60 protein-coding genes (1 of these 60 cut by a window edge) are annotated in these 56,070 nt (G+C 55.3%); 38 read left to right on the top strand and 22 right to left on the bottom strand.

What is annotated here, in order from left to right; genetic code table 11:
- The 4 genes in view from lldP to GC090_RS15895 are tightly spaced (at most 45 nt apart) and all read left to right on the top strand, a layout consistent with a single transcriptional unit that may run on beyond the window.
- Positions 1-129: the final stretch of an L-lactate permease gene (gene lldP, locus GC090_RS15910; RefSeq protein WP_033738598.1), read on the top strand. The gene continues 1,527 nt to the left of window position 1, outside the view; only the last 129 of its 1,656 coding nucleotides appear in the window; its start codon lies off the left edge, out of view; its stop codon occupies positions 127-129.
- On the top strand, positions 126-896 hold the full coding sequence (gene lldR / locus GC090_RS15905; protein ID WP_324020358.1) for a transcriptional regulator LldR: 771 nt from the start codon (positions 126-128) through the stop codon (positions 894-896). Before lldP ends, lldR begins: the two co-directional genes overlap by 4 nt.
- A complete protein-coding gene (gene lldD, locus GC090_RS15900; RefSeq protein ID WP_006118082.1) occupies positions 896-2,083 on the top strand; it encodes an FMN-dependent L-lactate dehydrogenase LldD in 1,188 nt (395 codons plus the stop codon). The genes lldR and lldD overlap by 1 nt, the downstream gene beginning before the upstream one ends.
- 45 nt (positions 2,084-2,128) lie before the next feature.
- On the top strand, positions 2,129-2,557 hold the full coding sequence (locus GC090_RS15895) for an OsmC family protein (RefSeq protein ID WP_006118083.1): 429 nt from the start codon (positions 2,129-2,131) through the stop codon (positions 2,555-2,557).
- Positions 2,558-2,861: 304 nt separating this feature from the next.
- Here the strand turns inward: GC090_RS15895 and GC090_RS15890 are convergent, their stop codons facing one another.
- Positions 2,862-3,092, bottom strand: coding sequence for a hypothetical protein (locus tag GC090_RS15890; RefSeq protein WP_006118085.1), 231 nt, complete (start codon positions 3,090-3,092; stop codon positions 2,862-2,864).
- A 107-nt stretch (positions 3,093-3,199) separates the two neighbouring features.
- Positions 3,200-3,370 (bottom strand): hypothetical protein, encoded by a 171-nt coding sequence (locus tag GC090_RS15885; RefSeq protein ID WP_006118086.1) that lies wholly within the window; start codon positions 3,368-3,370, stop codon positions 3,200-3,202.
- A gap of 401 nt (positions 3,371-3,771) precedes the next feature.
- Between GC090_RS15885 and GC090_RS15880 the strand changes: the two genes are divergently transcribed.
- From GC090_RS15880 to GC090_RS15865, 4 genes are all read left to right on the top strand, one after another.
- A complete protein-coding gene (locus tag GC090_RS15880) occupies positions 3,772-4,080 on the top strand; it encodes a PTS sugar transporter subunit IIB (protein WP_006118087.1) in 309 nt (102 codons plus the stop codon).
- A gap of 85 nt (positions 4,081-4,165) precedes the next feature.
- A complete protein-coding gene (locus GC090_RS15875; protein ID WP_033738601.1) occupies positions 4,166-5,476 on the top strand; it encodes a PTS sugar transporter subunit IIC in 1,311 nt (436 codons plus the stop codon).
- 3 nt (positions 5,477-5,479) lie between these two features.
- Complete coding sequence (locus GC090_RS15870) at positions 5,480-5,794, top strand: PTS lactose/cellobiose transporter subunit IIA (protein ID WP_006118134.1); 315 nt, start codon at positions 5,480-5,482, stop codon at positions 5,792-5,794.
- Between the two features lie 12 nt (positions 5,795-5,806).
- Positions 5,807-7,237, top strand: coding sequence for a glycoside hydrolase family 1 protein (locus tag GC090_RS15865; RefSeq protein ID WP_324020356.1), 1,431 nt, complete (start codon positions 5,807-5,809; stop codon positions 7,235-7,237).
- Positions 7,238-7,262: 25 nt separating this feature from the next.
- Here GC090_RS15865 and GC090_RS15860 read toward each other — a convergent pair whose 3' ends face one another.
- Both GC090_RS15860 and GC090_RS15855 read right to left on the bottom strand, forming a co-directional pair.
- Positions 7,263-8,276 carry a LacI family DNA-binding transcriptional regulator gene (locus tag GC090_RS15860; RefSeq protein WP_033738604.1) on the bottom strand — a complete coding sequence of 338 codons (1,014 nt, stop codon included), beginning with the start codon at positions 8,274-8,276 and terminating at the stop codon, positions 7,263-7,265.
- 91 nt (positions 8,277-8,367) lie between these two features.
- On the bottom strand, positions 8,368-9,015 hold the full coding sequence (locus GC090_RS15855) for a CPBP family intramembrane glutamic endopeptidase (RefSeq protein WP_033738779.1): 648 nt from the start codon (positions 9,013-9,015) through the stop codon (positions 8,368-8,370).
- Positions 9,016-9,496: 481 nt separating this feature from the next.
- Here GC090_RS15855 and GC090_RS15850 point away from each other — a divergent pair, with 481 nt between their 5' ends.
- Together GC090_RS15850 and GC090_RS15845 are read left to right on the top strand one after the other, a co-directional pair.
- Positions 9,497-9,793 (top strand): I78 family peptidase inhibitor, encoded by a 297-nt coding sequence (locus GC090_RS15850; protein WP_289367887.1) that lies wholly within the window; start codon positions 9,497-9,499, stop codon positions 9,791-9,793.
- A 208-nt stretch (positions 9,794-10,001) separates the two neighbouring features.
- Positions 10,002-10,322 carry a hypothetical protein gene (locus GC090_RS15845; RefSeq protein ID WP_006118139.1) on the top strand — a complete coding sequence of 107 codons (321 nt, stop codon included), beginning with the start codon at positions 10,002-10,004 and terminating at the stop codon, positions 10,320-10,322.
- A gap of 12 nt (positions 10,323-10,334) precedes the next feature.
- Here GC090_RS15845 and GC090_RS15840 read toward each other — a convergent pair whose 3' ends face one another.
- Positions 10,335-10,586 carry a biofilm development regulator YmgB/AriR family protein gene (locus GC090_RS15840; RefSeq protein ID WP_006118140.1) on the bottom strand — a complete coding sequence of 84 codons (252 nt, stop codon included), beginning with the start codon at positions 10,584-10,586 and terminating at the stop codon, positions 10,335-10,337.
- A gap of 700 nt (positions 10,587-11,286) precedes the next feature.
- On the opposite strand from GC090_RS15840, the gene iraP reads away from it, so the two are divergent.
- From iraP to GC090_RS15825, 3 genes are all read left to right on the top strand, one after another.
- The gene (gene iraP / locus GC090_RS15835) at positions 11,287-11,541 is read left to right on the top strand and encodes an anti-adapter protein IraP (protein ID WP_006117590.1); all 255 of its coding nucleotides are present in this window, start codon (positions 11,287-11,289) and stop codon (positions 11,539-11,541) included.
- Between the two features lie 116 nt (positions 11,542-11,657).
- Complete coding sequence (locus GC090_RS15830; RefSeq protein ID WP_006117589.1) at positions 11,658-11,960, top strand: PsiF family protein; 303 nt, start codon at positions 11,658-11,660, stop codon at positions 11,958-11,960.
- Positions 11,961-12,183: 223 nt separating this feature from the next.
- On the top strand, positions 12,184-13,716 hold the full coding sequence (locus GC090_RS15825; protein WP_324020354.1) for an FAD-dependent oxidoreductase: 1,533 nt from the start codon (positions 12,184-12,186) through the stop codon (positions 13,714-13,716).
- A gap of 47 nt (positions 13,717-13,763) precedes the next feature.
- Here the strand turns inward: GC090_RS15825 and proC are convergent, their stop codons facing one another.
- Entirely contained in the window at positions 13,764-14,576 is an 813-nt protein-coding gene (gene proC / locus GC090_RS15820; protein ID WP_033738612.1) for a pyrroline-5-carboxylate reductase, read from the bottom strand.
- A gap of 275 nt (positions 14,577-14,851) precedes the next feature.
- On the opposite strand from proC, the gene GC090_RS15815 reads away from it, so the two are divergent.
- Positions 14,852-15,301, top strand: a complete 450-nt coding sequence (locus tag GC090_RS15815) for a YaiI/YqxD family protein (protein WP_006117586.1) — start codon at positions 14,852-14,854, stop codon at positions 15,299-15,301.
- 1 nt (position 15,302) lies between these two features.
- On the opposite strand, the gene GC090_RS15810 is transcribed toward GC090_RS15815, so the two are convergent.
- Positions 15,303-16,010, bottom strand: a complete 708-nt coding sequence (locus GC090_RS15810; protein WP_006117585.1) for a DUF2076 domain-containing protein — start codon at positions 16,008-16,010, stop codon at positions 15,303-15,305.
- 282 nt (positions 16,011-16,292) lie between these two features.
- Between GC090_RS15810 and aroL the strand changes: the two genes are divergently transcribed.
- The 3 genes from aroL to ppnP all read left to right on the top strand — a co-directional run bounded on the left by aroL (position 16,293) and on the right by ppnP (position 17,565).
- Entirely contained in the window at positions 16,293-16,817 is a 525-nt protein-coding gene (aroL, locus tag GC090_RS15805) for a shikimate kinase AroL (protein ID WP_006117584.1), read from the top strand.
- A gap of 111 nt (positions 16,818-16,928) precedes the next feature.
- Positions 16,929-17,120: a YaiA family protein gene (locus GC090_RS15800; RefSeq protein ID WP_006117583.1), complete on the top strand. Its 192-nt coding sequence runs from the start codon at positions 16,929-16,931 to the stop codon at positions 17,118-17,120.
- Positions 17,121-17,274: 154 nt separating this feature from the next.
- Positions 17,275-17,565, top strand: a complete 291-nt coding sequence (ppnP, locus tag GC090_RS15795) for a pyrimidine/purine nucleoside phosphorylase (protein ID WP_006117582.1) — start codon at positions 17,275-17,277, stop codon at positions 17,563-17,565.
- A gap of 33 nt (positions 17,566-17,598) precedes the next feature.
- Here the strand turns inward: ppnP and rdgC are convergent, their stop codons facing one another.
- Positions 17,599-18,510, bottom strand: coding sequence for a recombination-associated protein RdgC (gene rdgC / locus GC090_RS15790; protein WP_033738615.1), 912 nt, complete (start codon positions 18,508-18,510; stop codon positions 17,599-17,601).
- A gap of 143 nt (positions 18,511-18,653) precedes the next feature.
- Between rdgC and mak the strand changes: the two genes are divergently transcribed.
- Complete coding sequence (gene mak, locus GC090_RS15785) at positions 18,654-19,559, top strand: fructokinase (protein ID WP_006117580.1); 906 nt, start codon at positions 18,654-18,656, stop codon at positions 19,557-19,559.
- A gap of 132 nt (positions 19,560-19,691) precedes the next feature.
- Here the strand turns inward: mak and GC090_RS15780 are convergent, their stop codons facing one another.
- From GC090_RS15780 to sbcD, 3 genes are read right to left on the bottom strand one after another with little or no spacing between them, the layout of a single operon-like run.
- On the bottom strand, positions 19,692-20,057 hold the full coding sequence (locus GC090_RS15780) for a cell envelope integrity TolA family protein (protein ID WP_205959236.1): 366 nt from the start codon (positions 20,055-20,057) through the stop codon (positions 19,692-19,694).
- Positions 20,058-20,067: 10 nt separating this feature from the next.
- Complete coding sequence (locus GC090_RS15775) at positions 20,068-23,742, bottom strand: AAA family ATPase (RefSeq protein WP_324020352.1); 3,675 nt, start codon at positions 23,740-23,742, stop codon at positions 20,068-20,070.
- The gene (gene sbcD, locus GC090_RS15770) at positions 23,739-24,935 is read right to left on the bottom strand and encodes an exonuclease subunit SbcD (RefSeq protein WP_324020351.1); all 1,197 of its coding nucleotides are present in this window, start codon (positions 24,933-24,935) and stop codon (positions 23,739-23,741) included. Before sbcD ends, GC090_RS15775 begins: the two co-directional genes overlap by 4 nt.
- A 197-nt stretch (positions 24,936-25,132) precedes the next feature.
- Here sbcD and phoB point away from each other — a divergent pair, with 197 nt between their 5' ends.
- The 6 genes from phoB to proY all read left to right on the top strand — a co-directional run bounded on the left by phoB (position 25,133) and on the right by proY (position 32,606).
- Positions 25,133-25,822, top strand: coding sequence for a phosphate response regulator transcription factor PhoB (gene phoB, locus GC090_RS15765; RefSeq protein WP_014606457.1), 690 nt, complete (start codon positions 25,133-25,135; stop codon positions 25,820-25,822).
- A 14-nt stretch (positions 25,823-25,836) separates the two neighbouring features.
- A complete protein-coding gene (phoR, locus tag GC090_RS15760) occupies positions 25,837-27,156 on the top strand; it encodes a phosphate regulon sensor histidine kinase PhoR (protein ID WP_033738623.1) in 1,320 nt (439 codons plus the stop codon).
- Between the two features lie 13 nt (positions 27,157-27,169).
- Positions 27,170-28,090 (top strand): PstS family phosphate ABC transporter substrate-binding protein, encoded by a 921-nt coding sequence (locus tag GC090_RS15755; protein ID WP_058701179.1) that lies wholly within the window; start codon positions 27,170-27,172, stop codon positions 28,088-28,090.
- A 279-nt stretch (positions 28,091-28,369) separates the two neighbouring features.
- Positions 28,370-29,473, top strand: coding sequence for a cobalamin-independent methionine synthase II family protein (locus GC090_RS15750; RefSeq protein ID WP_058708271.1), 1,104 nt, complete (start codon positions 28,370-28,372; stop codon positions 29,471-29,473).
- Positions 29,474-29,863: 390 nt separating this feature from the next.
- Positions 29,864-31,183 carry a branched-chain amino acid transport system II carrier protein gene (gene brnQ / locus GC090_RS15745; protein WP_006117572.1) on the top strand — a complete coding sequence of 440 codons (1,320 nt, stop codon included), beginning with the start codon at positions 29,864-29,866 and terminating at the stop codon, positions 31,181-31,183.
- Between the two features lie 70 nt (positions 31,184-31,253).
- Positions 31,254-32,606 (top strand): proline-specific permease ProY, encoded by a 1,353-nt coding sequence (gene proY / locus GC090_RS15740; RefSeq protein WP_324020348.1) that lies wholly within the window; start codon positions 31,254-31,256, stop codon positions 32,604-32,606.
- A 167-nt stretch (positions 32,607-32,773) separates the two neighbouring features.
- On the opposite strand, the gene GC090_RS15735 is transcribed toward proY, so the two are convergent.
- From GC090_RS15735 to GC090_RS15725, 3 genes are all read right to left on the bottom strand, one after another.
- Positions 32,774-34,060 (bottom strand): histidine-type phosphatase, encoded by a 1,287-nt coding sequence (locus GC090_RS15735; protein ID WP_324020346.1) that lies wholly within the window; start codon positions 34,058-34,060, stop codon positions 32,774-32,776.
- Positions 34,060-34,875, bottom strand: coding sequence for an inositol monophosphatase family protein (locus tag GC090_RS15730; protein ID WP_324020345.1), 816 nt, complete (start codon positions 34,873-34,875; stop codon positions 34,060-34,062). The genes GC090_RS15735 and GC090_RS15730 overlap by 1 nt, the downstream gene beginning before the upstream one ends.
- Before the next feature lie 202 nt (positions 34,876-35,077).
- Entirely contained in the window at positions 35,078-35,659 is a 582-nt protein-coding gene (locus GC090_RS15725; RefSeq protein WP_006117568.1) for an acyl carrier protein phosphodiesterase, read from the bottom strand.
- A gap of 101 nt (positions 35,660-35,760) precedes the next feature.
- Here GC090_RS15725 and queA point away from each other — a divergent pair, with 101 nt between their 5' ends.
- The 5 genes from queA to secF are packed head-to-tail and all read left to right on the top strand — an operon-like array spanning position 35,761 to position 41,208.
- Positions 35,761-36,831 (top strand): tRNA preQ1(34) S-adenosylmethionine ribosyltransferase-isomerase QueA, encoded by a 1,071-nt coding sequence (gene queA, locus GC090_RS15720; RefSeq protein WP_324020343.1) that lies wholly within the window; start codon positions 35,761-35,763, stop codon positions 36,829-36,831.
- A gap of 44 nt (positions 36,832-36,875) precedes the next feature.
- Complete coding sequence (gene tgt, locus GC090_RS15715; RefSeq protein ID WP_006117994.1) at positions 36,876-38,024, top strand: tRNA guanosine(34) transglycosylase Tgt; 1,149 nt, start codon at positions 36,876-36,878, stop codon at positions 38,022-38,024.
- A complete protein-coding gene (gene yajC, locus GC090_RS15710; protein ID WP_006117993.1) occupies positions 38,024-38,356 on the top strand; it encodes a preprotein translocase subunit YajC in 333 nt (110 codons plus the stop codon). The genes tgt and yajC overlap by 1 nt, the downstream gene beginning before the upstream one ends.
- A 25-nt stretch (positions 38,357-38,381) precedes the next feature.
- Positions 38,382-40,229 carry a protein translocase subunit SecD gene (secD, locus tag GC090_RS15705; protein WP_072021736.1) on the top strand — a complete coding sequence of 616 codons (1,848 nt, stop codon included), beginning with the start codon at positions 38,382-38,384 and terminating at the stop codon, positions 40,227-40,229.
- A 10-nt stretch (positions 40,230-40,239) separates the two neighbouring features.
- Positions 40,240-41,208, top strand: coding sequence for a protein translocase subunit SecF (secF, locus tag GC090_RS15700; RefSeq protein ID WP_006117989.1), 969 nt, complete (start codon positions 40,240-40,242; stop codon positions 41,206-41,208).
- Positions 41,209-41,259: 51 nt separating this feature from the next.
- Here secF and GC090_RS15695 read toward each other — a convergent pair whose 3' ends face one another.
- Positions 41,260-41,808: a SadB/YajI family lipoprotein gene (locus GC090_RS15695; protein WP_262960082.1), complete on the bottom strand. Its 549-nt coding sequence runs from the start codon at positions 41,806-41,808 to the stop codon at positions 41,260-41,262.
- Positions 41,809-42,011: 203 nt separating this feature from the next.
- On the opposite strand from GC090_RS15695, the gene GC090_RS15690 reads away from it, so the two are divergent.
- The 7 genes from GC090_RS15690 to pgpA all read left to right on the top strand — a co-directional run bounded on the left by GC090_RS15690 (position 42,012) and on the right by pgpA (position 46,332).
- Positions 42,012-42,176 (top strand): hypothetical protein, encoded by a 165-nt coding sequence (locus GC090_RS15690; RefSeq protein ID WP_006117987.1) that lies wholly within the window; start codon positions 42,012-42,014, stop codon positions 42,174-42,176.
- A gap of 83 nt (positions 42,177-42,259) precedes the next feature.
- A complete protein-coding gene (gene nrdR, locus GC090_RS15685) occupies positions 42,260-42,709 on the top strand; it encodes a transcriptional regulator NrdR (RefSeq protein ID WP_006117986.1) in 450 nt (149 codons plus the stop codon).
- A 3-nt stretch (positions 42,710-42,712) separates the two neighbouring features.
- Positions 42,713-43,816: a bifunctional diaminohydroxyphosphoribosylaminopyrimidine deaminase/5-amino-6-(5-phosphoribosylamino)uracil reductase RibD gene (gene ribD, locus GC090_RS15680; protein ID WP_324020340.1), complete on the top strand. Its 1,104-nt coding sequence runs from the start codon at positions 42,713-42,715 to the stop codon at positions 43,814-43,816.
- Positions 43,817-43,906: 90 nt separating this feature from the next.
- A complete protein-coding gene (gene ribE, locus GC090_RS15675; protein WP_006117984.1) occupies positions 43,907-44,377 on the top strand; it encodes a 6,7-dimethyl-8-ribityllumazine synthase in 471 nt (156 codons plus the stop codon).
- A gap of 19 nt (positions 44,378-44,396) precedes the next feature.
- The gene (gene nusB / locus GC090_RS15670) at positions 44,397-44,816 is read left to right on the top strand and encodes a transcription antitermination factor NusB (protein ID WP_006117983.1); all 420 of its coding nucleotides are present in this window, start codon (positions 44,397-44,399) and stop codon (positions 44,814-44,816) included.
- Positions 44,817-44,870: 54 nt separating this feature from the next.
- Positions 44,871-45,848 (top strand): thiamine-phosphate kinase, encoded by a 978-nt coding sequence (gene thiL / locus GC090_RS15665; RefSeq protein WP_033738641.1) that lies wholly within the window; start codon positions 44,871-44,873, stop codon positions 45,846-45,848.
- A gap of 25 nt (positions 45,849-45,873) precedes the next feature.
- A complete protein-coding gene (pgpA, locus tag GC090_RS15660; protein WP_375093900.1) occupies positions 45,874-46,332 on the top strand; it encodes a phosphatidylglycerophosphatase A in 459 nt (152 codons plus the stop codon).
- 135 nt (positions 46,333-46,467) lie between these two features.
- Here the strand turns inward: pgpA and GC090_RS15655 are convergent, their stop codons facing one another.
- From GC090_RS15655 to xseB, 4 genes are all read right to left on the bottom strand, one after another.
- Entirely contained in the window at positions 46,468-47,442 is a 975-nt protein-coding gene (locus GC090_RS15655) for an aldo/keto reductase (RefSeq protein WP_033738643.1), read from the bottom strand.
- Positions 47,443-47,520: 78 nt separating this feature from the next.
- Complete coding sequence (dxs, locus tag GC090_RS15650; protein WP_039338477.1) at positions 47,521-49,386, bottom strand: 1-deoxy-D-xylulose-5-phosphate synthase; 1,866 nt, start codon at positions 49,384-49,386, stop codon at positions 47,521-47,523.
- Positions 49,387-49,405: 19 nt separating this feature from the next.
- Entirely contained in the window at positions 49,406-50,305 is a 900-nt protein-coding gene (gene ispA, locus GC090_RS15645; protein WP_033738647.1) for a (2E,6E)-farnesyl diphosphate synthase, read from the bottom strand.
- Complete coding sequence (gene xseB / locus GC090_RS15640) at positions 50,305-50,547, bottom strand: exodeoxyribonuclease VII small subunit (protein ID WP_006117975.1); 243 nt, start codon at positions 50,545-50,547, stop codon at positions 50,305-50,307. The genes ispA and xseB overlap by 1 nt, the downstream gene beginning before the upstream one ends.
- A gap of 232 nt (positions 50,548-50,779) precedes the next feature.
- Here xseB and thiI point away from each other — a divergent pair, with 232 nt between their 5' ends.
- Positions 50,780-52,228, top strand: a complete 1,449-nt coding sequence (thiI, locus tag GC090_RS15635) for a tRNA uracil 4-sulfurtransferase ThiI (RefSeq protein WP_039338476.1) — start codon at positions 50,780-50,782, stop codon at positions 52,226-52,228.
- 96 nt (positions 52,229-52,324) lie between these two features.
- On the opposite strand, the gene yajL is transcribed toward thiI, so the two are convergent.
- Together yajL and panE are read right to left on the bottom strand one after the other, a co-directional pair.
- On the bottom strand, positions 52,325-52,924 hold the full coding sequence (yajL, locus tag GC090_RS15630) for a protein deglycase YajL (RefSeq protein ID WP_006117973.1): 600 nt from the start codon (positions 52,922-52,924) through the stop codon (positions 52,325-52,327).
- On the bottom strand, positions 52,878-53,798 hold the full coding sequence (gene panE / locus GC090_RS15625; protein ID WP_033738652.1) for a 2-dehydropantoate 2-reductase: 921 nt from the start codon (positions 53,796-53,798) through the stop codon (positions 52,878-52,880). The genes yajL and panE overlap by 47 nt, the downstream gene beginning before the upstream one ends.
- 133 nt (positions 53,799-53,931) lie before the next feature.
- On the opposite strand from panE, the gene GC090_RS15620 reads away from it, so the two are divergent.
- Complete coding sequence (locus tag GC090_RS15620) at positions 53,932-54,423, top strand: YajQ family cyclic di-GMP-binding protein (protein ID WP_006117971.1); 492 nt, start codon at positions 53,932-53,934, stop codon at positions 54,421-54,423.
- Between the two features lie 237 nt (positions 54,424-54,660).
- Here the strand turns inward: GC090_RS15620 and GC090_RS15615 are convergent, their stop codons facing one another.
- A complete protein-coding gene (locus tag GC090_RS15615; protein WP_006117970.1) occupies positions 54,661-56,025 on the bottom strand; it encodes an MFS transporter in 1,365 nt (454 codons plus the stop codon).
- Positions 56,026-56,070: the final 45 nt, after the last annotated feature.

Here is a 56,070-nt window from a genome sequence, read left to right as displayed (position 1 = left end):
GCGGTCGGTCTGGTCGGCAAAGAGTCCGATCTGTTCCGCTTCACCGTAAAGCACAGCCTGATCTTTACCGGCCTGGTTGGGGTGATGACCACGCTGCAGGCTTACGTTTTTCCCTGGATGATCCCATGACACCAAACGATCCCTTACCGATGCGGCTTAAGCACTATATCCGCGATCATCAGCTTGAGCCGGGCATGCGTTTGCCCGCCGAGCGTCAGCTGGCGGCCGCGCTGGGCGTTTCCCGTTCGTCGCTGCGTGAAGCTATTCAGCAACTGATCAGCAGCGGCGTTTTGATGAGTCGGCGCGGTGACGGTACCTGGCTGCGTCAGCCGCAGGAGCCCTGGTCTGAGCAGCGCATCGTCGAGCCCATTCGTCAGCTTCTCGCCAACGATCCGGACTACCGTTACGACATTCTTGAAGCGCGCCATGCGATAGAGGGAAGCACGGCCTGGCATGCGGCGCTACGGGCTACCGAGTCAGATAAAGAGCGTCTGCGGTACGCCTTTGATGCCACGCTGGCGATGAAAGAGAGTGACGATCCCCATCTGGCCGGGCAGGCCGATCTGCGCTTTCATCTGGCCATCGCAGAAGCCTCACATAACATCGTGCTGCTGCAAACCATGCGGGGATTATTCGATTTACTGCATTCGTCCATGCTGCACAGTCGTAAGCTGATGTACATCAGACCCGTGATTTTTGACCGCCTGACCGATCAGCACCAGGCGATGCTCGACGCGATTTTACTGGGCGATGCCGAGGCTGCCCGGTCAGCCGCTATGGATCATCTGGGTTTTGTTCACACCACAATGAAAACACTTGATGAAGACGAAGCCAGGCAGGCGCGAATTACGCGTTTGCCGGGTCATGACCTGCACAATCACAAGGAAAACCGCTGATGATCATCTCTGCCGCCAGTGACTATCGCGCCGCCGCGCAGCGCATTTTACCGCCTTTTCTGTTTCATTATCTGGATGGCGGTGCCTATGCAGAGCATACGCTACGGCGGAATGTTGCCGATCTGTCAGACGTGGCGTTGCGCCAGCGCATTCTCCGGAACATGTCGGCGCTCAGCCTGGAAACCACGCTGTTCAGTGAAACGCTGTCCATGCCCGTCGCGCTGGCACCGGTTGGGCTGTGTGGCATGTACGCGCGTCGGGGGGAAGTGCAGGCCGCGCGCGCTGCGGCGGGCAAAGGGATTCCGTTTACCTTATCGACCGTCTCCGTTTGCCCGATTGAGGAAGTGGCACCGCAAATCAGTCGGCCCATGTGGTTTCAACTGTATGTGCTGCGCGATCGCGGCTTTATGCGTAACGCCCTTGAGCGGGCAAAAGCGGCGGGCTGTACCACATTAGTATTTACCGTTGATATGCCAACGCCGGGCGCACGCTATCGCGATGCGCACTCGGGCATGAGCGGCAAGCACGCGGCCCTGCGCCGCTACTGGCAGGCTGTCACGCACCCACGCTGGGCACTGGATGTTGGGCTACAGGGCCGACCACACGATCTGGGCAATATTTCCACCTATCTGGGCAAACCGACCGGGCTGGAAGACTATATTGGCTGGCTGGCAAAGAATTTCGATCCGTCGATTTCCTGGAAAGATCTGGAATGGATCCGTGAGTTCTGGGACGGGCCAATGGTGATTAAAGGCATTCTGGATCCGGAAGATGCCCGCGATGCGGTGCGGTTTGGTGCCGATGGCATTGTGGTCTCAAACCATGGCGGACGCCAGCTGGACGGCGTGTTGTCTTCGGCTCGTGCCTTACCGGCCATCGCGGATGCGGTTAAGGGGGATATGACGATTCTTGCCGACAGCGGCATCCGTAATGGGCTTGATGTGGTGCGCATGATTGCGTTGGGCGCAGATACTGTTCTGCTGGGACGGGCCTTTGTTTACGCGCTGGCCACACATGGCCAACGTGGCGTCGAACATCTGCTGACGCTGATTGAAAACGAAATGAAAGTCGCGATGACCTTAACAGGCGCGAAGTGTATAGCCGATATCAACCAGACGTCGCTGGTGCAGGCGAATGCGTTGCTGGGCGAAGTGGCCCTGCATCCGGCCTCATGCCCGGCAAACTGAGCGACGTTGTCTATACTTACCTTCTTTACCAACAGGAGGAATGATATGACCATTCATAAGAAAGGTTCGGCGCATTGGGAAGGCGATATCAAAGGCAAAGGCACAGTCAGCACAGAAAGTGGTGTACTGAACCAGCAACCTTACGGCTTTAACACCCGTTTCGAAGGGCAGAAAGGCACCAATCCGGAAGAGCTTATCGGCGCAGCACATGCCGCCTGTTTTTCAATGGCACTGTCGCTCATGTTAGGTAACGCAGGCCATAAACCTGAAAGCATTGATACCAGTGCCGATGTGTCGCTGGACAAAAAAGGTGAAGGCTTCGCGATTACGAAAGTGGCGCTGACCAGCACCATCTCGCTGCCGGGCATTGATAACGACACCTTTGATGAAATCATCAATAAAGCTAAAGCCGGCTGTCCGGTTTCGCAGGTGCTTAATGCAGAGATCACACTCGATTACACGCTGAACAACTGATTGCGTACCTGAGTCGCCTTCTGGCGGCTCTAGCGGTAATCTTGCAGCATCCGGATGCGCCTCAGGGCGCATTTTCGCTTTATTCAGACGGACACTGAAATGGCAAAAAAGACGGAAAAGGGGGGCGGGTTTTGCTGAGCATGGGGGGCGGACTGCTGCTGATCCACAGGGCCGCAATGCTATGGGGCTGAAATCCTGGCTGTCGCGCCACAAACTCGGCGTGTTGCTGATGGTGGTACTGCTGCTGGAGGTAATCTGTTTCCTTCTTACCGCCTCGTGGCTGCCATGCAATGCATGACAGCAATCAGGCGTAAATCTCTTCACTCCGCTTCACACGTACATCCGTGCGCGCAATACGGTACGCCTTGCCGGGATCGCCCGCGACAAACTCAAACGTAGGTGAGTAGTAAAACGGCAGCCAGCCACCGTATCCGCTTTCCCATTCCCAGCGAACCGGACAGGGCCACAGAATGCCTTCATACAAAATGTAATAAACCCAACGCCCGGTAGGACGGCGGGGACGACTACTTTTCATGGGATTCACAACTGTGTTGGTGTAGAACAGCTTATATTTTGAACGTTAAGCGGCAACCTTGCAATGTCATCGGCTACTTTTTGTGCCATTCGCCCTGTACCGCTTTCTTAACGATGCACTTCGCCACATATCAGCACGACGTTAGGACGCACTTTATGGATACGATTTGCCATGACTTCACAGGCGGTTTTCGTCGGATAAATGCGTTCTGACACCGGTAAAGCTTCACAGGCATCGTGTCCACACGCGCTGACCAATAACACAAAACCAATTAACATAACCGACTCCTTATCCCGGTCCGCGTACTGCGAGAAGGGTGAGTGTTCCTTTATATATCACCAGTATAGCTAATTGCCGCCGGACGCCCGTGTTACGGCAGTCGGTATCGGATTGCTCTGAGCAATTATACGCGTTACCCGCTTATCAGGCAGTGAATTCTTACCCATCACTGCGATGGACAGCGCCGACGATATGGCTGAGTGAACCGCCGTTTTATTGCCTCAGCATGACGAGAAACGGGCTTCCTGATAAGGCTTATTCAGGTGTTTATTCGCCCCGAACCTCTTTAATGCTCGCGTTTTGATACTTCTCACACTTCTGATACGCAAATCTGAAACCGGTTGCAGAAAATTTTCACCCTGTGTATTCGTTAATCATTCACCACAAAGAGGAATACACCATGACGAAGATTTTACTGTGCTGTGCTGCGGGCATGTCCACCAGTATGGTGGTGCAGAAAATGGAAAAGGCGGCGCAACAGCAAGGGCTGGACGTCGAGATAAAAGCTGTGGGGATTGAAGAGTTTAGAGACGATATCGCCGATTACGACTGCTGCCTGCTCGGGCCACAAATCAAATACAAGCTGGCCGATTTTCAACCGATCGCCCAGCAATACAGCAAGCCGGTTGCGGTCATCAACAGTATGGATTACGGCATGATGAATGGTGAAAAAATATTAAGCGACGCACTAAAGCTTATTCATACCTGACACCAGGGAGGTCCGGGATATATCACGCGAAACCCGCACTGCGTCAGGCAGGTTATTCTCTTTTGCCTCAGCAAGGAGTCAGGCAATGAGCCACTTCAGTGAATCTCTATTCGGCGTCATCGAAAACCGTATTAGCCCACTGGCGGGCCGTCTTTCCAGCCAGCGTCATGTCATCGCTATCCGGGACGGATTTATTGCCTCCATGCCGTTTCTGATCGTGGGCTCGTTTATGCTGTTGTTTGCTCATCCGCCTTTTTCGGCAGACAGCAGTTGGGCGTTCGCACAGTGGTGGCTGGGCATGGTAAAGGCGCATGAAGAACAAATCATGATGCCGTACAACATGACGATGGGCATTATGGCGCTCTATATCGCCAGTGCCATCGCCTATAACCTGGCGAACAGTTATAAGATGAATGGCTTTATGGCGGCCAGTCTGTCGCTGATGGCGTTTCTGGTGGTGGCGGCACCGCAGAGCGGCAAAACGTTGCCGGTTGGTTCGCTGGGCGGGGAGGGCATTTTTACCGCGATTCTGGTCGCGCTCTTTGCGACGGAGCTGATGCACGTTCTGCAGAAATACAACATCGGTTTCAAACTGCCCGAGCAGGTGCCGCCGAAGATCCGTCAGTCGTTCGATCTGCTCATCCCGATTATCACGATTTTTATCACGTTGTTTCCCCTGAGCCTGTGGGTACAGGCGCAGTTCGGCATGTTGCTGCCTCAGGCCATCATGGCCATTTTCTCGCCCATCATCTCTGCCTCTGATTCACTGCCTGCCGTGCTGGTGGCGGTACTGCTGTGCCATCTGCTGTGGTTTGCAGGCATTCATGGGGCGGTGATTGTCGGGGGCATATTGCAGGCTTTCTGGCTGACCAATCTCGGTCTGAATCAGCAGGCGCTGAACGCGGGAGAACCCATCAGCCACGTGTTTATTGAACCCTTCTGGCAGTTTTTTATTGTTATCGGTGGCTCCGGTTCGACGATGGGGTTGGTGTTGCTTTACTTGCGCAGTCAGTCAGCACATCTGCGATCGATTGGAAAACTGAGTGTGGTGCCCAGCATGTTCAACATCAACGAACCGGTGATTTTTGGTTCACCGGTCGTGATGAACCCCATTCTGTTTATCCCTTTTATTCTTGCCCCGTTAGTCAACGCCGTCATTGCCTGGATCGCCACCAAAACGAACCTGATTAATCACGTGATCTCACTGGCTCCTTGGACGACGCCTGCCCCCATTGGGGCCGCCTGGTCAACCGGCTGGGACTGGCGCGTCATTGTGTTGATTGCCGTGCTGGTCACTATTGCCACGCTGATCTACTACCCGTTTTTCAAAATGTACGAGCGTCAACTACTGCAGCAAGAGCAACCCTCTGCCGCAGCGCAACCGGTTAAGGAGTAACCCATGGAAATTGATGAAAGCACGGTAATCGAACTGATTATCCAGGCAGGCGAAGCTCGCTCCTGTTCAATGGAGGCGTTGCGGGCGGCGCGGCAGCAAAACTGGGCGCAGGCGGACAGTATGCTCAGTGCCGCAACCGCGGCGGCCAAAGCAGCCCATCAAACGCAGACGCAGCTCATTGGCGCTGATGAGGGCAGCGGAAAGATTCCGGTCAGTCTGATTATGGTCCATGCTCAGGACCACCTGATGAACGCAATGCTCTGTCGCGAACTGGCTGAGGAGATCATTCAACTGCGCCGGGAGTTAGCCGCACGTTAAACAGGAGGTTATATGCAACATTCGACATTGCCCGCGTTTCCCAGGGACTTTCTCTGGGGCGCGTCCACCTCAGCTTATCAGGTTGAAGGGGCCTGGAATGAAGAGGGCAAAGGGCCTTCCGTCATTGACCAGGCAACCTTCCATCAGGACTTTACCGATTTTACCGTTTGCAGCGATCACTATCATCGTTTCAGAGAGGACATCGCGCTGCTGGCGGAGATGGGATTAAAAACCTACCGCTTTTCCATTGCCTGGAGCCGTCTTTATCCCGAGGGCGATGGTGCGTTGAACCCGGCGGGCGTGGCCTTTTATCAGCAGGTGATCGATGAACTCTGTCGGTACGGCATTACGCCGCTGGTCACCCTTTATCATTTTGATTTACCCTGGGCGTTGCAGCAGGCGGGCGGCTGGTCTTCACGGCGTACAGTGGCGGCCTTTGAGCGTTTTGCCATCACCTGCTTTGAGCACTATGGTCGTCAGGTTAAGTACTGGCTGACCATCAACGAACAGAACATGATGATCCTTAAGGGCGATGTGATTGGTACGTTGCCACCCGGCACCGCCGATCCGCAGAAAACGCTGTATCAGCAGAATCATCATATGATGCTGGCACAGGCGAAAGCGATGATCGCCTGCCATGAACGGTTGCCGGATGCCAAAATCGGCCCGGCACCCAATATCTCCTGCGTCTATGCCGCCAGTGCGCGGCCGGAAGATGTGCTGGCAGCCGATAATTTCTCTGCAATTCGCAACTGGCTCTATCTGGATCTGGCGGTCCATGGTCGCTATAACGCCGTGGTCTGGGCTTTCCTGAAACAGCGCGGCTGGTTACCGACGATCGAAGACGATGACATGGCTATCATCGCCGCAGGCAAGCCGGATTTTATCGCCTTTAATTATTATGCGTCCGCGACGGTGGGAGCCGAAGGCGAGGGTGAGCAAAGCGAAAATAAACCTCGGCCCGATCAGCAAATGGCGGGCATTGATCGGTCGGTTTATGTGGGATGTGACAATCCGCATCTCCGGCAAAATCAGTTCGGCTGGTATATCGATCCGGTGGGTTTTCGCATTACGGCGCGCCAGATTTATGCCCGCTATGCTTTGCCGCTTATCGTGACCGAAAACGGGTTGGGTGCCTTTGATCGGCTGGAGGCCGATAATAAGGTACATGATGATTACCGTATTGCGTATCTGCGCGAACACATTGCGCAACTGCAGCTGGCACTTGCCGATGGTGTGGAACTGTTTGGCTATTGTCCCTGGTCGGCAATAGATTTGGTAAGTACGCATCAGGGCATCAACAAGCGTTACGGCTTTATTTACGTCAACCGCGATGAAAAAGATTTAAAGGATCTGGCACGTTACCGTAAGAAGAGTTTTTTCTGGTACCAGAAACTGATTCGCAGTAATGGGGCAACGCTGAACGATTCTGTCGACTACTGATGGTGCGCGGCAGGGATGCCGCGCCTTACTGTTTATAAGGCCCGTCAGTGACCGAGGCCCGTTCGATCAGGTGACCGCTAAACGGCGGCAAGGCCGTGACCGCTTCCCCTTCCAGCATCGCCACCAGCTGCGCCAGCGTGTGCTGAATCATCTCTGCGACCGGCACATGTACCGTGGTGAGCGGCGGCAGAAAAAATTCCGCCATACGAATATCATCAAAGCCCAGCAGGGAGACATCCTCCGGCAGCCGTTTGCCCGCAGCGTTCAGCGCCAGCGCGGCCCCAATAGCCATATCGTCATTACTGGCCATCAGTGCACTAAATGGCATGTCCGATTCAAGCAGCGTTTTTGCCGCCGCCATGCCGCTGGCGGGCGTCCATGCACCCTGCACGATCAGCGCACGGTCCGCTAAGCCATGCTCGTCAAGCGCCTGCTGATAACCGGCCAGGCGGGCCGCAGCGGTCGGTGAGCCTGCCAGACCCGTAATGAAAGCGATGTCGTAATGGCCGCGCGTAATCAAATAGCGGGTGGCCTGAAAGGTATTCTGCTGATGGGTGGCCCAGACGCAGTGTGCCGGATGACGCTGCAGCTGACGATTCACCACCATAACGGGAATGGCGTGTTGCTCAATAATGGCATCCAGCGCCGCGGTATCCAGAAAACGGGGGTAGATAATGATGGCGTCACAGCGCAGGTCGAGCAAAAACTCAATGGCGGCACGTTCATCGTCAGCGCTGGTTTTTCCATCCGCCAGAATAAGCTGCCGGCCATAGTTATTTGTCAACGTAGCAGCCTGAAACAGCAATTCGCTGAAGTAAGGCCCATTGAATAAAGAGTGGGTAACGATAAGCCCGATATTCTGGGATTTCTGCGTCGCCAGGCTACGTGCCAGCAGGTTAGGGCGATAACCGGTTTCCGCCACAGCCTGAAAGACCTTCTGTTGCGTACTCTTACTGACGTAGCGATTTCCCGCCAGCACGCGCGAGACGGTGGCTTTAGAGACGCCGGCCTTGCGGGCCACATCCAGCATGGTAATCATGGGCTTTCTGACCATCCTTCCCTGTTAGTAAAAGATACACGCTGATTTTACGCAGGTTAGTGATGACCCGGTAACAAAAAGGGTAGCGGGATCAGGCGAAATACCAGGCAGGCAGAATCGCAATCAGATTATTCAGCGTATGCAGAAAGACCGGCAGGGCCAGCGTATTGCTGCGCAGACGGGCGTAGCAAAGCAGCATAGAAAACAGCGTCAGCGCCACCACCGTTTCCCAGTGGACATATTGCGTATGCATGAGCGCGAACAGTAACGAGGTCAGTAATACACAGGCAAAACGGCTGTTAGGTGCCCACAACAGAAATCCCTGTAATAAAAAGCCGCGAAACAACACTTCCTCAAACACAGGAGCCAGTAAGACGGCGGTCAACAGCAGGATAAGCATCGAACTGGGCCCCTGCTGAGTTTGTGCGACCAGCCAGCCTTCCGGCTGCAAATACTGCGTTTGTGCCACCATTAAAATAAACAGCGCGCCAATAAACAGTAAAGTCTGACCGGAACGCAAAAAGCCCAGAGGAATATCGGTACGACGCTGGCAATAAAAGCGATACAGCGGATAGATAACGGCAAATTCAAACAGGCAAAGCACAGGCACCAGTAAACCGTCATTACGCAGAATACCGTAATTAGGAAACAGGGTAATCAACATGGTAACGAGGTAATAAACAACAAAGCTGCCGACATAAAACAGTGTCAACGTCACTCTGTCGGAATTGGTGTTCATAGGCGACCCAGCCAGCGAAGATAAGCGCATAGTAGCAATGCCTCAAATCGCTGTCGAGAGAGCCGATCACACAATGTTAGCTGTTTATTACCTTACGTAAATGAGTCTGGGTTAATCAATTAAAAATCAGTGCTTTGCCTACGATACACTCTGTCGCCTGTCAGGTCGCCCAGCCTGTCAGACGTGAAACCGCACCCGCAAACGGGCCGCTTATCGCACCCGAACCGCAATCAGTGTCATCACGACGGCAAAGCAGATAAAAATCACAAGTTCCATAGTAGCCTCCTAAGATAATTCTTAGTAAGGTTAGCGTCTTGTATTTGAAATTCTGAACGGTAAGTGCCTTTACACTGGTTATCTGGCAATAAGGCAGCATTTAATGCTTAATAATGTGTGAATCGCTTGATTTTAATGATTCAACCCGGTGGTGGGGCTTGTTACGCTTCAGGTCAGGGTTTAACACGATTACAGGAGAACATACGTGAATCATTACGGAAAAGTGCTGGTGGCAACCGGCTTCTTACTGCTGACGGCCTGTCAGTCCACCAGGCAGCCTGATACGGCAGCCGTCCCGCCCGGCAAGGAAGCGGACAGCTGCGGTGCCTCTCATTACCAAAACTTTGTCGGCAAACCGCTGTCCGCCCTTGAGCAACAGCGTTTCAGTCAGAAGGTGCGCGCCATTCCGTGGAATTCTGCCGTCACGATGGATTTTAATTTCGCCCGCCTGAACTTTCTGGCAGACAAAAGCGGTACTATCACCCAGGTCTATTGTGGTTAAGCGTTAAATAAACCGCGCATTGTCATTGAGGTGTCATGGGGACAGGGGAAGATAAGGCCGGTATTCTGCTGTCTTCAGCCTGTGGTCGCCTGGTCGCACTGAGCCAGCAGGATCGGGATTTCCTCGTCACATCAATTTGCAATGCTCGTCTTGTTTATTCCCGCTCTGGCGGGAATTTTTTTCTGGCTCAGTCTGGAAGGAGCAACGCATGTACTCTCGTCCACGCCTCTCACTGTCATTACTGTTGCTGATCAGTCCGGTCGCACTGGCTTCCAGCCCGACGGCATGGCAGGAAAACCAACAGGTCATGCGGCAGGCCTGTATTAATGCCAGTACGCTAAGTAAGGTAAAAATCGTGGGACAGCCCATCGACTATGATGACAGCGTGGGTTACAGCGCCTTGTTACTTGAGGGGCATTACCCACAGAAGCAAATGAAAAACCGGCGTGGGCGTGAACTCTGCCTGTTTCAACGCAGCAGCGGCCGTGCCAGTGTAAGTGAAGCCCGTCAGCTCCGTTGGGTGAAATAGCATAAAGGCGGCCTACTCACGTGGCCGCGCTTCCATCAACTGGGCCAGTAAACCCCGGTAACGCTGCAGGCGCTGCTCATCCCCTTCAAACTCCAGTTTATTAATGACGCGTGCGATTATTGCCTTATTCGTTGTCGGCTGGCCTGCTTCCATCAGTTCACGCAGGATAACGGCCAGCAGATCGGACTCCGGCAGCACGTTCCAGTCCGGGCTGTTGAAGTAATCAGTGATAGCACGACTGGCACTATTAGATTGGACGCTCATTCCCCGTCTCCGCAAACAGACCCTTTGCCCGGTGCGCAACGGCGCAGCAGGCAGAAGCTACTGAATGATGGGCTCCCGGAAAGAACGGCAAGGGTTTTATCGGGAGCGTTTCGTTGGTCAGAACAGCCAACGTCCCGCCCGTACCTGGCGGTTTTTTAAACATAGGTGGGCCAGAGAGGATTGTCAGTAACAGCCTGAAATATTTTTCAGATGTGATGAGTGAAAATCGAATAGTGCCAATATGAAATAAGGCATTTTTTCAGATTATCTTGATGAAAGACAAGCTGTTGCACTGAATCAGGTGCGTTTTTGGCGCAGCCAAAGGGCTGAGTAGCCCGTCATTATCGGGCCGGGAGGCATCCTGTTGTCCAGGTGGAAGGTTAAGGAACAGGGGGACCGACTGCCCGCAATCGCGGGGAGATTTTTCTCACGTTAACGGGAATGAAAACGGCCGTTATCGCTTGTAAGAAAAGAATCTCTGCTAAAAAAAGCCAGCCGGGAATCTTTATTTTATTTCGACTGAGTGAGTCAGCGTGTTATTTCATTGCGATAACAACGTTTCGTTTTCCGGCAAAATAAATGCAATAAAACCGTAGCGACAAAATGGCCTGAGTCGGGCGCAAAGCGGGCTGAAAAATCACTTTGTTTTTTAATCTGACGAATGCTAATTTTTATTTGTCTTACACGAAGGGGCCCCGGCATGAAAAACCTGATTGCTGAGTTGCTAATCACCCTGGCAGAAAAAGAAGAGGCGTCAAAAGAGCAGGTTGCACAGATCGAAGCGCTGGAAATCGTGGTTACCGCGATGCTGCGTTTGCTTCCACCCGAGCAGCATCACGCTATCGTCAGCAGTATTGAAACCGCCATGATGAATGCCGATGTAGATCATAATGATAAAAATACGGTCCTGCTAAAACGTTATGTCACGCGCTTACTTAATCGTCCGCGTATCTGAAAAGTGCCACCGACAATTCAGATTTGCGATCTCTGCCTTATTCCCTGATAAACGTATTCCGTATAGCGTGTAACGTGCCAGAATTAATCTGTTTTCATCAAGAGGGAGTGAATACAATGAAACGCGGTTTAATGACGCTAGTGTTAGCAGGCTTACTGGTGGGCGGCAGCGCCAGTGCGGCTGAAAAAACGCCACAACAGCAAAAAATGGCCATGTGTAATGAACATGCCACGTCACAAGCGTTGAAAGGCGATGTGCGAAAGAAATTTATGAGCGATTGCCTGAAAAAGGACAGTAAGGTCGCCGACATGTCGCCGCAGCAGGTAAAAATGAAAACCTGTAATCTGCAGGCCGGTGATAAAAAGCTGACGGGGGAAGCACGCAAAACCTTCATGAGTCAGTGTCTGAAGAAAAGTTAACGTTCGGTCGGCCATTTCGGTGGCCGCTTTAGTTTTCTCCTGCCTGCGCTGTCACATCCTCACGTATTTTTAATTTCCGCTTAAACAAACAGTTAGGAAAAAATCCTGACGTTAAAACCGGAGTCTGGCCGATCCTTTGCCACACTTACTGTTTACAGGCATTTGCGCAGAAGCCCTGTTGATCTGCGCGTTCAGCCGTGACAGTCGGAGAAGGAGCTATGTCGTGAACTATCAATTTGTGGTCGCTCTGAAGGATTTACCGCACCGCCAGCCGGTTAAAAAAAAGCTCGGGGAAACAGAGCTGCTGTTAATTCGTGATGGCGACAACGTACACGCTTACCAGGCGAAGTGTCCCCATGCCGGCGCACCCCTTGAGCAGGGTGCCATTTGTGAAAACCGGCTGATCTGTCCCTGGCATAAAGCCACTTTTGAACTGGACAGTGGCAAAATGTGTGAGCCGCTCGCGCTGGCCGATCTCAAACAGTATCCCGTGCGCATTGAAAACGAGGCGGTTCTGGTGAATCCCAAAGCCATGTCGCCTGCGACTGCGATAGGCAGTGGAGCCGCTGCGCCGGTCTTTGTCGTGCTGGGTGGTGGCGCAGCCGGGAGTGCGGCGCTATGGCGGTTACGTCACGAGGGGTTTAAAGGGCGGCTGATCCTGATTGAGCAGGAGCCTGATGCACCCTATGATCGCACGGCGTTAACCAAATTTGTCCCCTCGGGCAAAATGGACATCGATGAGGTGCCCTCACTGCTGGGTGAGGACATCATGGCGCACGTAGAACGCCTGCAAAAGCGCGTGGAGCGGATTGATAACCATCAGCACCGGATAATATTTGCTGACGGTACGACGCTGCAATTCGATAAGCTCCTGATTGCCACAGGTGGCGCGCCCGTCAAACCTGCGCTGTCCGGGCGCGATCTTGCTGGCGTTCATATCCTGCGCAGTAAACAGCACACCGCAGACTTACTGCAGGCGGTCGATGACACTCAACAGATTGTCATTATCGGCAACAGCTTTATCGGCATGGAACTGGCCTCCTCACTGCGTAATCGCGACATTGATGTCACCGTCATTGCGCGTCATCCGCTGCCGTTTGCGAAACAGTTTGGCGAAGCCGTTGGTCGCTATTTTTATCAGCTCCATCAGGCGAACGGCGTAAAGTTTATCGAAGGCGAGATCGATGCCCTGCTGGGCGAAGACCATGTTAACGCGGTACGACTAAAAACGGGCAAGCATATTGCCGCCGATGTGGTGCTGTTTGCGACCGGCGTTAAACCCGCCACACACTTTATTCATGATTTGCCGCTGCTGGAGGATGGCAGTCTGCAAACGGACGAACAACTCCGGGTGGCCGAGAATGTCTGGGTGGCAGGCGATATCGCCACGTATCCTTCTCCCCAGGGGCCGTTGCGAATCGAACACTTTCGTGTTGCCGAACAACAGGGACAGACAGCGGCCATCAATATGCTGGGCAATATCCGTCACTTTGATCGGGTGCCGTTTTTCTGGACCGCGCACTATGGTACGCGCTATGAATATCTTGGCCATGCGGCGGACTGGGATGACTACCAGTCGGTGGGCTCGCTGGAAGAAAAGGAATTCATGGCGTTTTATGGCAAAGAAGGGCAACTGGCGGCGGTTTTCTCCTGTGGCCTTTACACTCTGACCGCCGCGCTGGTTGACAACATGCAGCAACCCATGACGGTGAAGCAGGCGCTGGCGCTTTATCAGGACTACCGTTCCGCCGGCTAGTGGGGATGCGCCTGGCAACGCGCACTGCCGTTGCCAGACGCCGCGGGTTAACTGCGGCTCAGCTTCTCTGATTTCGCCATGCACTGCTGCATCGCCTCAATCACGGCGGAGCGAAAACCTTTTTCTTCCAGAACTTTTACCGCTTCTATCGTGGTGCCGCCCGGCGAGCAGACCATATCTTTTAACTCGCCCGGGTGTTTGCCGGTCTCCAGTACCATCTGTGCCGAACCTTTTACGGCCTGTGCCGCAAACTGGTAGGCCTGCGCCCGCGGCATGCCACCTGCCACCGCAGCATCGGCCATGGCTTCAATGAACATAAACACGTAAGCCGGTGCCGAACCACTCACGCCCACCACGGAATGAATCAGGTATTCATCCACTACCGCGGCCTGGCCAAAGCTTTTAAACATTGCAACGACCTCATCGAGTTCGCTCTGTTCAACCAGCGCATTGGGCGTGACCGAGGTCATCCCTTCTCCCACCAGAGACGGGGTATTCGGCATGGCCCGAATGATTTTTCGATCGTGTCCCAGTACGGAGGCCAGATTGTCCAGGGTAACGCCTGCCGCAATGGAGACAACCAGCGTCTCTTTTTTCATGCAGGTGGCGAGATCATTCAGAACTCTGAGGATGACATTCGGTTTTACCGCCCCAAACAGGACATCAACATGCTGCGCCAGCGCTTCTGCGCTCTCAGCCGCATGGATACCGTACTGTTCGGCCATTTCCTGATTAGTGCTGGCTTTACGGTCATAAATCCAGATCGCTGACGGTGCAACTTGCCCGCTGTTTATCAGGCCGCCAATGATGGCTTTGGCCATGTTGCCTCCGCCAATAAATCCGATTTTCTTTTCCTGCATCACCGTCTCCTTCGCTGTTTACACATATCAACGATGTAGCTTACTGCAGACAGGATTAATAACAAGTTAGCCCTGTGCTGAACGACCTGCTGTCACCCCGCTGACCGGAGGCGTTTAACCGTGCCAGGACATGGCGCGGTGCGCATTAAGGCGCAGTGGCGGTGCAGCCAGATCGGATAAAGCAGGTTCTGCGTTAAAGAGGGCTGTGTTTTTCACTCAACCCGGTCAGCAAAACAGGTTACCATCGTCACTCTTTTGCAGAACAAGGAATAACGATGGCTATCTGGGTTGATGCTGATGCCTGTCCTAACGTGATTAAGGACGTGCTGTACCGGGCAGCGGACAGAACGCAAACCGTGGTGACCTTTGTGGCTAACCAGTCCCTGCGGGTGCCACCTTCGCCCTGGCTGCGAACACTGCAGGTGCCTGCGGGATTTGATGTGGCGGACAATGAGATTGTTAAGCGCGTAAACGTCGGCGATCTGGTGATTACGGCCGATATTCCGTTGGCCGCGGAAGTGATTGAGAAGGGCGCGGCAGCCTTGAATCCACGCGGGGAGCGCTATTCACCAGCAACCATTCGCGAACGACTGACCATGCGCGATTTTATGGACACCATGCGCGCCAGCGGTGTTCAGACAGGCGGCCCCGCCGCATTAAGCCCACGGGACCGCCAGCAGTTTGCCAATGAACTAGACAGCTGGCTCCGACAACGCCAGCGCTAAATCAGACGAAGTTGTCGTCGTCGTCGAAGTCATTGCCGCCAAAATCATTCAGGTCGCCGTTGTCGGCGTAGGAATCACTCCAGCCGTTACTTTGATCCAGGAAAGACTGATTATCCGCCCCGTTCTGGTCAAGGAACGACTGATCGTTGCCACCGTTGAAGGTATTCAGACTGTCGTCCACCTGCGGCAACGGCTGCTCGTTGATGATGTTAACGATCTCCTGCGGCTGAGAATGATGGAACATGCTGGTCAGCATATCGGCCATGACCACACCACCTGCCACCCCAACGGCGGTTTGCAGGGCACCGCCCAGGAAGCCGCTGCCACGTGGCGCCGGGGCGCTGGCATAAGGTTGCTGCGGTTGCGGTGCCTGTTGCGGCGCACTGTTCCACTGCGGCTGAGCTGGCTGCGGTTGGGCGCTGCCGCCGCCAAACAGGCTGGATAAAAATCCACCGCTGCTCTTCGGCTGCTGCTGCGCCTGTTGTTGCGCCAGCTGGTTTTCCAGTTCCTTAATACGTTCATTAAGTTTTTTAAGGGCCGCTTCCTGAATCAGAATGGCCTGCGCCATGTAGTAGGGCGCGCCTGGTTGTTCCTGCAGGTGTTGTTTGATGAGTTGTTCGGCAGCAGCATCGCGCGCCGCTGTCTGGCTTTCCGCTTGTTTCAAACGGCTGAACAGATTTTCAATCAGTTGTTGTTCTTCGCGTTGCATGATTACTCTCCCGTTGCGACTGTAAACAGTATATGGGGGCGATGAGCAGCAATGTAAATTCGTGGCGGTAAGCAAATGTTGCAGAGACAAAAATACGGTGTTCATGCACAAAATGTGCATGGTTAATTCATTGTTTATAAAAAGCTTAATGCAATGGGTTGTCTGACTGTGCGTAAAATACGCTCAATGGGTAGAGGCCGCCATCATTTCCCGCTATGATGCGCGTATTATTTAAGCCAGACCTGCAGCTGTTATGGGCTGTACGGCGGAGGAAGTGCCCAGATGTCCTTGTCCATTTTTTTGATTGGTGCGCGCGGCTGCGGAAAAACCACCATCGGTGAAGCCCTGTCTCATGCGCTGGGTTATGCCTTCCGCGATACCGATCACCACCTGCAATTCACGACCCAGCGTACCGTGGCTGAAATTGTCGCGGCGGAAGGCTGGGAAAGCTTTCGTGCGCGGGAGACCGAGTCGCTGAAAGCCGTGACGGCGCCCTCAACCATCATCGCGACCGGTGGTGGCATGGTGCTGGCAGAGGTCAACCGCCGCTATATGCGCGAACATGGTCAGGTTATCTGGTTAAGTGCGCCTTCTGAGGTGCTTGCCCGGCGTCTGGAAAGCCAGCCTGAAGCTGCGCAGCGCCCGACGCTGACCGGACGGCCCATCGCAGAAGAGATGACAGAGGTGCTGCGCGCCCGTGCCCACCTGTACCGTATGGCCGCTCATCATGAAGTGGACGCGATGCAGCCGCCGGAACGCGTTGTTGAGCAAATTCTGCAGTCGTTATCGCTGGCACGCGCCAGCTAACCGTCAGATTTATCTCCTTCCCGCCGCGATTTACGCCTTTTTGACTATACTTATTCCATGACGGGCAACCGCCTGTCGTGTGGAATGTCATTCAGCCAAGAGGGACAAATGATGCCGTCAAGACCTCCTTACCCCAGAGAAGCGCGCGTTGTGACCGTGGAAAAAGGCCCCGAAGGTAAAAAAGTCACGTCCTGGCAACTGCGAGCCGATCATCCGAAGCCGGATTCACTCATCAGTGAGCACGATTCAGAGCAGGAAGCGCATGATGCGAAACAACGTTACGAAGATGTAGAAAAAGAGTAAGCCGTCGCGCTGGCAAGGATGCCGTCGATGCGCGCCCGTCTTATCCCCGCCCCTTGTCACCGCCAGCGATCACATTCGCTCATTATTTCGCGTGACAGATCAGCAAGTTCGCTTCTACACTGCCAGTCACCCTAATGTGCTGTGAGGAAGATTTATGCTCAACGTAAGTGAGTATTTTGACGGAAAAGTTAAATCCATCGGTTTTGACAGTGCGAGCACCGGTCGTGCCAGCGTTGGTGTGATGGCAGAAGGCGAATATACCTTTGGCACTGCCCAGCCGGAAGAGATGACCGTGGTCAGTGGATCAATGAAAGTGTTGCTGCCGGGGGAAACAGAGTGGAAATGGTTCGAGGCGGGATCGGTATTTAACGTGCCGGGTCACAGCGAGTTTCATCTGCAGGTAGGCGAGCCCAGCTCTTATCTTTGCCGCTATCTGAAAGACTGAAAAAAACGGCCGCATCTTTTGCGGCCGCCTGTTTTACCGCTGAGCCTCACCACCCAACGCTTCAATCAGATTACTGGTCAGGGCGGCCAGTTCGCTGGTCATCAGGATAAAGTCGGCATCGAAGCGCTGAGCAAAATCCTCCCGATCGATATCGTCGTTCTGATCACGCAGCGTATCGCTGAATTTCAGGCGCTTCACGGAACCATCATCCGACAGCACGAACTGAATCCGTTCCTGCCAGTCGAGCGCCAGTTTTGTCACCAGCTTGCCGGCCTCGATATGGTTGGCGATTTCGTCGCATACCAGGTCCTGTTTTTTACAGCGAATCACGCCGCCGTCTTCCAGAATCGCTTTCAGCTCGGCTTCATCCATCAGGGCAAAGCCTGCGGGCAGATCGCCGGAACGTACCCATTCGGTCAGCGTCAGTTCAATCGGGCTTTCGAGCGTCAGAGGTACGACCGGCAGTGAACCCAGGCTTTTACGCAGCAGGGCCAGCGTATCTTCGGCTTTTTTCGCGCTGGCGCAGTCCACCATGATCAGATTGTTAACGGTATCGATCCACATAAACGTCTGGCTGAAACGGCTGAAGGCACGCGGCAACAGGCTGTGCAGCACTTCATCCTTAAGCGAATCTTTTTCGGTTTTTTTCAGCTTACGGCTCTGCTCTGCCTCAAGCTTGTCAATTTTGGCTTCCAGCGCCTGCTTCACCACCGGTGAAGGCAAAATTTTCTCTTCTTTGCGCGCGCAGATGACAATCTGACCGTTATTCACATGGGTCAGCGCATCGCTGCGGTTTCCCATCGGTGACACCCAACCGGTCTTGCTCATGTCCTGGCTGCCACAAGGCGAGAAGGTGAATGCCTCAAGCTGTTTTTCCATGTCGTCTGCGGACAACGGAATGTCACGATTCAGACGATAAACCATCATATTTTTAAACCACAACATCAGGATTCCTTACCGTGGCGCGATCGGGCGCACAAATCTCACTAAGTGTGCGCATGATAGCGAAACATCGATGCGGTTTCATTGCCTTTAAGGGCATCGCCTTTTAGTGTAAGAATCCCCTAACGAATAATGAGGAATAAACCGTGCGCATCGGCATTGATTTGGGCGGCACCAAAACAGAAGTGATTGCGTTGTCCAGCGAGGGAAGCGAGCTGTTTCGCCATCGGGTTTCCACGCCCCGAAACGACTATGCCGCTACGGTACAGGCTATTGTCGATCTGGTGCGTCTGGCGGAAGAAAAGACCGGACAGACGGGCACGGTAGGCCTCGGTATTCCCGGCACGCTTTCGCCCTACACGCAGCGGGTAAAAAACGCGAACTCAACCTGGCTTAACGGACAGCCGCTGGACAAGGATCTGGCGCACGCGCTGAATCGTGACGTCCGCATTGCCAACGACGCGAACTGTCTGGCCGTATCCGAAGCCGTTGACGGCGCGGGTGCCGGTAAGCCGCTGGTCTTTGGAGTGATTATTGGCACCGGTTCGGGGGCGGGCGTGGCGATAAACGGCGAATCCCGTATCGGTGGCAATGGTAATGCGGGCGAATGGGGCCACAATCCGCTGCCGTGGATGGACGAAGATGAACTGCGCTATCGCGCTGAAGTGCCCTGTTATTGCGGGCTACAGGGCTGTATTGAAACCTTTGTCTCGGGCACCGGCTTTGCCACTGATTATCAGCGTTTGAGCGGCGTTACACGCAAAGGTGCCGAGATTGTTCACCTGCTGGCACAGCAGGATCCGGTGGCGGAACTGGCTATGAGCCGCTACGAAATGCGCCTGGCCAAATCGCTGGCCCAGGTGGTTAACCTGATCGATCCGGATGTGATTGTTCTGGGCGGCGGTATGAGCAACGTGGATCGTCTGTACCAGACCGTCCCCACACTGATGAAAAAATGGGTATTTGGCGGCGAATGTGAAACGCCGGTACTGAAAGCCGTACACGGGGATTCGAGCGGTGTTCGCGGAGCCGCCTGGCTCTGGCCTGAGTAATCCGTTGTGGACGGTGAACCGCCAGTTTTCAGGCTTGATCACCGTCAGGCTGCACCGCCGGTTCAGGACTTTCCGAAAGGGCGCATCTGCATTTACGTTCAGCCCGCGATGACGCGTGCTGCCGCGTTATGGTTACGGGGCAAAAGCAAATACCCATTGCCGGGGCGCGCCCTGAGGCGGAAGGGGCATATCACGCGCGCTACTCACGCTCTGCCAGGCGCTCAGGCATAACGATTCATTTCCTTCTGTGCGCATGACGCTATAGCGGCCGTCCGCGCGGCGTTGTGCCGTCACCAGGCAGCGCTGGCCTGCGTAACGTTGCGCGTGATGAAAATTGCGCATCACCACGGCATTCACCTGCGCGATATAGTGGTCGACGGCCTGGCACTGAGTCTGCGTCATGTTCGGCGCGCAGTGCCTGGCATCAGCGCCGTGCGGCTGGCTGCAGCCTGCTAAAAGCAGCAGGGCAACCGCGAAAATACCGGTCCATCTCAACATGGTTAACCTCTTACTGGCCGGGGATGTCAAGGGTGCTGTAACCCAGGCCATTCATTTTGCGTACCTTAATCTGAACGGGAATGCGCTCTTTCATGGCTTCAACATGGCTGATGACGCCAATAGTTTTGCCACTGGCGTTAAGCGCATCCAGGGCATCCAGAGCGGTGTCCAGCGTTTCGGCATCCAGCGTACCAAAGCCCTCATCCAGAAATAACGACTCAATGCGGGTTTTATGGCTGACGAGGTCAGACAGTGCCAGCGCCAGCGCCAGGCTCACCAGGAAACTTTCTCCGCCGGACAGCGTGCGCGTATCGCGGGCGCTGTCGGCCTGCCAGGTATCCACCACATCCAGTTCCAGCACATCGCTGGCACGTCGCTGTAAAAGGTAGCGACCGTGCAGGCGATCTAACTGACGGTTGGCCAGGGCCACCAGGTGATCGAGCGTAAGCCCCTGGGCAAAGCGCCGGAATTTATCGCCCGTTGCCGAGCCAATAAGATCGTTAAGCAGGGTCCATTGCGCTAACGCCGTCTCATCCTGCGCAATACGCGCCAGCAGCGTTTGCTGCTGGTTTCGCAGGCTGGCATCGCTGTCTAACTGCTGCTGTACCTGGCCCTGCTGGTTTGCATTTTCACGCAGGGACAGCTGTAAGCGCGCCAGTTCTGCCGCCAGCACGTCCGGTGAATCCGGCATCAAAGCCGGTTTTTGCTGCTGATGTGCCGCCAGCCGCTGCTGCAGTTCTGCCAGGCGTGCCTGCTGGTGCAGACGGTGCTGGTCAATCTGCTGAAGCTGCTGACGCAGTTGCTGCGCCGCCTGTTCATCCAGCAATGCCGCGCGCAGGTGCGTTTCATCAGCGAATTCGGCTGCCGCCAGCGCGGCGCTGAAGCGTTGTTCTGCTTCCGTGACGCGCCCGGACAGGCTCTGCAGTTGGCTTTCCAGCAGCGTCAACTGGCCATTAAGACGGCTGACCTCTGCCTGTGACTGATGCAGTGCATTGCGCTGCTGGGTAAGTTGCGCCTCGTGCTGATCGACGAGCGCCTGCATCTGCTGGCGCGCCTGAGCCACATCGCGATCGTCAAACAGGGCCTGACGCTGCTGCTGTTTTTCATGTGCCTGCTGCTGTAACGCGGTGAGCTGCTGCCGCTGCTGATCCAGGCGTTGCTGCTCAAGCTGTAACTGCTGTTGCAGCGCGTCAGCCTGTGTTTCCGCCCGTGCAAGTTGCGGCTGCAGGTTAGCAAGCAACCGCTCACTCTCTTGCCAGCGCTGCCAGCGCTCTTGTTGGGTTGCCAGCCAGCTGTTGCGCGCCGTACGTTCAGGTAAAGACAACGCCACGTCGCTGAACTGCTGTGCCAGCGCGGCTTCCAGCTGCTGGCCGTTTTCTGCGGCCTGACGCTGCTGTTGCTGTAACGCCTGAAGCGCCTGGTGCTGGCTTTCCAGTTGCTGCTGAGTCAACAGTAGCGTTTGCTGATGCTGTTGTAATGTCTGGTGCTGCCGCAGGTGGTGATCTTTGGCCGCCAGCACCGCGCGCTCGGCTTGCTCCAGTGCGTCAAGCCGGGCCGTAAGCGTCTGCTCGTGGCGATTTTGCGCCTGCTGCCACGCGATTCTTGCATCCGTATCTGTCAGCGGGAAGGTGAGCGCCAGCTCACTGCTCAGTTCCTGCCATTGTTGAGAAAGGGCATCAAGTTGTTGGGTCAGACCCGTGATTTCTTCACGCAGGGATTGCTGTTGAGCCTGTAGCTGCTTTATCTGCTCCTTCTTTGCCGTCCCGGTTTCACTCAACGCGTCTACCTGTTTTTGCAGCTCGGCTTTACGTTGTTGGTTAGCACTAACTTCCAGAGCACGATAGGTTTCGACCGCAGGATGCTCGCAGGCGCCGCACAACGGGCAGGGCTGCCCGGCTTCAAGCCGGGCGCGGTACTGTTCCAGGTCAGCAATCTGGCTTTCGAGCTGGCAAATTTTCTCTACGTCGCTGAGCTGCTGTTTTTCCCGTCGCCAGGTTTCTCTTAACGTCAGCAAAGCGCTTTCAGCCTGCTGCTGAGCCGTCTCAAGCTCATGCAGGCGTTTTTCGTACTGCGTGCGCTGCTGATGCAGGGGTTGCCATTGCGCGGCCACTATCGTCAGCGTATGGCGCGCCTCGCGCTGTTGCTGATGCTGGCTCAGTGCCTGACGTAAGGCTTCAGGTGGATGCGCGTTCTGAAGGGAAGTTAGTGCTTGCTCAGCCTGAGACAAGGACTGCTGCGCCTGCTGTGCGGCCTGATCCAGTGGCGTGAGTTGCTGTGCCAGCTGCTCAATATCCCCCTGGCGCTGATGAATGTGGCGCTGTTGCTGCTGTATCTGCTGATCCAGCTCAGCCTGTGCCGCTTCATAGCGGGTCAGTTGGGCAAAACGCTCTTTCCAGATCGGAAGGTGTTCACCCCATTGCGGCATGTCAGCTAACTGCTCACGTAGGGCATGCTGTTGGGCAATCGTCTCTTGCAGGTGGCGCACCTGGCGGGCTTCGCTGTGTAACGCGGCTTCGCGCTGAGCGCAGTGTTGCTGTTGCCGTTCGGCATCCTGCTGTAGCTGCTGAATGTGCTCGTATAAGGCAGAGAGAGACTGATCAAGCGGAATGACCTGCCCGGTCAACAGCGTTTCCTGCTGCTGCTGTTGCTGTCGGCACTGTTCGTGCGCCGTGTCCGTTTCCGCATAGCGTTGCTGCAACACATGATGCGCCTGTGTGGCCGTGTGCATCTGTTGGCTGAGCTGCTGCTGACGTTCCCGCATCGCGTTGCGTTCGGCCAGCAGACTGTCACGTTGCTGCAACGGACCGCGCAGTTTCTCCGCCGGTTCACTGCGCGCCAGACGTTGACGATCCGGCTCTGCCGCCTGACTGGCGTGCTCTGCCGCTGCGAGGGCCGCGGTTGCCTGCTCTGTATCCGCAATAGCCTGCTGATGCTGTTGCTGCCACTGTTGCTGCGCCTGCGCCACGGCAAGCGCGGCAGTCAGCTGGTGTTCAGCGTCGCTGAGGGCCTTTTTTTGCTGGTACAGTGCAGTACGGGTTGCCTCATCAAGCAGCGCCATGCCGCCTGCCCGACTGCGTAACAGTTCCAGCGCCGTTTTGGCCGCTTTGTGGCGTTCGAACACGGCCATGGACAGACGACCATAAATTTCGGTTCCGGTCAGTTCTTCCAGCAGTTCTGCCCGCTCATTGGCTTTGGCGTTAAGAAACGCCGCAAACTGGCCTTGTGACAGCATCATTGAGCGGGTGAAGCGCGCAAAATCCAGCCCGCTCAGCGTTTCCGTAAGTTTGAGCTTATCGCTCACTTTATCTGCCACAATCTGATTATCGGCGCAGCGTGCCAGCTCAACGCGGGGAGCCTGCAGTTTACCGTCAACGGTGCCGCGCGCGCGGTTCTGGCTCCAGAATGCCCGCCAGGCTTCCCCTTTAATTTCAAACTCGACCTCCGCCAGGCACTCGGCACAGTCGCGTGTCATCAGGGGGTTATGCCCCTGAGAGATGCCGCCCAGGCGCGGCGTCTGGTGATACAGTGCCAGACAGATGGCGTCCAGCAGCGTGGTTTTACCGGCGCCCGTCGCGCCGGTAATCGCAAACAGCCCGTTGCTGGCAAACGGCTCGGTGCGAAAATCAATAAACCACTCACCTTTGAGCGCGTTAAGATTTTTGAAGCGCAGCGTCAGAATTTTCATGGCTGTTCCTCCAGATCCGCCAGCGTCTGTTTAAACCGCAGGGTGGTCTGGGCAATCTGATCCGCGTCCAGCGCGTCATCCAGCGCCAGTCGTCGGGCAAACACTTCTTCCACATTCAGTTCGCTCAGGGTTTCTTTATCCAGCTGTGCCAGACTGTACTGGCGCTGTTCACGGCTGCGGCGCAGCAGCAAAACGTCTACGGGCAGGGAAGCTGTCAGCGCTTCTACCTGACGCTGCAAATCACTTAAATATTCCTGCGTGGTCACTTCAATATCCAGCCAGACAGGTTTGGTCCCGTCGGGCGCAGAAAACTGGCTGAGCTGCCGGGTGATTTGCGCCAGCGAGCCTTTCAGGACCTGCATTGGCTGGAACAGGGGAATGGTCAGGGGCGTGACCGTCAGGCCTGACGGGCTGAAATCCAGCAGGAACACACTTTTTTCGCTGCCCAGTTCATCGAAGCTGAGCGGAATCGGCGAACCGCTGTAGCGAATATGATCGCTGTCGGCCACGCGCTGCGCACGATGAATATGCCCCAGCGCGATATAGTCCGCAGGCGGAAAGGCCGAGGCCGGAAAGGCATCCAGTGTACCAATATAGATATCGCGCACTGAGTCGCTTTTGCTGACGCCGAGGGCGGTGAGGTGGCCGGTCGCGACGATGGGAAGCGCCAGATTCAGCGCCTGCGCGGCAGCAAAACTGCGCTGATAATGGGCGGTAATGGCCTCCAGCAGGCTGCGCTGTTTATCGCGTCCTGACTGGCCGGCCTGGCTGCGCATAATATCGCGTGGCCGCAGATAAGGAATGGCGCACAGCAGCGCGCCCGGTTCGCCCTGACGCGTCGTTAACACCAGCACATCGTTACCGTCCTGCGGCGTGGTAATCACGCGGGTATTCAGGCAGGCGAGCAGTTCACGCGACTCGTTCAGCGTCGCCACCGAATCGTGATTTCCGGCCAGCACCACCAGCTGACAGCCGCTGGGTTGTAACGCCACCACAAAGCGGTTGAACATTTCACGTGCATAGCTGGGCGGTGTGCCGGTATCGAATAAATCACCCGCCACAATCAGCGCATCCACCTGATGCTCTTCAATCCCGGCCAGCAGCCAGTCCAGAAAGGCCTGATGCTCAGCGGCCCGGCTTTTGTTGTAAAAGAACTGCCCCAGGTGCCAGTCCGCGGTATGGATAATGCGCATAACACTCCCTGCCATAACAAATCGCCCGGCGATTATACTGGCTCCATCACTAAAGCCACAAAACATGTCGTCATGTTGTCATAAATGGTTGTTGCAGGCCGGTTTTTATGGCTAACTTTTTCATAAAAGTGTCACAAAACTGACGCATAATGGCGCCGCAAATATCAGTGAAAGCCGTCCTACCTGCAGGAGTCATAATGGCTAAGCGCATTTTAGTTGTGGAAGATGAAGCTCCAATCCGTGAGATGTTATGTTTCGTTCTGGAACAAAATGATTATCAGCCGATTGAGGCAGAAGATTATGACAGCGCCGTCAGTAAGCTGATTGAACCCTGGCCTGACCTTATCCTGCTGGACTGGATGTTACCTGGCGGCAGCGGCATTCAGTTTATCAAACACCTTAAACGTGAAGCGATGACGCGTGATATTCCGGTCATGATGCTGACTGCACGTGGCGAAGAGGAAGATCGCGTGCGTGGCCTGGAAGTCGGGGCCGACGACTACATTACCAAACCGTTTTCCCCGAAAGAGCTGATGGCCCGTATCAAAGCTGTGATGCGTCGCATTTCGCCGATGGCGGTCGAAGATGTAATTGAAATGCAGGGCCTGAGCCTGGATCCCTCCTCGCACCGGGTGATGTCGGAAACCACGCCGCTGGAGATGGGGCCGACAGAGTACAAGCTGCTCCACTTCTTTATGACCCACCCTGAACGTGTTTACAGCCGTGAACAGCTACTGAATCACGTCTGGGGCACCAACGTCTATGTTGAAGATCGTACAGTTGACGTGCATATTCGCCGTCTGCGCAAAGCGCTGGAACTGACCGGTCACGATCGCATGGTACAAACCGTCCGCGGAACAGGTTATCGTTTCTCTGCCCGCTTTTAAACGGAGCTTTAACCGTGCTGGAACGCCTCTCCTGGAAGCGATTATTGTCCGAACTGGTGCTGGCGTGTTTGCCTGCGCTGGTACTCGGCCTGTTGTTCGGCTATCTGCCGTGGCTGTTGTTACTCAGCGTAGTCGGTATTTTACTGTGGCATTTTTATAACCTGATGCGGCTGTCGCACTGGCTGTGGCTGGATCGCACGATGACCCCGCCTTCCGGTCAGGCAAGCTGGGAACCGCTGTTTTACGGTCTGTATCAAATGCAGCTGCGCAACCGACGTCGGCGGCGTGAGCTGGGTCATCTGATCAAACGGTTTCGCAGTGGTGCAGAGTCGCTGCCGGATGCCGTTATCCTGACAACGGAAGAGGGCACCATCTTCTGGTGCAATGGCCTGGCACAGCAGCACCTCGGGCTGCGCTGGCCCGAAGATAACGGGCAAAATATCCTTAATCTGCTGCGCTATCCTGAATTTTCACGTTATCTGCGCCAGCGCGATTTCGACAAGCCGCTGACGCTGGTGCTGAATAACCAGCATCACATGGAATTTCGTGTTATGCCCTACAGCGAAGGCCAGTGGTTGATGGTGGCCCGCGACGTGACGCAAATGCACCAGCTGGAAGGTGCACGACGCAACTTCTTCGCCAACGTCAGTCACGAACTTCGCACGCCGCTGACGGTGCTTCAGGGTTATCTGGAGATGATGAATGACTCGGTCATGAATCAACGTTCGCGTGACAAAGCGTTGCACACCATGTCAGAACAAACCCGCCGAATGGACAGCCTGGTGAAGCAGCTTCTGACGCTGTCGCGTATTGAGGCGGCCCCGGTCATCAATATGAAAGAAAAAGTCGATGTGCCGGTCATGTTGAAACTGCTGCAACATGAAGCGGAAACGCTGAGCGGCGGGCGACATCAAATCCATTTTCACACCGATCCGCATCTGAAAGTATTTGGCAATGACGAGCAATTGCGCAGTGCCATCTCTAACCTGGTCTACAACGCGGTCAACCATACGCCAGACGGCACACGAATTGATATCAGTTGGTTACGCAGCAAGCAGGGCGCGGTATTTAAGGTCTGCGATAACGGTCCCGGTATTCCCGCTGAGCATATTCCGCGCCTGACTGAACGCTTTTATCGTGTAGACAAAGCGCGTTCACGTGCGACCGGCGGCAGCGGGCTGGGGCTGGCTATCGTCAAACATGCGTTGAGTCACCATAATGCCCGGCTGGAGATCACCAGCATCCCGCATCAGGAAACCTGTTTTACATTTACCCTGGCGCCAAGGTTGATTGTCAGTAACGGGATGCAGGAGAATGCCGTTCATCAATCGTGAACGGACCGGAACGATGCGCGCTTTTCTTTTGGTGTTCTTTTCGCTGTTGCCAGCCCTCGGGCAGGCGCAGCCCGTCATGCTGTCCGGAAATCTCAGTAGCGCCGGCTCCGACACGCTCGGCTACCTGATGACGTTATGGGGAGATGACTTTAGCCGTCAGGCGCCTGGCGTGAACGTTCAGGTTCAGGCTTCGGGGTCGTCTACCGCGCCCACTGCGTTGACCGCCGGGGCCGTTCAACTGGGCGCGATGAGTCGTCCGATGCAGGCTGATGAGCGCCAGGCCTTTGAGGCGCGCTATGGCTATCCGCCGCTGGCCGTGCCGGTGGCAATGGATGCGCTGGTCGTGGTGGTCAATCAACGTAACCCGCTGCGTGAAATCGATCCGCGTCAGCTCGATGCGGTTTTTTCCATCACCCGGCTTTGCGGCGCGCATCAGGTTCCACAACGCTGGGGTGACCTGGGACTGCGCCAGACAGAATGGCAGCAGCGTCCCATCCAGCGCTATGGCCGTAACTCCGCTTCGGGAACATGGGGCTTTTTCAAACAGCAGGCGCTGTGTCAGGGCGATTTCCGCAATGACGTGGCCGAGTTTCCCGGCTCTGCCGCCGTGGTACAGGCCGTAGCCGGTAATCCCCGCAGCATCGGCTATGCCAGTTTTGGTTTCCATCTGAGCGGCGTCAGGTTGCTGCCCGTGGTGACCAAAAACGGCGACGCGGTGGCACCGGATCCAGAGACTATCCGTACCGGCCGCTATCCATGGTCGCGTCCGCTTTATCTCTATGTGAATAAAGCGCCAGGTAAACCTTTACCGCCACTGGTCGATGCCTTTTTACGACAGGTGCTTTCCAGTCAGGGGCAACAGCGCGTCAGCGAGGCCGGGTATTTGCCGCTCTCTGCGGCGCAGATTGCTCAGGCCCGCGCTTCGCTCGAATAACGTCCACCTGCCCGTCAACAAACGCCGGTAGCGTCACCGTGAAACAGCCTGCCTCCGGACCCGTAAGCCCGATCAGGCTGTCTGTCCTGCGGTCGCTGACAGAAAAGCCGACGGCGACAATGCAACATGAATTTTTTTCAGGCGACGTGAATTTTATTCGTTTGCCGCTGAGAGAACAGCATGTCACTCTGCATTTAGACGTTTAGCCATCCAGAAGGCTAAAATAACATTATGTAACTATTCCCGGCCGAAATTATCTGGCCGTGACGAGGAGTGATCATGCAAAGACAAACCGCCCCGTTTCGTGCCGACACCGTTGGCAGCTTTCTTCGTCCTGCCGCGATCAAACAGGCTCGCGAGAAATACCAGGCGGGGGAAATCAGCGCTGACGAGTTGCGTGAGGTTGAAAACGAAGCCATCCGTGATGTGGTGGCAAAACAGCGTGAAAACGGCCTCAAAGTGGTCACGGATGGGGAATTCCGTCGCGGCTGGTGGCATTTTGACTTTTTCTACGGCCTGAAAGGCGTGGAACATTTTGAAGCCGATCAGGGCATTCAGTTCAACGGCGTACAGACCAAAGCGCACGGTGTCAAAGTGACCGGCAAACTGGGGTTTGACGGGCATCCGATGCTGGATCATTTCCGCTTTTTGCAAGGCATCGCAGGGGATGCCGTGGCGAAAATGACGATTCCCAGTCCCAGCGTGCTGCATTTCCGTGGCGGACGTAAAGTGATCGACGCGGAGGTGTATCCCGATCTTGATGTGTACTTTGACGATCTGGCACAGACTTACAAAGACGCAATCGCCGCCTTTTATGCGGCAGGCTGCCGCTATCTGCAACTGGATGATACGGTGTGGGCGTACCTGTGCTCGGACGAGCAAAAGCGTGAGATCCGCGAGCGCGGTGACGATCCCGAGCAGCTGGCCCGAACCTACGCCCGCGTGCTGAATAAAGCGCTGGAGGATAAACCGGCCGATCTGACCGTCGGTCTGCATGTCTGCCGCGGCAATTTCCGTTCGACCTGGATTTCAGAAGGCGGCTATGAACCTGTGGCCGAAATCCTGTTTGGCACTGTTAATGTCGATGCGTTTTTCCTGGAATATGATAACCACCGTTCCGGCGGTTTCGAACCGCTGCGTTTTATCCGGCCGGGTCATCAGCAGGCGGTGCTTGGTTTAATTACCACCAAGGTCGGCGAACTCGAAGACGTGGATCAGGTAAAAGCACGTTTACAGGAGGCGACGCAGTATCTCAGCCTTGACCAGATCTGCCTTAGTCCACAGTGTGGCTTTGCCTCAACGGAAGAGGGGAACAGCCTGACCGAAGCGGAACAGTGGCAGAAGATTCGTCTGGTTGTGGATGTGGCGAATCAGGTCTGGTAAGCGTCAAAAGTGCGCAGTGTGGCGCAATGTATGCGCCACTTGTGCATAAAAAGACGTCAGTATGCTGGTATTTCCCATGGCCTGTTTATTATTAAGGCACATCATCTGATGTGCTTGCTGCTAATATTGATGTGATCCACTAATTTTGACTTAAATCACGAAATAAGCCTCTGGTTTTCCGATCTCGTATTGCCTTTCTTCGCTATAAACGTTTTACTTACGGCCGTTGTCGATTTATCCCTCTGTGAACAGAAAAAAAGCAGCTCAAATCACCTGCGCTAAACCGGACGCTGCGCATAATGCGCTGCTGTCGTCTGATCAGCCGTTGTCATAGCGCAGCGAGGGGGCAACGCAAACTTATCTTTCATCGCAACATCAGTGACAGGCCGTATGACACATCGTTTAACCGTTAAAGACATTCTCGCGCTGGGCTTTATGACGTTTGCCCTGTTTGTTGGTGCGGGTAACATTATCTTTCCTCCTATGGTCGGTATTCAGTCAGGCGAACATGTCTGGGTGGCCGCTTTAGGGTTTCTGCTTACCGCTGTGGGATTACCCGTCATCACCGTCATTGCGCTGGCGCGCGTCGGCGGCGGGATTGACGCGCTGAGTACACCGATTGGTAAAATTGCCGGGGTGGTTCTGGCCACTGTCTGCTATCTGGCGGTGGGGCCGCTCTTTGCCACACCGCGCACCGCCACGGTGTCGTTTGAAGTCGGGATCGCGCCGATCACCGGCGACGGTGCATTGCCGTTGTTCATCTACAGCCTGATCTACTTTGTGCTGGTGATGGGCATTTCGCTCTATCCCGGCAAACTGCTGGATACGGTCGGGCATATTCTGGCACCGCTGAAAATTGCCGCCCTGACGCTGCTCGGCGTTGCCGCCCTGCTGTGGCCCGCAGGCGGCACCATTCCGGCCACCGCCGACTACCAGCGCGCTGCGTTTTCCAGCGGTTTCGTGAACGGCTATCTCACGATGGATACGCTGGGTGCCCTGGTATTCGGGATTGTGATTGTGAATGCGGCCCGTTCACGCGGTATTGATAACGCGGCACTGTTAACCCGTTATACGGTACTGGCGGGGATTATCGCGGGTGTAGGGCTGACGCTGGTCTACCTGAGCCTGTTTAAACTGGGCGCAGGAAGCGGGGCGCTGGTTGATCAAAATGCTAACGGCGCCGCGATTCTGCATGCCTACGTACAGCACACCTTTGGCGATATGGGCAGCTTCTTCCTTGCCGCGCTGATTTTTATTGCCTGTATGGTGACAGCCGTGGGCCTGACCTGTGCCTGCGCCGAGTTTTTTGCCCAGTATCTGCCGTTGTCATACAAAACGCTGGTGTTTGTGCTGGGGCTGTTCTCCATGGTGGTTTCCAACCTGGGGCTGAGTCATCTGATCCAGATCTCGATTCCGGTGCTGACCGCCATTTATCCGCCGTGCATCGTACTGGTTGTGCTGAGTTTTACCCAGAATATCTGGAACAAAAGCAGCCGAATCATTGCTCCGACTATGCTTGTCAGCCTGCTGTTTGGTATCCTTGACGCAATCAAAACCACCGGGTTTAAAGAGGCGTTACCCGCATTCAGCCAGCATCTGCCATTAGCCGACCAGGGGCTTGCCTGGTTGCCGCCCTCACTGGTGATGTTGCTGCTTGTGGCGTTGGTTGATCGGTTAAAAGGGCCGGAACAGGTGACAGTTCACTCGTAACGGCTAAGATTGATTCTTCTTTAACCACGGGCTTGCCCGTGGTTTTTTCATTTCACAGGTACAGGTTGTTATGCAAGAAACCAACAAGCTCAAACGCGGACTGAGCACGCGCCACATCCGTTTTATGGCGCTGGGATCGGCGATTGGCACCGGGCTGTTTTATGGCTCGGCGGACGCCATCAGGATGGCAGGACCGAGCGTTCTGCTCGCCTATATTATCGGCGGCGCGGTGGCGTACATTATCATGCGCGCGCTGGGAGAAATGTCCGTTAATAATCCCCAGGCCAGCTCGTTTTCTCGTTACGCGCAGGATTATCTTGGACCAATGGCTGGGTATATCACCGGCTGGACGTACTGCTTTGAAATTCTGATTGTGGCCATCGCCGACGTCACGGCATTTGGTATTTATATGGGTGTCTGGTTCCCGGAGGTGCCGCACTGGATCTGGGTACTGAGCGTCGTGCTGATCATCGGTGCGGTCAATCTGATGAGCGTGAAGGTGTTCGGCGAAGTGGAGTTCTGGTTCTCCTTCTTCAAAGTCGCCACCATTATTGTGATGATTCTGGCCGGATTTGGCATGATCATCTGGGGCATCGGTAACGGTGGCCAGCCGACCGGCATTCACAACCTGTGGACCAACGGCGGCTTTTTTGCCCACGGGATCGTTGGCATGCTGCTGTCACTTCAGATGGTAATGTTTGCTTACGGCGGGATAGAAATTATTGGCATCACGGCCGGTGAAGCTAAGGATCCGGCGACCTCCATCCCACGCGCCATTAATTCCGTGCCGATGCGTATTCTGGTGTTTTACGTTGGTACGCTGTTTGTCATCATGTCCCTCTATCCATGGAATCAGGTGGGCACCAACGGTAGCCCGTTTGTGCTGACCTTCCAGCATCTGGGTATTGCCGCTGCCGCTTCTATCCTCAACTTTGTGGTACTGACGGCCTCCCTGTCCGCGATTAACAGCGATGTGTTCGGTGTCGGGCGTATGCTGCACGGTATGGCGCAGCAGGGCCATGCGCCTAAAGTGTTTATGAAGGTGTCAGCACGCGGGATTCCGTGGGTCACGGTAGTAGTTATGATGTTTGCCATGCTGATTGCGGTCTGGCTCAACTACCTGATGCCCGAGAAAGTGTTCCTGGTCATTGCCTCTCTGGCCACCTTTGCCACCGTCTGGGTCTGGATTATGATTCTGCTGTCCCAGATTGCGTTTCGCCGCAAAATTGGTAAAGCGGCAGCCCGTCAGCTGACATTTGCCCTCCCGGGCGGAAGCTGGACAGCCAGTTTCGGCGTAGCCTTTTTATGCTTTATCATCGGCCTGATCGGCTACTTTCCGGATACGCGCATCTCACTTTACGTGGGCATGGTGTGGATTGTGCTGTTGCTGCTGGGTTATAAGCTGGTGCGCAAGCCGTCCTGATTCCCGGCCGCGAAGGCGACTGACACGACGAAATAAAATCGGCGAAAGGATTCGCCGAAAACGTCACATAGCAAATGAAACAAACAGAGGGATGATTGACGAAACGATGCTAATGCAAAAGCGTACGTCGTTAAATAAGTTGCCGAAAAATAAGAGAAAGCCCACCGTTAACCCGACACGGACGCTAATGCGTTCTGCGCGGGTAATATAAGGGATTCCGGAACGATCGCGCTGCGGTCCAGCTGTTGACCCAACGCGGCAATCGCATCCTGTAACGGGCACAGTGTACCCACGTCGGTGATATGGCAGCCGGCTTGCTGCCACTCCTGACGCAACAAAGGATGACGGTCATTAATGGGTTGTAACTGACGTAGCCCGTCCAGACTTTGTGCCTGAAAATAGACGCGCAGGTAGCGCTGATTGCTTTGCGTATCCCGCCAGCGCTCCATCACCAGGCTGCTTCCCGGCGGAATATTACCGCGCGTATACCCCGGCAGTTGCCATTCAAATCCCATCAGGCGGCGAACCATCGCGATATTCGTGTCATGGGCCACCAGCAGTACCCATCGTACATCGGGATCGTTCCCCTGAATGGCGTCGAGCATCCGCTGTAACAGAAGCGAGCCACGACGTTGCGCCATATAGAGCACATCATTGCTGAGATCATAACTGGCCGTCAGCAGGGGGAGCAGGGCGGTGATCTGTTGAGCGGAAGTGATGTGGCCCCACGCCAGCCTCGCGAACGGTAAGTTTTCGCTGTAACCCAGGCGCAACGTCTCGACCATGGCGGCCAGCGTGCTTAAGCCTTCAACATAGACGCTGCCGCTTTTAGTCTGCTTTAACTGCCAGGGGCGATCAAAAAACGGGCACGCGCGGTTAGCCGGACAGACCGCCTGTTTAAGCGCCTGAATGGCGGGCTGGAGCTGCTGCTGTCGCTGTGCTAAATCGCCCGCCACACGCCGCTTTTCTTCCATCTCTCGCTGCGGATCGATGCGGGCAAAGGGCAGTTTTTCCGTCTGAAAAAGCGGATCGACGTCGCCCGTGACGGTATGCACCGCCACGCCGCAGCCGGGAAATGCGCCATCCACCAACGCTTCGGCAGTGGCGCGCGTTCGCTGAAGGGGGCTGGCGCGTACGTAGAGTGCTGTCGCGTCCGGACAACCCGCGGTAAGTAATCCCAACTGGCGATAGTGATCGCCTTCCCAGCGCGCTTTATTCACCACCGCACTGTAGCCATGGCCCGTCAGCTCGCCGTCCGCTGTACTCCACCGGGGCCAGGGCTGTCCGGTTGCTGCCTCGGTCTCCTGGCGGTTGCCCGGCGTCGGCGGGCGCACCCCGTGTCGGCTGAGTTCGACCACTTTCTCTAACTGGTATTCTGGCGCCGCGTAAAGCGACCCCGCCGCGAACCATAACGCACAGAGCGCGACTACGCGCAGGGGGCTACAGGCAGACATTATTCATCCTCCAGTTCCTGGGGCGCGAGAAGGGCTTTAATCTGTGGATAGATTACGGCATTCGCCAGCAAAACGGGATTGCCGTTTTTCAGGCCATCATTGCGCATATAGTCATTGGTGACGCCGCCCGCTTCCCGCATTAACACGATGCCCGGCAGGCTGTCCCAGGGATGCATATGGGCTTCGTAATAGCCAATCAGGCGACCGGCAGCGGCCCAGGCGCTGGTTAAGGCACCGGAGCCGATGCGAATGAACATCCCGCCTTGTTTGAGTAGCCCATCGATAAGCTGCGTAACCTTTTCTCCCGGCACCCGGCTGGAATTACTGATGCCCAACAGCCCTTCGTTGAGGTGACGGGCCTGATGAACCTCAAGCCGGGTCTCATTAAGCCAGGCGCCCTGGCCTTTGCGGGCGTGAAACAGCTCCTGATGATTGGGATCGCAAACCACGCCCACCACCGGTTCACCTTCGCAGACGATGGCCAGCGAAACGCACCAGTTATGCAGACCATTGACGAAGCAGGCGGTGCCATCAATCGGATCGATGACCCATAAAATGCGGGCCTCGCCTGTTTCTCCACCGCTCTCTTCACCTAATACCGCATCCTCGGGATAGCGTTCTGCAATCAGTGATTTAATTAATTCTTCAACGTTACGGTCAGCTTCACTGACCACGTCCTGAAGGTCCCTTTTATATTCCACCACCAGTTTTTGACGCTGTTGATACCATGACAAGGCGCGGCTTGCGGCGGCACGGGCGATTTCGCAGGCGTAGCGATAGCGCGCGTCAATTTCAGAATGCGAAGCGGATGACATGTTTCCCTCTTATGATTTTAAAACACATCGAATACAGGAAGCGCCTGAACAGGCGGTCTGACAGTGAGAGTAGCGCAAAGCATAGTTAAGCAAGGCTTATTAAGCCGTAGTGCGCCAGTAATGGCAATATCGTCGGTGTACTGTTTGCGTGCTTTTTCAGCGTTATCAGGTAAGCCGCGTCTTACCTGATAAAGAGGGTGAATCACAGCTGCCGGCTGGCGGCCAACTGCATCAGGCGGGGATAAAACTGAAAGAAACAGGCTTCAAAGGCCGGATAATGGGCGGTGAAGTCCTGGTAAGAGTCGCTGAGTGCTGCCAGCCTTGGCCGACGTCGGGCCATGCCATTCAGCACGCGTTCAAGGCGCAGGGGATCGGCGTAGTGTTCGAACCAGCGTTCTCGCCACATCACCGCATTCAGTTCTTTAAATTCCTCGGGCGTGGCGGCCAGTTGCGGGACGATTTCGCGCTCGGCACGGGCCGTAAACGCTTGCAGCGTTTGTGACGGATGAACGCGATCCCAGTGGCGCGCCAGAAAATGGTCCCAGATGACATCCAGCGTGATGGGGGCGACGCGATAGGTCTCTGCCCGGAAAAGCTGGCGTGCCGCGCGCACTTCCGGCAGGGCATCGGTCATTACGTCCAGGCGACGATGCATCAGAATGCCGTCGGCCACCGGTTCAGGCCAGTGTTGGTGCGGCGCGCCGCGAACGAAATCTGCCATCAGATTGCCCAGCAAAGAGCTGTTGGCAAGATGGGCTAAGTGAAGATGCGCAAGAAAATTCATGCGGCATTATAAGCGCAACTCCGTTTACGCAGCCAGTTGTTCAGAATTGTTCGGTTTTCCGCTAAACTGTGCCGCCTGTTTTTCTGAGTAAGAAGTCTGTCATGCGTGTCGCCGATTTTGCTTTTGATTTGCCTGAATCTCTTATCGCCCATTATCCCCAGGCGCAACGAAGTGGTTGCCGCCTGCTGTCGCTGGATGGCCCAACCGGCGCGCTCACTCACGGCGTGTTTACGGATGTGCTGGGTAAGCTCCAGCCCGGAGATCTGCTGGTGTTTAACAACACGCGCGTTATCCCGGCCAGGGTGTTCGGACGCAAGGCAAGCGGCGGCAAAATTGAGATGCTGGTCGAGCGCATGCTTGATGACAAGCGCGTGCTGGCGCATGTTCGCGCATCGAAAGCGCCGAAGCCTGGCGCAGCGCTGCTGCTGGGTGACGACGAGAGCGTGAAAGCCATTATGGTGGCGCGGCACGATGCGTTGTTCGAGATCGCCTTTGACGATGACCGTGACGTACTGGACATTCTTAACCGCGTCGGCCATATGCCGCTGCCGCCGTACATTGACCGCCCGGATGAAGAGGCGGATCGTGAGCTTTATCAAACGGTTTACAGCGCCCGACCCGGTGCCGTCGCCGCGCCCACGGCGGGGCTGCATTTTGATGAGCCGCTGTTGCAGGCGCTCAAAGATAAAGGCGTGGAAATGGCCTTTGTCACGTTGCACGTTGGGGCGGGCACCTTCCAACCGGTGCGCGTCGAGACGATTGAAGATCACCACATGCACGCGGAGTACGCGGAAGTCCCGCAGGATGTGGTAGACGCGGTGCTGGCGTGTAAGGCGCGGGGGAATAAAGTGGTCGCCGTTGGCACCACCTCGGTACGTTCGCTGGAAAGCGCCGCCAAAGCCAGTCAGGATGCCCTGATTGCGCCATTCTTCGACGATACCCAAATTTTTATCTATCCGGGCTACGAGTACCAGGTGATCGATGCGTTAATCACCAACTTCCATTTGCCGGAATCAACCCTGATTATGCTGGTCTCGGCCTTCGCCGGTTACCAGCACACCATGGCTGCTTATCGCGCTGCGGTGGCAGAAGAATACCGTTTCTTCAGCTACGGCGACGCGATGTTTATCAGCAAAAACCCCCAGGCGCCGCTGGAAAAAGTGGGCGCCTGATCTGTTTACTTTGAACATCGGACTGTTTCTCCGATGGAGGTCTTGTGAAATTTGAGCTTGATACCACAGACGGTCGCGCGCGTCGCGGGCGTCTGATTTTTGATCGTGGCGTGGTCGAAACCCCGGCGTTTATGCCCGTGGGCACCTATGGCACCGTAAAAGGCATGACGCCGGAAGAAGTGCAGGATACCGGCGCGCAAATTATTCTGGGCAATACTTTCCACCTCTGGCTGCGTCCCGGTCAGGAAATCATGAAGCTGCATGGCGATCTGCATGATTTTATGCAGTGGAAAGGCCCTATCCTGACGGACTCCGGCGGTTTCCAGGTCTTCAGCCTGGGCGACATTCGTAAAATCACCGAAGCGGGCGTTCACTTCCGTAACCCGATCAATGGCGATCAGATTTTCCTCGATCCAGAAAAATCCATGGAAATTCAGTACGATCTGGGCTCCGATATCGTCATGATCTTCGATGAGTGCACGCCGTATCCGGCCGACTGGGATTATGCGAAACGCTCAATGGAGATGTCGTTGCGCTGGGCGCAGCGCAGCCGTGACCGCTTTGACAGCCTGGGCAACAAGAACGCGCTGTTCGGTATTATTCAGGGCTCGGTTTACGAAGATTTACGTGATGTGTCTGTGAAAGGTCTGGTAGAGATTGGCTTTGATGGGTACGCTGTGGGCGGCCTGGCGGTCGGTGAGCCGAAAGAGGACATGCACCGCATCCTGGAGCATGTTTGCCCGCAGATCCCTGAGGACAAACCGCGTTATTTAATGGGCGTGGGCAAACCTGAAGATCTGGTCGAAGGTGTGCGTCGTGGCGTGGACATGTTTGACTGTGTGATGCCAACGCGTAATGCACGTAATGGTCACTTATTTGTGACGGACGGCGTGGTAAAAATCCGCAATGCGAAGCATAAAGACGATGTGTCGCCGCTGGATGCCGAGTGTGATTGTTACACCTGTCGCAATTACAGCCGTGCTTACTTGCATCATCTTGATCGCTGTAACGAAATACTGGGCGCGCGTCTGAACACGATTCATAACCTGCGCTACTACCAGCGCCTGATGGCAGGTTTACGCCAGGCTATTGAAGAGGGTAAATTAGAGCGCTTTGTTACCGAGTTCTACCAACGGACGGGCAAAGCGGTTCCGCCTTTAACGTCTGATAATTCATCAATGAGGGAAATTTAATGAGCTTTTTCATTTCTGACGCTGTGGCTGCAGCAGGCGCACCGTCTCAGGGAAGTCCGTATTCTCTGGTGATCATGCTGGTCGTCTTTGGCCTGATTTTTTACTTCATGATCCTGCGCCCTCAGCAGAAACGCGCAAAAGAGCACAAGAAGCTGATGGATTCTATCTCCAAAGGTGATGAAGTGCTGACGAATGGTGGCCTGGTGGGTCGCGTAACCAAAGTGGCAGAAACCGGCTACATTGCGATTGCGCTGAACGACACTACCGAAGTGGTTATTAAACGTGATTTCGTGGCTGCCGTCCTGCCGAAAGGTTCTATGAAGGCGCTGTAATTTTTACTTCCCTAAGGGAACTGCCGTGTTAAATCGTTATCCTTTGTGGAAGTACATAATGCTGGTCGTGGTGCTTGTCATTGGCCTGGTATATGCACTTCCCAACCTTTATGGTGAGGATCCGGCTGTTCAAATCACTGGCGCGCGCGGAAGCGCCGCCAGTGAGCAAACGTTGGATCAAATTCAGAACGTATTAAAACAAGATAATATTCAGGCGAAGTCTGTTGCCCTGGAAAACGGGGCGATTACGGCGCGTTTTTCTAACACGGATGTGCAGTTGCGCGCCCGTGAAGCGATCATGAAAGCGCTGGGCGAAAACTATGTTGTGGCGCTGAATCTGGCTCCCGCAACGCCGCGCTGGCTTACCCTGCTGGCGGCGCAGCCAATGAAACTTGGCCTCGATCTGCGCGGTGGCGTGCACTTCCTGATGGAAGTGGATATGGACACTGCCCTGAGCAAACTGCAAGAGCAGAATGCGGACAGCCTGCGCAGCGACCTGCGCGAAAAGAATATCCCTTATACCAACGTCAGCAAGATTGCTAACTACGGCGTGGAAATCCGTTTCCGTGACGCAGCCAGCCGTGACGCTGCCGTGAAGTGGCTGTCATCCCGTCATCAGGATCTGGTGATCAGCAACAGCGGTAACGATGCTCTGCGAGCCACCATGACCGATGCTCGCCTTAGCGAAGCGCGCGAATATGCCGTTCAGCAGAACATCACTATCCTGCGTAATCGTGTGAACCAACTGGGTGTCGCGGAGCCGCTGGTGCAACGTCAGGGTTCTGACCGCATCGTGGTAGAACTGCCAGGTATTCAGGACACGGCGCGCGCCAAAGAAATTCTGGGCGCAACCGCGACGCTGGAGTTCCGTCTGGTTAATACCAGCGTTGATCCGACCGCCGCCGCCAATGGTCGCGTGCCGGGGGATTCCGAGGTCAAAGACATGCGTGACGGCCAGCCTGTCGTGCTGTACAAACGCGTGATTCTGACCGGTGACCACATTACCGATTCGACCTCCAGCATGGACGAATACAACCAGCCTCAGGTGAATATTTCACTCGATGGCGCGGGCGGTAATATCATGTCGAACTTCACCAAGGACAACATCGGTAAACCGATGGCGACCCTGTTTGTGGAGTACAAAGACAGCGGTAAGAAAGATGCGAATGGTCGCGCCATTCTGGTGAAACAGGAAGAGGTGATTAACGTCGCCAACATCCAGTCACGCCTGGGCAACAGCTTCCGCATCACCGGTATCAGCAACCCGAACGAAGCACGTCAGCTGTCACTGCTGCTGCGCGCCGGGGCCTTGATTGCGCCTATCCAGATTGTGGAAGAGCGGACAATCGGTCCGACAATGGGTCAGCAGAACATTACTCAGGGGCTGGAAGCCTGCCTGTGGGGCCTGGTCGCCTCCATCCTGTTTATGGTGCTGTACTACAAGAAAGTGGGCCTGATTGCGACCAGCGCACTGCTGGCAAACCTGGTGCTGATTGTCGGCATTATGTCGCTGTTACCGGGGGCCACGCTGACCATGCCAGGCATCGCCGGTATTGTGCTGACGCTGGCGGTGGCAGTCGATGCAAACGTCCTGATCAATGAACGTATCAAAGAAGAACTGCGCAACGGGCGTTCCGTACAGCAGGCAATTCATGAGGGCTACAAAGGTGCCTTCTCCAGTATTGTCGATGCGAACGTGACGACCCTGATTAAGGTGGTGATTCTGTATGCAATTGGTACGGGCTCCATTAAGGGCTTTGCGATTACAACGGCTATCGGTATTGCGACCTCCATGTTCACATCGATCGTCGGAACCCGCGCCATTATCAACCTGATGTACGGTGGCAAGCGCGTTAAGAAGCTGTCTATCTGAGGAGTGCGTTGTGGCACAGGAATATAACATTGAGCAGTTAAACCACGGCCGTAAAGTCGTTGACTTTATGCGCTGGGATACGCTGGCATTCATCATTTCGGGACTGTTAATCATCATCTCGATTGCCATTGTTGGCGTACGCGGTTTTAACTGGGGGCTCGATTTCACCGGCGGTACGGTCATTGAGATCAATCTGGAGAAACCGGCCGATCTCGACGCCATCCGCGGTGCGCTGGTGAAGTCCGGGTTCCAGGAACCGTTGATCCAGAATTTCGGTAGCAGCCGCGATGTGATGGTGCGCATGCCGCCGGTCACCGGGCCTGCGGGAACCGAGCTGGGTAATAAAGTGGTAACGGTTATCAACCAGACGACGCAGCAAAACGCGACGGTCAAACGTATCGAGTTTGTCGGACCGAGCGTGGGCAGCGATCTGGCGCAGGCCGGGGCGTTAGCCCTGCTGTCGGCACTGATTGCGATTCTGATTTATATCGGTATTCGATTTGAGTGGCGTCTGGCACTGGGTACGGTTTTGGCGCTGGCGCATGACGTCATTATCACCTGTGGACTGCTGTCGCTGTTCCGGGTCGAGATTGACCTTACGATTGTGGCCTCGCTGATGTCGGTCATCGGTTACTCGCTGAACGATAAAATCGTGGTCTCGGACCGTATTCGTGAGAACTTCCGCAAGATCCGTCGCGGCTCCTCTTATGACATTACGAACGTGTCCCTGACGCAGACGTTAAGCCGTACCCTGATCACCTCGCTGACTACGCTGGCGATGATCCTGATCCTGTTCATCTTTGGTGGTGCGCTGCTGAAAGGCTTCTCACTGACCATGCTGATTGGTGTCACCATCGGTACCGTTTCGTCGATCTACGTTTCTTCAGCGCTGGCGCTGAAGCTGGGCATGAAACGCGAACATATGCTGGTACAGAAAGTGGAGAAAGAGGGCGCCGATCAGCCTTCGATCCTGCCGTAGTATTGGTACGATAAAAAAAGCCGCCAGCGTAATCTGGCGGCTTTTTTGTTTTCAGGGCCTGGACGTATCCGCGATCACCTGGTGAATTCGAACATAACCCAGTTGCTCCGGCGTCACACCCTTTAACCGTAATGGTACGGTGACCGAACTGCGTGGCGTCAGTGAAGCGGGAACGCTGAGGGTTTGCGTCAGGCTGTCGGCCTCAAGTGGCTTACCGGTTGCGGGATCGAGCTGGCCCCAGACTACTGTCGCATGCATCCCGGGCAGCGGTGAATTGTCTTGTGTGCGAAGCGTCAGGTCAGCATGCGTACCGCCGGCATCGGCCTCAATGCGTGCGAGCGACAGGCGCAGCGTGCCAACCTGCGTTTGAAGTGCCACGGGCGTGTTTGCCTGCGGCAACAGCCATGCGCCCTGCTGTGAATGGGCGTTCAGCTGTCCCTGAATTTCAACCGCACTTGCCTGGCTGGTGAGTTGCTGCATCTGCTGATTAAGCTGACTGACTTCCCGGTGCAGTTGTTTCACCTGCGGCTGGGCTGGGGTGCTGCAACCACTTAGCAGAACCAGTGACAGGGCCGCGGGTGCCCAAACCATCCTGTTCATCATGTTTTTTTATCCTTTATTCAAATGACGTAATAACTGCCCCTTGTCGCGGGACGCATCAGCATCCGCTTATGGCGTTGAAGCCTGAACTGAAATCACGCCGATTACCTTAAGTGTGCTCTGAAATTGCCTTTCCCTGAGCGATAAAATGCCGTAGCCGCTGGCGTGCCGATTTCACCTCGCGTTACGCGTAATGATGCAAGGTGAAACAGGTTGATATCGGGCATCCGGCCAGCGCGGTGGCGCAGGTATCCGGTGATGCAGTACCCCGGATCGGCACGAACGTGGCTACGTTCTCCGCTTTTTGCCCTGAGCGCTTTAAGCGTAGCGGGTTTTACGCGGGCGGGCATTTCCCATCCGGTCTGTGAGGGGTAAAACACGGGAATCGATTTTGTTGACTTGCAGTTCGCGCTACACTGTACGGCCCATTTATCTCGTGTCAGGAAACGTCATGCATTGCCCATTCTGCTCCGCTGTAGACACAAAAGTGATTGATTCTCGTCTGGTCAGTGAGGGTTCGTCAGTGCGGCGCCGTCGTCAGTGTCTGGTGTGCCATGAGCGATTTACTACGTTTGAAGTCGCTGAGCTGGTCATGCCACGCGTGGTGAAAAGCAACGATGTGCGTGAACCTTTCAATGAAGACAAACTTGCCAGCGGCATGATGAAAGCGCTGGAGAAACGTCCGGTCAGTGCGGATGCCGTAGAGAGTGCGGTAAGCCATATCAAAACGCAGTTGCGTGCGACGGGTGAACGTGAAATTCCCAGCAAGCTGATCGGTAACCTGGTCATGGACGAGCTAAAAAAACTCGATAAAGTGGCCTATATTCGCTTTGCATCTGTTTATCGCAGCTTTGAGGACGTGCGTGATTTTGGCGAAGAGATTGCCAGATTACAGGATTAAATCATGACCGATGAACGTTATATGGCGCGCGCGCTGGAACTGGCGCGGCGCGGACGTTTTACTACCATGCCAAACCCCAATGTCGGTTGCGTCATTGTACGCGATGGTGACATTGTTGGCGAAGGCTGGCACCAGCGCGCCGGAGAACCGCATGCGGAAGTGCATGCCCTGCGCATGGCCGGTGCGCGTGCGCGTGGGGCGACAGCCTATGTGACGCTGGAGCCATGCAGTCATCACGGGCGCACGCCGCCGTGTTGCGACGCGCTTATTGAGGCCGGTGTAAAACGCGTCGTGGCCGCGATGCAGGACCCCAATCCGCAGGTCGCCGGACGAGGATTACATCGACTGCAGCAGGCGGGCATTGAAGTCAGCCACGGACTGATGATGCAGGAAGCGGAAGCCCTGAACCGGGGATTCCTGAAACGCATGCGGACCGGCTTCCCCTGGATACAGCTTAAACTGGGGGCATCACTGGATGGCCGCACCGCCATGGCGAGTGGCGAAAGCCAGTGGATCACCTCGCCGGCTGCCCGACGCGATGTCCAGCGTTTGCGAGCGCAGAGCGCCGCCATTCTCAGCAGCAGCGCAACGGTGCTGGCCGACGATCCTTCCCTGACCGTACGCTGGGCTGAACTGGACAGCGACAGTCAGCGCCTGGTTGATGCGCAGACCTTACGCCAGCCGGTACGCGTCATCGTCGACAGCCAGAATCGCGTAACACCGCAGCACAAACTTATAGAACAATTGGGCGAAACCTGGCTGATGCGACAGCAGGCCGACACTCAGCGCTGGCCTGACTCGGTGACGCAAATTCCGGTTCCTTTACGCGACAGCCAACTGGATTTAGTGGCGCTGATGATGGTGCTGGGCCAGCGCCAGATTAACAGCGTCTGGGTTGAAGCCGGTGCCACGCTGGCAGGGGCATTGCTTCAGGCCGGTCTGGTTGACGAACTCATTATGTATGTGGCACCGAAATTACTGGGTAATGACGCGCGCGGTTTGTGTCAGCTTACGGGGCTGACGCAGTTGGCTGACGCGCCGGTTTTTGCCTTCAGCGACGTGCGCCAGGTCGGCAGCGATCTCCGTCTGACCCTGATACCGCAATAACAGAGGCGGAAAAGCGAGAGCACGCCGCCAAAGAGTATGTTAGAATCCGCCCCCCTGCGCGGGGCTAAACAAACCCCTGAAAGGATATGTATGAAAGTTATCGAAGCTGCCGTTGCAACGCCAGAGGCAAAAATTGCCATCGTTATCGCGCGTTTTAACAACTTTATCAACGAGAGCCTGTTAGACGGCGCTGTGGATGCCCTGAAGCGTATCGGCCAGGTCAACGATGACAATATCACTGTCGTCTGGGTACCGGGTGCTTACGAACTGCCGCTGGCCGCGCGTGCGCTGGCTAAAACCGGCAAACACGATGCCGTGATTGCGCTGGGTACCGTGATTCGCGGTGGCACGGCGCACTTCGAATACGTCGCGGGTGAAGCCAGCTCGGGCATTGCCAGTGTTGCCATGGACAGCGATATTCCTGTGGCATTCGGCGTACTGACAACCGAAAATATCGAGCAGGCCATTGAGCGTGCTGGAACCAAAGCGGGTAACAAAGGTGCCGAAGCGGCCCTGACCGCACTTGAAATGATCAACGTATTGAAAGCCATTAAAGCCTGATTTTTGTAAGGGGAATTTTGTGAAACCTGCTGCTCGTCGTCGCGCCCGTGAGTGCGCTGTCCAGGCGCTTTACTCCTGGCAGTTGTCTAACAACGACATTGCCGATGTGGAATACCAGTTTCTGGCGGAACAGGACGTTAAAGACGTCGATATTACTTATTTCCGCGAACTGCTGGCCGGTGTGGCGACCAACAGCGCGTACCTGGATGGATTGATGCAACCCTATCTGTCGCGCCAGTTAGAAGAACTGGGGCAGGTGGAAAAAGCCATTCTGCGTGTGTCGCTGTATGAACTGAGCAAGCGTTCTGATGTGCCTTATAAAGTGGCCATCAACGAAGGTATCGAACTGGCGAAAGTATTTGGCGCTGAAGACAGCCATAAATTTGTCAACGGTGTGCTGGATAAAGCCGGTCCGCAAATTCGACCCCAACGCAAATAATCAATAAGGCCGGCTTGCCGGCCTTTTTCATTAATGGTTAAGCGGAACGCAATTATGTCATGTGGTGAATTTGAACTCATCGCACGCTACTTCAATCGCAGAACGCGTAGCCGCCGTGATGTCGAACTCGGCATCGGCGACGATTGCGCGCTGCTGAGCGTGCCCGAAAAGCAAACGCTGGCGGTCAGCACCGATACGCTGGTTTCCGGTATCCACTTTCTGCCCACGATCCATCCTGCAGATTTAGCCTATAAATCACTGGCGGTGAATCTGAGCGATTTGGCCGCGATGGGTGCCGATCCTGCCTGGCTAACCCTGGCGCTGACCTTGCCGGATGTGAATGAAAGCTGGCTGAGCAGCTTCAGCGAAAGCCTGTTTGACCTGCTGGAATATTACGATATGCAGCTGGTGGGGGGAGACACGACGCGGGGGCCTCTCAGCCTGACGCTGGGTATTCATGGGCTGATTCCTCACGGCAAAGCGTTAAAGCGTTCGGGCGCAAAACCCGGCGACTGGATCTATGTCACCGGTACATTGGGCGACAGCGCGGCCGGGCTGGCGTTGCTGCAGCATCACTGCCGCATTGACGATCCGGCCATTCATGAAGCCCTGATTAAACGTCACCTGCGGCCTATGCCGCGCGTGTTACAGGGGCAGTCACTGCGTTCGCTGGCCTCTTCCGCTATCGATATCTCAGACGGGCTGATTTCTGATATAGGTCATGTGCTGAAAGCCAGCGGCTGCGGGGCACGTATCAACCTTGACGCGCTTCCGCTGTCCCCGGCACTGCGTGACAATTTTGACGCGTCACAGGTGCTGCGCTGGGCGCTCAGCGGCGGCGAAGACTATGAGCTGTGCTTCAGTGTGCCGGAAGTGAATCGGGGTGCACTGGACGTGGCGCTGGGACATCTTGGCGTGCCTTATACCTGTATTGGGCAGATGGCACCCGAGTCAGAAGGGCTGTCACTGCTCGAAAACGGCAAACCGGCAGATGTGCGTTTTAAAGGATTCGACCATTTTGACATCAGATAAACATATCGCCAAAGGTCGTCTGCGGATGCGTAATCCCTGGCATTTACTGGCGACCGGTTTTGGCAGTGGGCTCAGCCCGGTTATGCCCGGTACAGTGGGATCGCTGGCCGCCATTCCTTTTTGGTGTCTGCTGACCTTGCTTCCGCACGATCTGTATTCGCTGGTCGTGCTGCTAGGCATCAGCGTGGGCGTGTACCTTTGCCATCGCACCGCCAAAGACATGGGCGTTCACGATCACGGCAGCATTGTCTGGGATGAGTTTATCGGGATGTGGATTACGCTGATGGCCATTCCGGTGAACAGCTGGCAGTGGGTGGTGGCCGGTTTTGTGCTGTTCCGCGTGCTGGATATCTGGAAGCCCTGGCCGATTCGCTGGTTCGACCGTAACGTGCATGGCGGCATGGGCATTATGGTCGATGACATTATTGCGGGCATTATTGCTGCAGCCATCCTTTATGGTGCCGGGGTTTATCTCGCCGGTTAAGCGTTTGTACTGCGGTCCTTATCATCACCGTTTTGCAACCGTAGCCGAAATACCGGCGTACGGTTGTCTCATCCTTATCTCTCTCCCGGCCGGGCCGAATGAGCGCGTCACGCCTGTGAACACGCTGCGTTGGTATCACTGATAGCCGGTTGCCGGGTGAGGCTGATATTCACTTTCCAGGGCCGCAATATCCTGCGTTGTCAGGTCAACGTTCACGGCTTCCACCAGCTCAGCAAACTGCTCTGCACGGGAGGCGCCAATGATGGGCGCTGTCACCACCGGTTTGCTCAGTAACCACGCCAGTGCGACCTGCGCTCGTGTTACGCCTTTGTCGGCTGCAACCTGCGCCAGGCGCGCCGCAATCGCCGCATCGTTTTCCTCCGTTGAAGCATAGAGCGTGCTCATCACCTCATCAGAAACGGAGCGGGCGGTGGTTTCGCCCCATGGCCGGGTGAGCTTACCGCGTGCCAGTGGACTCCATGGCAGGACCGCAACATTTTCACGCTGGCACAGCGGGTGCATCTCACGTTCTTCTTCGCGCTGAATCAGGTTGTACTGATCCTGCATGCTGACGAAGCGTGCCCAGCCCTGTTCTGCCTGCATGGTTAAGGCCTGTGCAAACTGACTGGCGTGCATGGACGAGGCGCCGATATAACGTGCTTTGCCGGATTTCACCACCTCATCAAGTGCCGACAGGGTTTCTTCGAGCGGCGTGTCATAGTCCCAGCGGTGAATCTGCAGCAGATCGACATACTCCATGCCCAGCCGTTGCAGGCTGTCATCAATGGATTGCAGAATGTTTTTACGGGACAGGCCTTGTGACAGATTACTCAGCGGGAAATAGACTTTGGTGGCGACCACGACCTCCTCGCGGCGGGCGAAATCCCTGAGCGCTCGCCCCAGAATCTCCTCACTACTGCCGTCTGAATAGCTGTTAGCGGTGTCGAAGAAGTTAATCCCGGCCTCCAGCGCCTGCCTGATAAGCGGTCGGCTGCTTTCTTCAGGAAGTGTCCAGGCATGTTTACCGCGGGTGGGCTCACCAAATGTCATACAGCCCAGGCAGAGCTGGGAAACTTTTAAATCAGTATTCGCGAGTGGAACGGTTTTCATCATGACTCCTGCTATGTCCTTCCAGGGGAATTAAGCATAGCAGGAATACCGCTCTCCGCAGAGAGCGGGGGAGGGGAACTACTGCGCCAGCCAGTGACTGATTTGCTGCTGAATACCGTCTGCGTCCAGGTGGTAGTCGTGACGCATCTCTTCCTGCGTGCCCGGGGGAATGAACTCGTCAGGCAGGCCAATATTGAGAACGGGAATGCCCAGACGTTTCGCCATCACGAACTCGTTGACGCCGCTGCCTGCGCCGCCCTTAATCGCGCCTTCTTCCAGCGTAATCAACGACTCATGCTGTGCGGCCAGTTCGGTAATTAACGCTTCATCCAGCGGTTTAACAAAACGCATATCCACCAGGGTGGCGTTCAGCGCTTCGGCAACGTGGCTGGCTTCAGGCAGCAGTGTACCGAAGTTAAGGATCGCCAGCTTTTCGCCCCGACGTTTAACCACACCTTTGCCCAGCGGCAGGCTTTGCAGTGGCGTCAGAGCAACGCCAGTGCCGGTTCCGCGTGGATAACGCACGGCAGCCGGACCCGCCTGATAGTGATAGCCGGTATAAAGCATCTGGCGGCATTCGTCCTCATCGCTCGGCGTCATGATGACCATATCCGGAATGCAGCGCAGATAGGCGAGATCAAAGGCACCCTGATGCGTCTGGCCGTCGGCCCCAACGATGCCGCCACGGTCAATCGCGAACAGGACCGGAAGCTTCTGAATCGCGACATCGTGAATAACCTGATCGTAGGCGCGCTGCAGGAAGGTCGAGTAAATCGCAACAACCGGTTTATAGCCCCCAATGGCCAGGCCCGCCGCAAAGGTCACGGCGTGCTGTTCGGCAATGGCAACGTCAAAATACTGGTTGGGATACTTGCGGGAGAATCCTACCATACCCGACCCTTCGCGCATGGCGGGCGTAATCGCCATCAGCTTCGCGTCGTCAGCCGCCGTTTCGCACAGCCAGTTACCGAAGATCTTCGAATAACTCGGCAATCCTTCGGCGCTCTTAGGCAGTTCGCCGCTGGCGACATCAAATTTGGGCACCGCATGCCAGGCGATCGGATCCTGCTCTGCCGGGGCATAACCTTTACCCTTTTTCGTCATAATATGCAGGAACTGCGGGCCTTTCAGGCTACGCATATTCGTCAGCGTATTCACCAGCGTCAGGACATCATGACCATCGACCGGCCCGATATAATTGAACCCCAGTTCTTCAAACAGGGTGCCCGGCACCACCATGCCTTTCAGGTGTTCTTCGGTGCGTTTTACCAACTCTTTAATCGGCGGCAGGCCGGTCAGTACGCGCTTGCCTCCTTCGCGCAGACGCGCGTAGGTCTTACCCGATAAAATCTGTGCCAGGCGGTTATTCAGCGCCCCGACGTTTTCAGAAATCGACATTTCGTTGTCGTTCAGGATAACCAGCATATCGGGTTTAATATCGCCCGCGTGGTTCATGGCCTCAAAGGCCATGCCTGCGGTGATGGCACCGTCGCCGATAATACAGGCGGTACGGCGCCCTTTACCTTCCCGTTCGGCCGCAGCAGCCATGCCCAGCCCGGCACTGATGGAGGTTGAGGAGTGACCGACGCTCAGGACGTCGTATTCACTTTCTCCCCGCCACGGAAAGGGGTGCACGCCATTCTTTTGCCGAATCGATCCAATGCGATCGCGGCGGCCGGTTAAAATTTTATGCGGATAAGCCTGATGACCGACGTCCCACACGAGGTGGTCGAACGGTGTGTTATAGACGTAATGCAGCGCCACCGTCAGCTCGACCACGCCCAGGCCCGACGCAAAATGGCCGCTTGAGCGGCTCACGCTGTCTAATAAATACTGGCGCAGCTCATTGCAGAGCGCAGGCAATTTTTCTTTAGGCAGGGCACGCAGTGCCTGTACCGTTTCTGCCTGCGCCAGTGTCGGGTATTTTGTAGTATCAAAACTCATCAGTGACTCATCATGGAAGTTATTTATCGCGTTCAATTACGAAGCTCGCCAGCGCCTTCAGGGCAGAGGTATCATAGGATTTTGCAGAGAGCATGTGCAAAGCATCCACGGCTTCCTGGTATAAATCCAGTGCCTTAATCCGGGCATTATCCAGACCCATCAATGAAGGATAGGTGCTTTTTCCAAGATCTTGATCGGCACCTTGACGTTTTCCGATAACGGCTGTGTCGCCCGTCACATCCAGGATGTCATCCTGCACCTGAAAGGCCAGGCCGATGGCATCCGCATAGCGGTCAAGATACGGCAGCGCTTCACGGCCCGCGTCGCCGGCAGCAAAGGCACCGAGACGCACGGCTGAGCGAATCAACGCCCCCGTTTTGTGACGATGGATCTGTTCCAGTTGATGAAGATCGACAGACTGACCTTCTGCCGCCAGATCCAGCGCCTGCCCGCCGCACATACCCGCTACGCCGCTGGCCCTGGCCAGCTCTGACAGCATAGCGAGGCGGTATTCTGCACTCACGCCCGGCATGGGCTGGTCGGCCAGAATAGAAAAGGCCAGCGTTTGTAGCGCATCACCGGCAAGAATGGCGGTATCTTCACCATATTTGATATGGCAGGTTGGTTGCCCACGACGTAACGCATCATCGTCCATTGCCGGCAAATCGTCATGAATCAGTGAATAGGCGTGAATACATTCGACAGCCGCTGCAGGCACATCGAGACTGGCTTTATTCGCATTGAGCATGGTGCCGGTTGCGTAAACCAGAAACGGGCGCATGCGTTTGCCACCTAATAGTGCCCCATACTGCATGGCATTCACCAGAGGAGAACTCTGAAAAGGGAGGGCATCCAGGTAGCCCATCAACGCGTGATTCACCTGCTGGTGATACGCATTGAGCAGTTCAGGAAAATCCATTAGTTGTTTTCCGGCGTGAAAGAGGAGAGATCGGCATCGTTATCGTCGCTGAGGAGAATGCGCACGCGCTGCTCGGCTTGCTGCAACGTTTGCTGGCCATTGCGCGCTAACTGCACGCCGCGCTCAAATTCATTCAGGGCGTCTTCCAACGGCAGTTCACCACTTTCCAGACGATTAACAATCTGCTCCAGCTGCTGCAATGACGTTTCAAAGCTGGCTGGCTGTTCGGCTTTTTTCGGCATATTTCGTGTCGACTCACGGTTGGAACGTTATCTTGCAATCGGTCATGGTAGCTGAGAGAGAATGATTAGCAAAATAATCAATGTGCATGCTGTTGCAGAAGCAGTCACCGGGTAAAGGTGATATACTCTCGCGCCTCGGATGCGGATGCGCCTGTCACCCCGCAATTTTATGATCTTACCAGCTAAGTGCAGCCTGTTTTAGCACTTATTTGCCCAACGAAGCTGTATTGCCATGAAGTTTATCGTCAAGTTATTTCCTGAAATCACCATCAAGAGTCAGTCGGTGCGTCTGCGCTTTATTAAGATTCTTGCCAGTAATATCCGCAACGTGCTCAAAACGGTCAGCGATGAGATCGCGGTGGTGCGTTTTTGGGATCATATTGAAGTGCGCTGCAAAGATGAAGCCATGCGGCAGATTATTCCCGATGAGCTGATGCGCATCCCGGGTATTCATCATGTCCTTGCGGTTGAAGAGCGCGAATATACCGACATCCACGATATTTTCGAGCAGACGCTGGCACAGTATCGCGACAGCCTGGAAAACAAAACCTTTTGCGTGCGGGTTAAGCGCCGTGGCAAACACAGCTTCAGTTCGCAGGACGTCGAGCGCTATGTTGGCGGCGGGCTAAATCAGCACATCGCCAGCGCCACCGTTCAGCTTAAGAAACCTGAGGTGACGGTTAACCTCGAAGTGGAAGAAAACCGCTTAACGCTGGTCACCGCACGCTATGAAGGGCTGGGCGGCTTCCCGATTGGTACCCAGGAAGATGTGCTGTCGCTCATCTCAGGTGGATTTGACTCCGGCGTTTCCAGCTACATGCTGATGCGTCGTGGCAGCCGCGTTCACTACTGCTTCTTTAACCTGGGCGGCGCGGCACATGAAATCGGCGTACGTCAGGTCGCCCATTATCTGTGGAACCGCTTTGGCCGTTCGCACCGTGTACGTTTTGTGGCAATCAACTTTGAGCCAGTTGTCGGCGAAATTTTAGAAAAAATCGACGACGGTCAAATGGGCGTGGTGCTGAAACGTATGATGGTCCGTGCAGCCTCAATGGTGGCGGAACGTTATGGCGTACAGGCCCTGGTCACAGGCGAAGCGGTGGGGCAGGTCTCCAGCCAGACGCTGACCAATCTGCGACTGATCGACAATGCCTCCGATACGTTGATTTTGCGCCCGCTGATTTCCCACGACAAAGAGCACATTATTAAAGTAGCGCGTGAAATCGGCACCGAAGACTTTGCCAGCACCATGCCGGAATATTGTGGCGTGATTTCGAAAAGCCCGACGGTCAAAGCGGTAAAAGGCAAAATCGAAGCCGAAGAAAGCCAGTTTGATTTCGCAATTCTGGAACGTATGGTGGCCGAGGCGACCAATGTGGATATTCGCGAAATCGCGGAGCAGACGCAGGAAGAGGTGGTTGAGGTTGAGACGGTCGGCTTGCTGAACGAAAACGACAGCGTGCTGGATATCCGCTCCGTGGATGAGCAGGAAGACAAACCGCTACAGCTGGCGGGAACGGAGGTGAAGTCGATGCCTTTCTACAAACTCAGTACGCAGTTTGGCGACCTTGATCAGAACAAAACCTGGCTGTTGTACTGCGATCGCGGTGTGATGAGTAAATTACAGGCGCTCTATCTGCATGAGCAGGGGTTTAAAAACGTGAAGGTATATCGTCCGTAATCCGCATAGCGGTCACTGACCGCTTCCCCCTGTGCTCGCCTTGCGTACCAGGGCAAGACGAGCACAGAGCGTCCGGCAGGCGTCTGAACCGGCGACTTAACTGGCCTGATAGTCGTAAATACCCGGCGCCAGCACCAGTTGTGCCGCGACTTCACGTGCTTTATCACTGCCTGCTAGCAAATCAATTAATTTCAGCGCAAAATCCATCGCCGTGCCCGGTCCCTGACTGGTGAGCAAATTGACTCGCGGATCCCAGACGACACGACGTTCCATCCATTTCTCTTCCGGTATGGTGGACTTTAAACCGGGAAAGCCTGTCATATTGCCGACCGGAAACAGGTTATGCGGCACCAGTACCGTGCCAGCGGCTGCGCAGATGGCCGCAACAATACGTCCTGACAAATGAAACTGGCGTACGGTTTCAACCAACAGCGGACTGTCACGAAATGTCTCGGCTCCTTTTAGTCCGCCGGGCAGGACAATAGCATCGTAGGCGTTGTCCGCCACCTCGACCAGCGGGACGTCGGCCAGCAGGCGAACGCCGCGCGAACAGACGATTTCACGGCAGCCATCGCTTTCCACGCTGGCGGTCACCGTCTTTATCCCGCCACGGACCAGCAGATCGAGTGTGGTAACGGCTTCCGTCTCTTCACTGCCATGAGCCAGACAGACCAGTACCGAGGCGTTCGCGCCCATAATAAGACTCCTTGCGTTTAATCATGTCGTACAGCCGGGTGTTTTCAGGTAACACTAAGCCGTGAGTGCGTGCGCGACGCAGCAGAAAGCCGGTGATGTATTCAATTTCCGTCAGTCGCTGAGCGCGTATATCCTGCAGCATTGATGAGGTGTTGGCGGCGGTCGTCTCAATCACATTCAGCACCTGATCCTGCAGGCTCTGGCTGGCCACGGACTGGCCTTCACGCTCCATAACCCAACTGATTTCGTCACATAAGGTGATGATGTCGGCCTGATGCTGACGCAGTGCGCCATTCTGACAGTCGTAAACCACGCTGAGTGGGTTGATCACACAGTTTACCGCCAGCTTACGCCAGCAGGCCGCCCGGATATTGTCATGCCAGGCGACATCGGGCAGCGCTTCGTGCAGTACATCGGCGACCTCACTCCAATGCTCGCTTTTGCGGTTGCCGGGACCAATATGGGTGACGCCCGTGGCGACGTGCTTAATGACCGTGCCATCCCGCATTGCGGCGTGCGTGGTAATACCGCGTAACAGCGGCTGCGTCAGACCTTTTAATTCGCCAAGCGTGCCCATGCCATTGTGCAACAGCAAAACCGGGCAGTTTTCTGACATCACGCTTTCCAGATTTTTTACGGCCGTTGATACCTGCGGGGCTTTCAGCGTCACCAACAGCAGCTGGCTCTGCGCCAAAAACAGCGGATCGTTGGCAATGAAGGTCCGGTTCGTCACGCGCCCCAGCGGATCGATTACATTTGCTGAGCAGTAGGGCTGAGGTACGCGTAACCAGCCCTGGACATCGTGCCCGCAATGGGCAAGAGCGGTGAGCCACACCTGGCCCAATGCGCCACATCCTAATACGGTTATTTTCATGCTGCCTCCCGCTCGCGGGCTTATTATTTATGCGCTGTGGCAATGAGTTAAGTATAGCGCTACACAGTGCGATTTTATTTAGTGCCGTAAGACGCGTATTATGCATGCCAGTTTAGCCTCAGGAGAAGAAGAGATGCCATCTTTCGATATCGTTTCAGAAGTCGACATGCAGGAAGTTCGCAACGCAGTAGAGAATGCTAACCGTGAACTGTCGACACGTTTTGATTTTCGCAACGTCACTGCCAGTTACGAACTCAATGAAAAAAATGAAACCATTAAGGTCATCAGTGAATCGGATTTTCAGGTAAAGCAGCTGGTGGATATCCTGCGCGAGAAAATGCTCAAGCGCGGTATTGAAGGCGCGGCGCTGGAAGTACCAGAAGAGATTGAACACAGCGGCAAAAGCTGGAGCGTGGATGCCAAAATGAAAAAAGGCATTGAAAGCGACGTCGCGAAAAAGCTGGTGAAGCTGATTAAAGACAGCAAGCTGAAAGTGCAGACGCAGATTCAGGGCGAATCTCTGCGCGTAACGGGTAAGTCTCGTGATGATTTACAGGGCGCAATGGCGCTGGTGCGTAATGGCAACCTGGGCCAGCCTTTCCAGTTCAAAAACTTCCGCGATTAATCCCTCCGTTCAGCACGTGAGCACAGGATGCCCTCTGAGGCATCCTGTCGGGTTGGCAGCCTGACTGTGACACCAGTCTGGCTGTCACTGATCCCCTTCCGCGACAGCAACGCTTTTGCCCTGCAAGGTGCTGACGTCCGTGACGGAATCTGCGTGACCAGAGGGACGCATTTTGCGCGGGGATAAACGGGAGAAACCGGGTTTGTCAAAGACGACAAACCCGGAGAGGGCAGGGGATTAGCCACCGCCGATAAGGGCTTCAAGCTCCGGTCGGCTGGTGATCTTACTGTCTATCTTAATGTAAGCGCTTTTTTCTTCCGGTACGATCAGCACCGCGTTCACTCCAGGCTGGGCCTTCAGGCGCTTCTCCAGGTTCGGTACTGCCAGCGCCGCATCACTCAGCACAATGCGCAGACTGCTGACGTAGGGCGGTTCCTGCATGGTCATACTGACGAACAGCCAGATTGCCGCCACAATCGCTCCCACCATAAACACAGTTTGCGCATCAAAATGACCGAACACCCAACCGCCCAGGCTTCCGCCGATCGCAACGCCCAGAAACTGGCTGGTGGAGTAAAGCCCCATTGCTGTCCCTTTGTAACCGGCAGGCGATTCCTTACTGACCAGGGAAGGCAGGATGGCTTCCATCAGGTTAAAGGCAAGGAAGAAGAGCTGTACGCCGAGCACCAGCGTCCAGAAATGGCCCTGTGCGCCCCATAAAACAATTTCTGCGATGACCATCATGCCGACACAGCCGACAAAGACGCGCTTCATTTTGCGCTTCACTTCCGCATAAATGATAAAAGGCACGACGCCCGCAAAGGCGATCAGCATGGTCGTTAAATAGACCTTCCAGTGTTCTGATGGCGGTAATCCCGCCTGCTCAAACTGGTCGGGCAGCGCAACAAAGCTCGACATCAACAGGATATGCAAAAAGAAGATGCCAAGATTCAGTTTTACCAGGCGCGGGTTGGCCAGCACTTTTTTAAAGCTGCCGCGCACCATGCCCGACTCACGGTTCAGGACATGCTGAGTGGAGGAGGGGACCACCCAAAGCGTAATGAGAATACCCAGCGTCGCCAGCGTTGCGATCATCCAGAACAGCGCATGCAGGCCCAGCGCGTGGGTCACAATCGGTCCCACCACCATCGCAATCGCAAAGGTAACGCCAAAACTGATGCCAATAAACGCCATCGCCTTGGTGCGGTTCTGTTCACGCGTTAAATCCGACAGCAGCGCCATCACGGCGGCCGCAATCGCGCCCGAACCCTGCAACGCCCGGCCAAGGATGATGCCCCAAATGGATTCCGTGCTGGCGGCAATCACGCTGCCAAGGACAAACAGCAGCAGGCCGCCCACAATCAGAGGCTTGCGTCCAATACGATCGGACAGCAGGCCAAAGGGGATCTGGAAAATGGCCTGAGCCAGGCCATAAATGCCAATGGCCAGACCGATTAAGGTTTCACTCGCTCCCTGGAGCGCCATGCCATAGGTGGTCAATACCGGCAGGACCATAAACATTCCCAGCATACGCAGGGAAAAGACCGTGCCAAGGCCCCATGTGGCGCGCAGCTCCACCGGAGTCATTTTGTTATCGTTCATTCCTACCTCTGTTGATGTGCTGCATTTATTTTAGGGAGGGAGAGT

This window comes from Pantoea sp. JZ29 (genome assembly GCF_035190385.1).
Lineage (GTDB): Bacteria > Pseudomonadota > Gammaproteobacteria > Enterobacterales > Enterobacteriaceae > Pantoea > Pantoea stewartii.
This window is presented reverse-complemented; position numbering and strand designations above follow the sequence as displayed.

Coding starts and splice junctions, on each gene's coding strand:
- lldR (WP_324020358.1), top strand. CDS start 126: ATGACACCAAACGATCCCTTACCGATGCGGCTTAAGCACTATATCCGC.
- lldD (WP_006118082.1), top strand. CDS start 896: ATGATCATCTCTGCCGCCAGTGACTATCGCGCCGCCGCGCAGCGCATT.
- GC090_RS15895 (WP_006118083.1), top strand. CDS start 2,129: ATGACCATTCATAAGAAAGGTTCGGCGCATTGGGAAGGCGATATCAAA.
- GC090_RS15890 (WP_006118085.1), bottom strand. CDS start 3,092: ATGAAAAGTAGTCGTCCCCGCCGTCCTACCGGGCGTTGGGTTTATTAC.
- GC090_RS15885 (WP_006118086.1), bottom strand. CDS start 3,370: ATGTTAATTGGTTTTGTGTTATTGGTCAGCGCGTGTGGACACGATGCC.
- GC090_RS15880 (WP_006118087.1), top strand. CDS start 3,772: ATGACGAAGATTTTACTGTGCTGTGCTGCGGGCATGTCCACCAGTATG.
- GC090_RS15875 (WP_033738601.1), top strand. CDS start 4,166: ATGAGCCACTTCAGTGAATCTCTATTCGGCGTCATCGAAAACCGTATT.
- GC090_RS15870 (WP_006118134.1), top strand. CDS start 5,480: ATGGAAATTGATGAAAGCACGGTAATCGAACTGATTATCCAGGCAGGC.
- GC090_RS15865 (WP_324020356.1), top strand. CDS start 5,807: ATGCAACATTCGACATTGCCCGCGTTTCCCAGGGACTTTCTCTGGGGC.
- GC090_RS15860 (WP_033738604.1), bottom strand. CDS start 8,276: ATGATTACCATGCTGGATGTGGCCCGCAAGGCCGGCGTCTCTAAAGCC.
- GC090_RS15855 (WP_033738779.1), bottom strand. CDS start 9,015: ATGAACACCAATTCCGACAGAGTGACGTTGACACTGTTTTATGTCGGC.
- GC090_RS15845 (WP_006118139.1), top strand. CDS start 10,002: ATGTACTCTCGTCCACGCCTCTCACTGTCATTACTGTTGCTGATCAGT.
- GC090_RS15840 (WP_006118140.1), bottom strand. CDS start 10,586: ATGAGCGTCCAATCTAATAGTGCCAGTCGTGCTATCACTGATTACTTC.
- iraP (WP_006117590.1), top strand. CDS start 11,287: ATGAAAAACCTGATTGCTGAGTTGCTAATCACCCTGGCAGAAAAAGAA.
- GC090_RS15830 (WP_006117589.1), top strand. CDS start 11,658: ATGAAACGCGGTTTAATGACGCTAGTGTTAGCAGGCTTACTGGTGGGC.
- proC (WP_033738612.1), bottom strand. CDS start 14,576: ATGCAGGAAAAGAAAATCGGATTTATTGGCGGAGGCAACATGGCCAAA.
- GC090_RS15815 (WP_006117586.1), top strand. CDS start 14,852: ATGGCTATCTGGGTTGATGCTGATGCCTGTCCTAACGTGATTAAGGAC.
- GC090_RS15810 (WP_006117585.1), bottom strand. CDS start 16,010: ATGCAACGCGAAGAACAACAACTGATTGAAAATCTGTTCAGCCGTTTG.
- aroL (WP_006117584.1), top strand. CDS start 16,293: ATGTCCTTGTCCATTTTTTTGATTGGTGCGCGCGGCTGCGGAAAAACC.
- GC090_RS15800 (WP_006117583.1), top strand. CDS start 16,929: ATGCCGTCAAGACCTCCTTACCCCAGAGAAGCGCGCGTTGTGACCGTG.
- ppnP (WP_006117582.1), top strand. CDS start 17,275: ATGCTCAACGTAAGTGAGTATTTTGACGGAAAAGTTAAATCCATCGGT.
- rdgC (WP_033738615.1), bottom strand. CDS start 18,510: ATGTTGTGGTTTAAAAATATGATGGTTTATCGTCTGAATCGTGACATT.
- GC090_RS15780 (WP_205959236.1), bottom strand. CDS start 20,057: ATGTTGAGATGGACCGGTATTTTCGCGGTTGCCCTGCTGCTTTTAGCA.
- GC090_RS15775 (WP_324020352.1), bottom strand. CDS start 23,742: ATGAAAATTCTGACGCTGCGCTTCAAAAATCTTAACGCGCTCAAAGGT.
- sbcD (WP_324020351.1), bottom strand. CDS start 24,935: ATGCGCATTATCCATACCGCGGACTGGCACCTGGGGCAGTTCTTTTAC.
- phoB (WP_014606457.1), top strand. CDS start 25,133: ATGGCTAAGCGCATTTTAGTTGTGGAAGATGAAGCTCCAATCCGTGAG.
- GC090_RS15755 (WP_058701179.1), top strand. CDS start 27,170: ATGCGCGCTTTTCTTTTGGTGTTCTTTTCGCTGTTGCCAGCCCTCGGG.
- GC090_RS15750 (WP_058708271.1), top strand. CDS start 28,370: ATGCAAAGACAAACCGCCCCGTTTCGTGCCGACACCGTTGGCAGCTTT.
- brnQ (WP_006117572.1), top strand. CDS start 29,864: ATGACACATCGTTTAACCGTTAAAGACATTCTCGCGCTGGGCTTTATG.
- proY (WP_324020348.1), top strand. CDS start 31,254: ATGCAAGAAACCAACAAGCTCAAACGCGGACTGAGCACGCGCCACATC.
- GC090_RS15735 (WP_324020346.1), bottom strand. CDS start 34,060: ATGTCTGCCTGTAGCCCCCTGCGCGTAGTCGCGCTCTGTGCGTTATGG.
- GC090_RS15730 (WP_324020345.1), bottom strand. CDS start 34,875: ATGTCATCCGCTTCGCATTCTGAAATTGACGCGCGCTATCGCTACGCC.
- GC090_RS15725 (WP_006117568.1), bottom strand. CDS start 35,659: ATGAATTTTCTTGCGCATCTTCACTTAGCCCATCTTGCCAACAGCTCT.
- queA (WP_324020343.1), top strand. CDS start 35,761: ATGCGTGTCGCCGATTTTGCTTTTGATTTGCCTGAATCTCTTATCGCC.
- yajC (WP_006117993.1), top strand. CDS start 38,024: ATGAGCTTTTTCATTTCTGACGCTGTGGCTGCAGCAGGCGCACCGTCT.
- GC090_RS15695 (WP_262960082.1), bottom strand. CDS start 41,808: ATGAACAGGATGGTTTGGGCACCCGCGGCCCTGTCACTGGTTCTGCTA.
- nrdR (WP_006117986.1), top strand. CDS start 42,260: ATGCATTGCCCATTCTGCTCCGCTGTAGACACAAAAGTGATTGATTCT.
- ribD (WP_324020340.1), top strand. CDS start 42,713: ATGACCGATGAACGTTATATGGCGCGCGCGCTGGAACTGGCGCGGCGC.
- ribE (WP_006117984.1), top strand. CDS start 43,907: ATGAAAGTTATCGAAGCTGCCGTTGCAACGCCAGAGGCAAAAATTGCC.
- thiL (WP_033738641.1), top strand. CDS start 44,871: ATGTCATGTGGTGAATTTGAACTCATCGCACGCTACTTCAATCGCAGA.
- pgpA (WP_375093900.1), top strand. CDS start 45,874: ATGCGTAATCCCTGGCATTTACTGGCGACCGGTTTTGGCAGTGGGCTC.
- GC090_RS15655 (WP_033738643.1), bottom strand. CDS start 47,442: ATGAAAACCGTTCCACTCGCGAATACTGATTTAAAAGTTTCCCAGCTC.
- dxs (WP_039338477.1), bottom strand. CDS start 49,386: ATGAGTTTTGATACTACAAAATACCCGACACTGGCGCAGGCAGAAACG.
- ispA (WP_033738647.1), bottom strand. CDS start 50,305: ATGGATTTTCCTGAACTGCTCAATGCGTATCACCAGCAGGTGAATCAC.
- xseB (WP_006117975.1), bottom strand. CDS start 50,547: ATGCCGAAAAAAGCCGAACAGCCAGCCAGCTTTGAAACGTCATTGCAG.
- thiI (WP_039338476.1), top strand. CDS start 50,780: ATGAAGTTTATCGTCAAGTTATTTCCTGAAATCACCATCAAGAGTCAG.
- yajL (WP_006117973.1), bottom strand. CDS start 52,924: ATGGGCGCGAACGCCTCGGTACTGGTCTGTCTGGCTCATGGCAGTGAA.
- panE (WP_033738652.1), bottom strand. CDS start 53,798: ATGAAAATAACCGTATTAGGATGTGGCGCATTGGGCCAGGTGTGGCTC.
- GC090_RS15620 (WP_006117971.1), top strand. CDS start 53,932: ATGCCATCTTTCGATATCGTTTCAGAAGTCGACATGCAGGAAGTTCGC.
- GC090_RS15615 (WP_006117970.1), bottom strand. CDS start 56,025: ATGAACGATAACAAAATGACTCCGGTGGAGCTGCGCGCCACATGGGGC.